Source organism: Gilliamella sp. wkB18, assembly GCF_001690875.1.
Taxonomy (GTDB): Bacteria; Pseudomonadota; Gammaproteobacteria; order Enterobacterales; family Orbaceae; genus Gilliamella; species Gilliamella apicola_A.
Genome location: NZ_LZHM01000040.1, coordinates 1 through 57,671, shown reverse-complemented (window position 1 = coordinate 57,671; position 57,671 = coordinate 1). Strand labels below are relative to the sequence as shown.

The following is a 57,671-nucleotide window of genomic DNA, read 5'->3' as shown; positions in this document are numbered from 1 at the left end:
TGAACTCAACAACCCTTTTTTTAATCGCTTTTTTAATTCATTGAAAAATATAGATTAATTTAAGAGCTAGAAAAAAGGGTTATTTTGTGGAAATTGGTTAAATTTTAGTTAAAACAAAAGGCTATGTTTGATATAATCTAGTTCACCGCCGAGTAGGCGGCTTAGAAAAGTCATCAGCTGTATTCACAATACTAGTAAATGTTCACCGCCGAGTAGGCGGTTTTTTATTGCTCTTAACATAATGATCAAATAATATTAACGTAAAATTTAATATAAAATAGGATTATTATATGTCTAGCATTGAAGAAGATTTGCTTGAAGAGTGTTATTTTCCTAGTTCAATAGAAATAACGGAAGAAATTCCTAAGGGGATAAAGCTTGAAATAAAAAAAATTCAAGACAGGCAAAAATTAATGATTCGCCAAAAGTCTGCTTGTGATGTAAATCTGAGTGAACCTTATGAAATTTTTAACAATGTAGAAGATAATTATATTGATAGATTGTGCATTCTGTTAATAAGAGCATTTAATTGTGATTGTCACATTATTATGTCCAAAATAAAGCAGATCAATATACATGTCTTGGGTGAAATGATAGAAAAATCGTTTTATGAATTAAATGGATTGGGAGAGTTTAAACGAAACCTTTTTAGTGTATCTATTTCGTTTGAGTATTTTAATTTGAAATTAGATGAATTGGTTTTGTACTACAACTATTTAAACCCAGACCATAAAATAGACAATTTGATCGATCTTTAAATTATATTGAAAATGAGTATCGTATGAAAAAAATTTTATGTTATTTAACATTGATGTTAAGTTTTATTTCGTTTGTTTCGTCTGCATCAATTAAAAAAGAAAAGTATAATCCAGAAGGTAAAGAGTTGTTCACCTTCAATGAATATTCTTCTGCTGCTATTGAGTTAAATCATTATGATTTTTTGTATTCCTCTCCGAATGAGTATTCGGGCTTTTACCCATCCTATAAAAAATATAAAGGAATGGAAGCTTATTGGGATAAAGATGTTAAAGTTGGGCGTGATGTTTATAAGAAATTAATTTTAAAAAATAGCGAGGTTCTTTATATCTCTGACTTCAAAACTTATAACCAACTAGAAACCAAAAAAAACTATGAAAAACGGTTAAGTGAAATAGAAAAGTTGAAACAATTTACATTTCCTAACATTGATGAATTATCAGTTACAAAAGTAGTAACAGAACCAAAAGATGTATATATAATTACTTTTTCAAATGGTTTAAAGCTATATAATGAGCAGTTAGACGGACTTTCACTGTTGTCTAAAAAAATAACGGATGCAAATGATTTTCGTCAGTTGATTGATATTATTAATACAAAAAATATATATTTTACATATGACCCAATTGATAATTTAGCTAAAATTAAGCTAGATAGTGGTTCATTGAAAATGTATCTATCTGTTTATCAAGAAAAAGTATATTTAACAATAGTTAGAGCTATTTTTTATAGCTATGACGGAATTATGGCCCAAAATTTTAAAATATATCAAAACGGCAATAAGTACAATTCTCATAATGATCTTACCTTTGACAGGGAAAGCGGTAGTGATATTTATGAATGGTATGACTTTATATTAAATAATGAATTTATTTCATACATTAACTCACTTGATGATTCGCAAGATGCCATTATTAGATTTTATGGTATAAAAAGGAATAATGATGAAAATATAGATTCAAAATCTATTGCTAAAATGAAAAAAATAATCACTTTAAATGAAATGTTATCTAAATATTTAGTACTTGCTATCGATAATAAGGATATTAAGTAAATTATGATTATGTCATGTAATAAAAATCAAAAAATTATTAATTGATATTGACTACCAAAGAATTTAATCAAACCCTCTAAGAGGGTTTTTTATTATTTAAAATAAGGTAAATACATGAAAGTTTTTTCCATAGTTTTTCATGATAAAAATGGCGTAATATTTGCTACAGATCGGCATGAAGATTGTTGGATAAGGTTATTTGGGAAGAATTATGGTCGTTTAACAAAAGTTAGAGACCATAATGAGTTTATTAAGACGGGAAGCATGATGAAATTAGTTGAATTACGTCAGGAGTCCGAGATAGACCCAAGTCTAATAGTTTCAATACCAAGTGTTTTGTGGCGTCTACAGGAAGCTCTTTCAACTTACCAAGATATGTCTTCTTCTCAGTCTCAGTTAATGAAGATTGCTTGATAATATCTTCCAGTTTTTCTAATGTTTCATTGTGAATTTTAATAGTTGTAACATTAAGTATTGAAGATAGACCGCCGTCATCACGGATAAAATCTATGCCTTTTGTTGTTATTATTAAAGCCGAATCGTTAACATGATATCCATCAGATGTTTGATAAATAGAGTTTTCAGATATTAATCTATGATCAATTAGATATTTAAGATTGGCAATAATATTATTATCATCCCCAAATTTATTTAAAATGAACATGCACTTTTCTTCTTCTAAAGAGTAGGGAAATACATCATATAATGATGTTAGCAATTCATTTTGTATTTCTCTTGGAAATTTGTCCATCATGATTCCTATATAGGTTAGGGGTTATTTTTTAGTTTGATTTTTTTGTAATTCTTCTTGGGCAAGATGGTTGGGTATAACCACTCTAAATATATAAGTTTGAATATCCATATTAAGCTTATTAGCTTGCTCCATCATTAAATCGTATTTTTCTTTTGGTAAATTTAAGTAGACACCAATTTCTTCTTTTCCTTTATCTACATCAGATAAATCTGTTTCTTCTCCGTATGCCAACCAAGAAAAAGGTACGCCTAAATGATTCGCTAGTTTTGAAATTATATTTGCTCTTGGTTTATTTTTACCTGCTTCATACCTAGATATTTGGGCAGCAGCAATACCAGTTCGTTTGGATAAGTCTTCTTGAGAATATTCAAGTTGAGCTCTTCTTTGTATTAATCGTTTTGCAAAAGTGTCATTATTTATCATAAATAGTATTGAAATGTATTGACATGGTTAATTATTAGAATTAGTATACTATACATTCCATGACACTTTAAGACATTTAATTATTAATTATGAAAACAAGAAAAAGTATATCTTTAATTAGAGATCATGTTGGACTAGATAAAAAATTAAAATCTAAATTATCTATATTTAAAAATGGCTGTCATGAGTGGAATGGAGCTAAAAATTATGATGGCTATGGAATGATTTGGTTTGAAGGATATTCTTGGGCTACTCATAGAGTTGCTTATGAATTAGCTTATGGTGCTATACCTCAAAATAGCAAAAATTTTTGGGTATTGCACACGTGTGATAATCCGTCGTGCTGTAATCCTGAACATTTATATGTTGGTTCTCCGTCTGACAACGCAAAAGATTGTGCCGAAAGATGTAGAAAAAGTGTAGGTTGGCGTTTGTGGGCTAGTCAAGATCCTAATTTTGACCCAAAGAGAAAAGTAGGGACTGTTTATTATGAATACAGAAACGAAATAAAAACTTTACATGAATGGGCTGAACTTTTTGGTATCAATGCGAGAACTTTAGATCAGCGATTTGCAGCAGGATGGAGAGAGGAAGACATTCCTACACCTGCTAATAAATATAAAAGACATTTATCAACAGACTGTACTACTCACTATAGAAGGTTTTCAGGTATAGCAGAAGTAAATCAATATTTAGCAAATAAGGAGAAAAAATTGAAAGAAAATAAAGTACCAGTATCAGCTAGAATTCCAGATTGGATGAAATCTATTCTTGAGAATTCAGCTATTAAAAATGATAGAAATTTTAGTTTAGAACTAATTAACAGAGTAAAGCAGTCATTAACAGAGGAGGAAAAGAAAATTGCAAACATCTAGAAAAGCAAAAACCCCAACATCGGCAAATGTTGAGGTTCAATCATTAATCCCAAACCAAATAGGAATCAAATCTATGAAAAATGATATAACTTTAGTTAATAAAAGTCAATTGACAATGTCTAGTCGTGAGATAGCCTCTTTAACAAATAAGAGACATGATCATATATGTCGAGATATTCGGGCTATTTTAGTGGCGTTACTTGGTGGTAAAGATGGTGATTATATCCGTAACCCAAATTTGGGTTACCTTACAAATCAACATGTTAGCTGTGATCAGTATGATTTTAAAAATCCTAATGCGTGGGAATATCATATATCGAGACGGTACACGGAAATATTAATTACGGGTTATGATATTAAACGTCGAACAGCAGTTATTGATCGCCTTTATCAACTAGAAGAAGCTAACAAGCAATCTCAACTAAAACTTCCAACAACAAAAGAGCTTGCACTAATGGTTATTCAAGCCGAAGAAGAAAATGAAAGGCTGATGATAGAAAATAAGACGCTAGGATCTCAACTTGAAGAAATGAAGCCAACCGTTGCTGCCTTTGATCGCATTGCGACTAAAGCAGAAGGTAGCATGTGTATTACTGATACTGCCAAGCATTTACAAGTTCAACCAAGAAAATTCTTTCAAGAATTAAACTCAATGGGTTGGATTTACAAAAGAACAGGCAGTCATCATTGGCTTGGATATCAAGATAAGGTTAAGCAAGGGCTGTTAGAGCATAAGATTACAACAGTCTCAAGAAGTGACGGCAGTGAAAAGATAGTAGAGCAGGTGCTAGTTACTCCAAAAGGGTTAGCGAAACTATCACAAATTTTATCACAAGAAATCGCAGCTTAACCAATTAACAACAAATTATAAGCCCCCAAAGAGGGGCAATTACGAGGATATAGCATGTCAAATCAATTAATGTTTAATGATTCACCAGTACAATTAGTCAATCATAATAATCAAATTTGGATTACATCAGCAGAACTGGCTAAGGCTTTACAATATTCAAATAGTAAAGCTGTAACAATGATTTATAATAAGTATTCTGATGAATTTACATCTTGTATGTCTCAGGTACTCGAAATAAGTACCTCAGGAAATTACATGAAAAAGGTACGAATTTTCTCACTTAGAGGTTGTCACTTAGTAGCAATGTTTTCTAGAACGCCAATCGCAAAAGAATTCAGAAAATGGGTTCTTGATATTTTGGATAAAGAAACACATCAGCAAACTTTCTCCCCAACCATAGCCCATATACCACATCAAGGGCGTTGGGTAGTCCGATATATTGAAGACAAAGTAGAAGTTAAAAATATTGATGGTAAAGTTTGCATTGATAATACGTTGTTTCTTCAACTTCAAAAAGATTCAGTTTATTATCGAAATAAATTGATTGAGTTGAATGATAAATTAAAACAATTTACTACACTAACAAATAATTTCATGGAAAGAACAAAAATCACAAGTGGTGAGTGTAGCGCATCACTTTTTTCAGTGCCGCTTAAATTGATTATCTAAATTAAAACTCAAATTCAAATCAATGCTTATAATTGTAGCTGGGTCCCGCCTTTTATGGCGGGGAATATGTCTAGTTTTTAATAATACACAGATTGCCGTTTAAATATATTAAGGTTATCATGAATATAAACTTAAACAATGAAGATATTGATATAATGAAAACCAACTTTGCTAGAATTGCATCGTATTTTTATAAAGGGGTTACCGTTAATGATGCTTTAAGAGAAGCAATTATGAACTCCATACAAGCTAACGCCACCAATATTTGTATTGATTTTCAATTTGCTTACGAAAAAACACTAGATGGAGAAGAATCAAATCTTGGTAATTTAAATAAATTAATTATAGAAGATAATGGCGATGGATTAACTAGACAAAATATTGATGCTTTCCTTGAGGTGGCAACTGAACACAAAAAAAATATTGGCGGAAAAGGGCTTGGGCGCATTTCTTTTTTAAACTTAGCGTCAACAGTTAAAGTTGAAAGCGTTTCAAATGAAAAGAAAAGTGTAGAATTTGATTTTACATTTAAAACAGATGAGAATGATATCAAAATATCTAATTGTAATGATGAACAGCATTCTTACACAAAAATATATTTAAGTGATTTAAATTTAAAGCATCCGAAAACGCAAGTTGTTTCTTGTGTTAATTTTGTAAAAGAAAAATTTAATTTGATGCTTTTTCTAAAACAACAAGAAACCCAAAAAAAGATTTCTATTAAGTTTTTAGTCAATGGAAGATTGTTTGATGAGGTAAGAAGCAATGATATTTGTTGTTTCAAAACAATCAATCATATAAATAATAACTGTGAGTTTTTAATATATGCTTTTAAGAACAAAGAAAAGCAGGGGGTACGTATATATTATTGTGCTAATAATATTCAAGTAAAACCAGTAGTGATATCTGAAACTTTTCATACAGAATATGTATTTGCTATTACATCAAATTTTTTTGATGAAAAGGCTAATGCAGAAAGAACGCAAATTGATTTTCAATCTAATGATAAGTTAGCTCAAGTAGATATGTTATTAGCTACCCCTAATAACAATTTTGAAAAAGAGTTGAAAGATATATGCCTTGACGTTATTCATAATTGCGAGCCTAACATCAAAGAAGATAATCAAAAAAGGCTTGGCAAACTAGAAGAAAAATATGGCTATATAAATTTTAATGATATTGATGTTAATAGTTTGGAGTTTAATGAAAAAAACATCATTGATTCCTATAGAAATAGAATAAATCAAAAAGAAGATAGACTAGCTATGTTACTCGATAAACCTGATATTTCCGCTGATGAATTGGTTTGTGAAGTGATTGAGCAAAATAAACATGAACTTGCAAAATATATCTTTCATAGGGATTTAGTTGCGAAAAAAGGGTTATCTTTAACTAATTCAAACGAAAATGAAGATGTTTTACATAACTTATTTTTTCCACAAAAAACTAGTGTTGTGGTTGATGATAAAACCGAAAATAATAAAAATCACTTATATCAAAGTTGTGTATGGCTTTTGGACGATAAATTTATGTCTTATACATACACAGCATCAGATATAACAATAAAAAAAATCAATACAGAAATAGGTAGTAATGATTTTGATTGTACATCAGAAAAAAGACCTGATTTATTTATTTTGTATAATAGCCCTGAAGAAAGCGAGTTGCTTAAAGACGTTGTCTTGATTGAGTTTAAGAAAGGTAATATTGATTATAAAGAAAAAACTTCTGCAATCGATCAAGTTGATGAATATAAAGAAAAACTCAAAAAAATTGTAAGTAATATAAATAACTTTTATTGTTATATTATCTGTGATTTTAAGGCTGATGACGTAGATATTGAAAGAGTTATGACTAATAGAGCATTTACGAAAGTTTTTAGTAATAACGGATGTATGTATTATGGTTATTTACCAGGTTCAAAGACACATGTAACTTTTGTTTCATCAAACAGTATTTTTGCGGATGCTGTTGCGAGAAATAAAACATTTTTAAATATCTTAAAAGGTAAAAATAATAACTGAAACTAAATTAGTTTTGACACTAAAACAAAGATTACGGACAAATATACGAACAAACCACCTTCGGGTGGTTTTTATTATCAGTTATCTTCATAATGAAGACGACTTAAAGCTAACATGTTGATTTGTAAGGTAACCCAAATTTGGGTTACGAGCGGCGTGTAACAGTCAAATATATAGCACCTATTAATTTTTTGTAATTAGTATAAATTTTCTTTACTCTTTACCTTATGGTATTTATAATCAACTTAAGGTTGAGCTCTCATTTGTTATCAGTTTTTTATGTGAAACTTTTAATGAATGTTAGTGTTCTTCGGTGTAGTTGCTCTGTGCAAATAAACAGGTGATTGTAAATGTGTGGTCAAGAAGGAAAACAACGATTCCTCTGGTGTGATAAAATAACAATTAAGGGCATCGCTGTTTTTATGTCATTATTAGTTGCTTTAATTATTAGTCTTACTGTTTCTTATCTTGTAATTTTTAATATTAATGAAAATGTACATAAGTCGTTATATGAATTATATATGGTGTATATTGTGGCGGGTTTTCTATCAACATGGTTAATTATATTGGCTGTATTGAGATATACTTTATCTAAAAGACATTGTTCATAGGGAGGGTGTATGGCTTATTCTACAATTGCTGTAGCAAATACAATATTAGAGCTTGCAGAAAAAAAGAACATTAAAATTTCTCCAATGAAAATGCAGAAATTAATTTATTATGCTCAGGCTTGGTATTATTATTTAAATAATGAACCTCTTATTGATGAACATTTTTCTCGCTGGCAATACGGACCAGTTATTCCTTCTTTATATCATGAATTAAAGTACTATGGGGCAAATGATATTACTTCTAAAATAGTTAACTTCGAGTTTGGATATGATGATGGGGTTGTTGTTGAGCCTATAATTAAAGATAAATTGATCGGTAGGCATTTAGATAAAATTCTAGAAGTATATGGTTCATATTCAGCACAGGAATTATCAAATATGACTCATCAAGAAGGAACTGCATGGGCACTTAAGGGTGCAGATGGTTCAGTTATTACTTTAGATGAAATGAAACGAGAAACTGTGTGACTTATGAGTAAAGCTTCTCTTGAAAAGATAAAAGTTAAATTTCCTCCAGAAACTGAGCAGAATATTAGTGGTAGTGTAGATAAACCACCTAAATCAAATGACTCAGATTTAGACGCTGAAGAGAAAAGAGTAAGAGTATCTATAAAGCAAGAACAATTTGAAAGAGAAAAGGCTGATCGTCAACTTAGAGACAAATATTCATTCAAGGCATTTAAGGTAGTAAAAAAATCACTGTGGGGATGGGCTATATTACTTTTTGTTTATGGGGTTGTTAAATTCTTAACTAGGCATGAAAACGGAGGGTTTGAGATTTTTTCAGATCAGGTTTTAATTGCAATTACAAGTGCGACAACATTAAATATATTTGCAGCGTTCTTGAGTTTAATTAGAGGTTTGTTTCCCTCCATAAAAAAAGAGAAAGAGAAAGAGAAAAAGAAAAAGAAAGAGAAAGAGAAATAATTTATATTGAAGATTTAACAAAATAATACTAATTCATTTATTGAAAACCTAAAGCTCGCAGTTGCGGGCTTTTTTTATATCTGGAGGAAATATGACGATAACCCAAGATTTGCAATCTCTTGAGGGGAATCAGCTTATACAGCTAATAGAGGTGGATGGAACTAAGTTTGGGCTTGACGAAGTACTGAGATTTCATGCCCATAACATTTCACCTGATGGGTGGGCGTCATTTGCCGCTGAGAATTTACCATCAATAAAATGGCAAGGTAAAGAATATTTACCGTATCCATATGAACTAAAAGATATTGAATTGAGCAGCACTGGCTCACAACCAACACCAAGACTATCCGTCGGCAATATAGACGGCCGAGTAACTCGGCTTTGTCTTGATTATGATGATTTGGTTCAGGCAAAAGTTAAGATCCATACAACAATGGCTAAGTATCTTGATGCGGATAATTGGCTTAATGGAAATCCTACCGCTGACCCAACCCAAGAACGAGTTCAATTATTTTTTATCAATAACAAGCGAGAAGAAACAAAAGCGACCGTTGAGTTTGAGCTGTGTTCGCCTTTTGACATACAAAATCTTAAATTACCCACACGGCAAATAACAACGGTTTGCACTTGGTGTATGCGTGGGTGGTATAGAACGGGTACAGGGTGTGATTATGCCGGGAATAAATATTTCACTAAGGACGGTATAGCAACGGATGATCCTGCTAAAGATCAATGCGGCGGATTATTAAAGGATTGTAAAGCTCGCCATGGCAACAATCCCCTCCCTTTTGGTGGTTTCCCTGCGGCGAATTTACAAGGTAAATGATATGAGACAAAAATTATTAGATGCTATAAAAAAACATGTTGAAAGTGAATATCCTAACGAGGCGTGCGGTCTGATTGTTGATACGGGTAAAACTCAAAAATATATATCTTGTAAAAACATATCAGACAATCCCAAAGAGCATTTTTTAATCTCACCTGATGAGCAACTGGAAGCCGAGAAATTGGGTGAAATTATTATGATTATTCACTCTCATCCTGATGTGGTATCACTTGTCCCGTCGGAATTTGACCGTATTCAATGCGACTATTCAGGCGTGGAATGGGGAATTATGTCGGTTCCGGATGGTGATTTTTGCACAATATCACCGCGTGTAAATCGGGATTATACAGGGCGTCAATGGTTGTTGGGGTATGCTGATTGTTGGGCATTAATCATGGACTACTATAAACGTGAGCACAACATCTATCTAAAAAATTATTCTGTCGCTCACGAATGGTGGGAGAGTGGAACGGAAAATATTTACGATGACAACTGGCAGGAAGAAGGTTTTGTAGAAGTTGAGCTGAAGGACATGAAAATTGGTGACATCATTATGATGCGAATTGGCTCACAAGTTACAAACCATGCCGCTATTTATTTTGGTGACAATCTTATTCTACATCATCTGTACGGGCAATTATCATCAAGAACGCCATACGGTAAATATTTTAGAGATAGAACCGTTCGAATAGTACGACACAAGGAGTTATTTAATGCTGAGTAATGTAACGTTTAAAGGCGCAATGGCGAAACAATTTGGCAAAAATCATCAATACGATGTGCAAAATATTAAAGAATTATTGCGAGCATTATGTGCAACGATAAAAGGCTTTGAAAAATACATGAGTTCAGCGCATTTAAATGGCGTTAAATTTGCCTTTTTTGTTGATGGTAAAAATATTGGTATAGATGAATTTGATATTAATGCTTGCGGTAAACATTACATGATTATGCCTGTATCGCAAGGGGCAAAAAGTGGCGGAATGTTACAAATTATTATTGGTGCCATTGCGCTGGTGGCAGCATTTTTTACGGCAGGATCTTCACTTGGCGCGTGGGCGACAGCAATGACTGCAACAACAGTTACCGCAACTTCAATTTTAACAGGAATAGGTATTAGTATGATGCTTGGCGGGGCTGTTCAATTGCTTACACCTCAGCCGAAATTTAACGCTGGTGGTTCATCAAGTACTGAAAATAAACCAAATTATGGGTTTGGCGCACCAGTTAACACCAATGCTGTAGGATACCCAGCCCCTGTTTTACTCGGTGAGCGAGAAATTGGCGGCGCGGTAATTAACGCTGGTATTTATTCAGAAGATCAACAATAGGTGGATTATGCATTTAATAGAAGGTCAAAAAGGTGGTAGTAAAAAACAGCACAATCCGTATGAACAACCAGATAATTTGCTTTCAACTGCTAAGCTTAAAGCATTGATTGCATTGAGTGAGGGTGAAATTCAAGGAGATCTGAACGAGCAAAATATTTATATTGACAATACTCCGTTAGCTAACGCTGATGGTTCACGTAATTTTAATGGTGTTACTTGGGAGTTTCGTAATGGATCACAAACTCAAGAATATATTAAAGGTATCCCTGAGATAAGTAATGAGTTGCGAGCAAATTACATAGTAAAGGCGAATAAACCATGGGTGCGTTCATTTTCTAATTTGGATTTAGATGCCATTAGAATTAAATTGAGCGTACCAACGTTAGTTGAATATAAAGATAACGGCGATGCTGTGGGTACGGTGGTGAACTATACAATTGATTTATCAACAGACGGCAGTGCTTTTCAAACTGTTGTTAATGCTACATTTAATGGGAAAACGACATCTGAGTATCAAAGAGATCACCGCATTAACCTTCCTAGTGCCATAGACGGGTGGGCGATTCGTGTTAGGCGGTTAACGCCTGATTCTAAAAGCGGTAAATTAATGAATACTTTTGGCGTTTCTTCATATGCAGAAGTGATTGATAGTAAATTGCGATATCCAAATACTGCTTTGCTTTACATTGAGCTTGATGCTAGTCAGTTTAACGGGTCGGTACCTAAAATCAGTTGTAAACCCAAAGGGAAGCTCGTTCAGGTTCCAGACAATTACGATCCTGTTAGTCGAACATATTCGGGAGTTTGGCGGGGTGGCTTTAAAATGGCTTATACGAATAATCCTGCTTGGCTTGCTTATTATCTAATGCGTGATGAGATAGCGGGCATGGGATTACGGATTGATTCTACTATGATAGATAAATGGTCTATTTATCAACTAGGGCAATACTGCGATCAGATGGTATCTGATGGGAAGGGTGGCAAAGAACCACGTTTTGCTTGTAATGAATATATACAAAGCCAAGAGGATGCTTACACAGTACTTAAAGACTTGGTGGCGTCATTTCGCGGGATAATTTTTTGGGGTAATGATCAGATTTGTTTAACGGCTGACATGCCGCAAGACGAGCCTGATTTTATCTATCATCCATCAAATGTTATTGGGGATTTTGCTTATTCAGGTGGTTCATATAAAAATCGATATACTTCGTGCTTAGTTGCTTATTCTGACCCTAATAATCATTATTGTGATGATGTCGAGGCGGTGTGGGATCATAATTTAATGCGTCGATACGATGTTAATGTAATGAAATTGACTGCTATAGGTTGCACATCACAATCAGAAGCCCAAAGAAGGGGACGTTGGGCATTACTTTCAAATGCGAAAGATGAGGTAATAACTTTTACTGTTGGATTAGATGGGTATATTCCTATGCCAGCTAGAATTATTGGCGTTGCCGACCCGTCCCGTTCTGGTAAAGAAAACGGTGGACGAATCCATGCTGTTTCTGGTCGAAAAATAACGTTAGATAGAGTCGTTGACTATGAACCGGGAGACAGATTAGTAATTAATTTGCCAGATGGGACAGCGCAAAGTAGGACAATCAAAACTATTGGAGCAGATAAAAAAACGATTACCGTTTCTGCAAATTATAAAATGACACCTGTTGCTGGTAACGTTTGGTGTATAGATAGCGATAATGTTGCGATTCAATATTTTAGAGTAACATCAATATCAGCGACTGAAAAAGGCCAGTTTTCAATAACGGCCATTCAGCATGATCCTAATAAGTTCAAATATATTGATGAGGGTGTTAGGCTTGAATCAAAACCAATTACAGTTACTCCACCAAGTTCAATTTCTACTCCAAAAAATATTGTTGTTTCAGAAAGTAGCTATATCTCACAAGGATTGTCAGTTGCTTCTTTAAATGCAGCATGGGATTCAGTAGATGGCGCTACGAACTACGTTGCGCAATGGCGAAAAGACAATTCAGCGTGGATTAATGTTGGACGTACAAACGGCACAAATTTTACTGTCGAGGGAATTTATTCAGGTGTTTATGAAGTTCGTGTAAGAGCAGTTAATGCAATTGATGTCTCATCTCCTTGGGCATACTCACAAGCGACCTCAATTAAAGGTAAAGTTGGCAAGCCAGATAAACCAATTGGATTTACGGCTAGTGAAGATGTTGTTTTTGGTATTGATTTAAAGTGGTCGTTTCCTGACGGTAGCGGTGACACAAGTCATACTGAAATCCAATACTCTACTAATGAGAGTGAAGAAAAGGCGCTACTGTTAAGTAATGTTACGTATCCAAGTTGTAGTTATTCACAAACAGGATTATCAATTGGTCAAGTGTTTTTCTACCGTGCTCGATTGATTGATCAGATCGGAAACGTTAGCGACTGGACAGAATGGGTGAGGGGGATTTCTAGTACAAATACTAACGATTTAACCGATCATATTTTTGATGAAATCAAAGAAACCGATGCTTGGAACTCTCTTATTGATTCAGTTGATAATGCGGCGATTAGTTCAATAGAAAACGCAAAGGCGATCATTGAAAATGCGTTAGCTAATGATACCGAAACACGCCGTCGTAGAATTGAAAATGGTAACTTGTCAGCTGAAATCAGCGAAACTAATTCTGTTTTATTAACTGAAAAAGAGGCGACAGCAATCGCTTTGAAGGAGCTCCGCTCTAACTATGGAGATGTTAGTAGTAATTTATCAGAACTAAAACAAACGACCGCAGAACAAAATGCTGCCACAGCTAAATCAATTGAAGCTATTAATACTAAAGTTGGAGATGTTACAACATCTATTTCAGATGTTAGTGAAACCGTAAATAATCTCAATGGCAAAATTTCAGCTCACAGAACCATGAAAGTTCAGGTTGATAATAAAGGTCAACAGTATGTTGCAGGTATGACGATGGGAGTGGAAAACACTGATAAGGGAATGCAAAGTAACGTCATCTTTCTTGCTGATAAATTTATGGTTATGAACCAAGCGAATGGCGATCCAGTGCCGGCGTTTATCATAAAAGATGGTAATGTGATCATGAATGGCGCAATCATCGGTAGGGCGTCATTAAATTTTGCTACAATTTCAGACACGATTCAATCTGAAAATTATGTTCCAGGGAAAGCCGGATGGAAGTTGTTTAAGAATGGTAATTTTGAAATAAATAGCTCTTTTCTTGGTGGCGGGCGAATTGAGTTAAATGGCAATGGTTTAGCTGTTTTTGATGAAAAAAATATACTGAGGGTATTGCTTGGTAACCTGAGGAGGTAATATGCCAAATTTTGGTTTAAAAATTTTTTATCAAGACGGTCCTGACGTTTTACTGGATTCGTCTTGCACTATGTGCTGTATTCTAGGAATATGCTGGGTTGGACAACGTCAAACCGGTATTTTTGTGCCCGATGGTTATCAGTATTACATGCATTTAACAAATGGTTCTGGGTATAATATTGATTTTGAGGTAGATGAAGATGGCACCAATATTTGGGTGTGCGGCGCTTTTGATTCAAGAAGTTATTTGGATCACAATCGGCAGGTTATTTTGGAAAATGGAGCTAACGCGTGGGGATATGGAGGTGACAGCGGTAGTGGGTATAATCAACTGTGTATAATAATTGGTTATCCGATACACAATCCTGCATCAGGATTCGGTATTTCATTCACGGGTCAAAATAATTTTTTCTCCATTAATCAGACGTCATTGTGCGCACCTGTAGTATTTAAGGGGGATATTACAATATCAGCTAAAGACGGATGGCGACCAAGCAATATTAATCCGTACCTGAACTTCAACAATTGCGCAGTCTTTGTTTATAGTGAAAAACAGGATTTATCAATTGGAATTGGATATAATCGAAATATTGATGAGCACGTATTATTTGCGCACAACACTGACGGTGTCAAGCTGGGCCATGATATTTCTATAAAAGTGGTTGTTTTTGCAAAACAAAAAATTGTAAATACTCAATCAAAATATGGAATGAGAATTTACAATGCCTCTGGTGAAATAGTCTATGATTCAACATCTGGAATTTTAATTAACCCACAATTATTCAGCTTTGGATCGATTAACCTTAGAGAGTTCGTTAATATACCAAACATTAGACGCCCCATGTTTATTCCAACATCCATCGGCGGTTATGCGAGTTTTGATAAATACAGCGGCGTTACTAAACAGATTGGATTTGCTTCAAATGGATTTAGTCTAGCGCCATCTTATATAAATCATGAAAATTATAAATGGACCCATCCATTTAACGGAAAATTTACTTCAAATTTTCCGTTAATGATTTTAGATGCTGAAAATTATTTTAAATTTTAAAAAGGGAGCAATGATGAAAAAAATAATATTACTATCCATATTGTTATTTTCTAGCAATTCGTATTCTGAAAATTTAAATTGCAATGCAATTTATAAAGAAAAAACGTTAAGGGGAGCAGTAAAAAGTTTTGAAATTAGTAAGGTTAGAAAAATCAATGACAATCACTATGATTTAAAGCTCAAGTTAACTGGATCGATACGACAAAAATTGGATAATTTTCCGACTGAGAAAACTCACAATTTAATTGACGTCAAATGTGCAAATGTCGAAAAAGAGAGGCAGTTAAAATCATTATTTAAATTATTCAATACAACCGCTCATGTAGCGGTTTTTTCATGTCTAAAATTTGAGGAAAATTATGTCTTGGTATAAAACAGGCACAATAAATGTAACTAATGGTAGCAATACTGTGATCGGTTATAACACAAAATGGACAAATCCATTAATAGGAGTTTGCTCGGGACAAATGCTGATATTACAAACACAAAATACAATAGAAATATATGAAATTGCATCTATTCAGTCCGACACTCAGCTAACACTAGCAAAAGCGTATTCTGGAACGAGTAAAACAGGCATTACGTACGAAATACCAACATCACCGAAAGTTTCCATCGAATCATTGGCATTGCGAGTATCTGAAATGTTGAATTATTATCAAATTCAACTTGATGCATGGCAGTCGATATTAACAGGTGATGGAGAGGTGACGCTAACCGCCCCAGACGGGAGAGTTGTTACTATACGATCCCAGCTATCAATATCAAATGAATTAGTAAAACTTGTTGAGCAAAGTCAGGGTTTTGCACAATCAGCACGCGAATCCGCAACAACAGCAACTAATGCTAGTGTATTAGCTCAGACATGTTCAGATTCAGCTAAATCATATTCAGATAGTGCTAGCTCATCAGCTACAGCGTCACGTAACTCAGCTCAGCAATCTAGTAATATTGCAAATGCTGCTAAAGTGTCTGAAAACAACGCTAAAACATCTGAACAAAATGCCGCCAAATCGGCAGATGAGGCAAAAAAATCGGCATTGTCACTCGACACGTCAAATTTTGTTAAAAAATCGGCTGAAAAATCTCAGCACATCGATGGTTTGTTAGATGTAAAATTTTTAACAGAGCAGGATCAGCGTGTTTACTCACCGAATAATAAACCGACGGCTGATGATATAGGCGCTGTTCCCGCTATTAGAGAGGTTTTGGCTGAATCACCTATTTACCGAGTAGCTGCTCATGTTGTCATTAGAGACATGATTGGTGACCAGCGTTTAATGCCATTTCGTCGTAATGAATTACCGTTTGGTTGGTATTTTCGAAATGGTGATAATTTTTTGCTGTCGTCACCGCAAGGGCAGGCATTAAACAAACTATCAGTTAACTATAAAAATGACCACAAAATCACTATTAAAACAATTAACGGTCAACAATACATAAACCTCCCGACGGCATTCTCAGGAGGGCGAGGATGTTTTGAGCGGGCAGTTGATGGTGAAAAACGGCAGGTTGGTAGTATAGAGACGGATGCTATCAGAAATATAACGGGGTACACGTCAATGTATAGCTACAACACCAGAGATAGCGGTGATAGCGGAGCATTTCGTCGGGTTGCGGTTGCGAGAAATGCAGTAGGGGGAGCTAATCCAGTTCAAAATACTGTGCTAGATAATTTTTGGTTTGATGCATCGCTGCAGGTGCCAACAGCAAACGAAAATAGACCAATTAATATTGGTATGACACCTGTAATTTATTTAGGAGTTTAATATGATTAATTATTATTTTGATAACACAAATGAACTAAGACCGTTTACACATAAATTAGAAGCTAATGATGATACATTACCGCCAGACAATGCGTTACGGATTGCCCCTTCATTTAAAGAAGGTTATTGGCCGTGTGAACAGAACAGCAAATGGATTTTAATTGAAGATAACAGAAACAAAACGGTATATAACATTGAAACACAGGAACCGCTAAAAATCGAATACATTGGTAAAATTCGTGATGGGTTTACCGAGTTAGAGCCGTTTGAGTTTTGTCAATGGAATGGCAAAAAATGGGTATTAGATGAGGATGCAAAAAATGAGAATATCATTAAAAACAATCAATTATTGAAAAACTCATTACTCAATGATGCACACGAAAAAATAGCTATTTTGCAAGATATTATTGATTTAGATATGCAAGAAACGGATGAAGAGGCGCAGTTGAAACAATGGAAAAAATACCGCATTGTATTAACTCGTGTTGATGCGTCAGATATTAATGCTAAATTTCCAGATAAACCCAAATAACTACCACACTCTACCACTATCAATTTTCAATTTCACATACTCAACAGCGTCATCTAGCATCACAAAATCAGCAATATCATATAGTGTTTTCTGCGTTTGATAGAATACATAATTGTGATCGTAGTCGCTGTTGATAATGTAGCATTCGCCCGTAATTTCATTTTCGAAATCCTCTGGCGACATGCGTATGTAAATTGGTAGTTTATTGTTATCATGATAAGTGAAGTGTGAACTTTTTAGAGGGTATTTTATATTGATTGTATTTTGATGTGAAATTTTGGAAGGAGGGTTGTAAGATGGTGTGACCATTTTGTGACACAAATATTTATTAATATATACTAAAATCTATTAAAATCTACTAATTGAAATCATGGCTAGCCCTTGTTGTTTCTAGTGTTGTTAAGGTTTTTCAATTAATATATTTTAGTATATTAAGGCACTTCTAAGCCGTAGGTCACAGGTTCGAATCCTGTAGGGGACGCCATTAAAACCCAAGGTAATCAATTAGTTACAGTTGTAGATTCAATGCTTGATATTATTTTTATATTCTTCAGTTAATTCTTTGTTATACATTTTTAATCCCCAATTTGTTTTATCTATTTCAATGACGACAATATAACTCTCATCAAAAAAGTTAGTTTTTTTACTGGCTACTTTATTAAATTTTCACAATAAAAACGCATAATGATGCAAAATCTCAAATTCTAGATTTATCAGCTGAATTACGAGGTTAACCAATTAAATTAATTGAAAAACTGGAGCAGTTTGGGAAAATGCAAATGCTACATAGTAAATCATTAGGTGGTGGGTTATTTGAATTACGAGCGTTAGAGAGCAATAATATAGCTAGAACTATTTATATATATCAAAAAAAGTAATTTTTATTTTACATGCTTTTGTTAAAAAAACACTAGCTGGCGCATTACAAATAGCACGTAAACGACTATAGGAGATGATTAACGATAAGTAAAAAAAGTACAACATTTAGTTAAATCAAACAGCATGCGCTCGCAGATCCAGTTGCACAGGCTGCGTATGATGAAGCAGAGAATGAGTGGAAATTAAGTGAATTATTGCTGGCAGCGAGAGAATATGCATAACTACCTCAAACTGAGCTAGCACCACTAAATACAAATATAAAAACGATTTTAAAATATTTAAGCGGGTGTAATGTAAAAATGAATATGAATTTATCTACACTATAAACTATATAAAAAATAATCACACAGCAGTAAAAAAACAAAAAATATAAATGTGGATATTTTATATGCTGACTCTGGAGAGACAGTTACTAGATTACAGGTGAATAGTTGTTACCCAGTAAATAGTTTTTGATTAACACTTTATGATTATCATATAGTTTGTTTTAACTATTGAGCAATATAAAAGAGCTCAATATTGAAATCGAATAAATAAATCCAAAGTCTTTCCTAGGGAAGCTTTACAAAATAACAACATTAAACAGCTATGGAGATAAAATGGCGTTAACTGAGTCACAAAAACGAATAAGGCAACCAAAGTTACCCCAGTGTATGTATTTCGGATAATGAAAATGTGCTATTAACTGAAATAAGCGAACTGTACGGTTAATTTGGGCAGGATTATCACAATTAAAAAAATTTTAAAAAAGCTTTATATTATAGTGCGATCTATATAATAATATATATTATCAAATAACAAACAGAAGAAATAAAAATTTTTCATCATCCCGCTAATTCTGTAAAAAAACTTAAAATATAGCAACATAGATATAGATACTTGTCTTTCCGAGCTGTCAAAATTCGTTAGCTTAATTAAACGATTGTTTATTTTTTCATTAAAACGAGATTCATCTTTTTCATAACATATAGACATTAAAGTTTTTTGAACTGAATCAGTGTTAATGTCGTTCCAGCCAATCGCTTTCATTATTTTTCCTCAATTTTTAGATAATTATTATCGCTAAGCTTGTCATAAAGCTCGTTTGGCTGAGATTTAATTTCTGCTTCTTTAGCGTCTTGCATTTCGGTATCGTTTATTATTTTACAATATGCTCTTTCGTAACCGTTCTCTATAGTTTTATGTAACATCATCTTTTTATCTCCTTTCTTTTATTTCAAACTCAAGCACACTTGTTTAAATGCGCTTTGATTTGAATGCTGGTACATACCCCAGCAGGTGATGCGCTCCCTTACTCTGCGTTATTCTTTCATCAGCTTAGGGGGGAGCTAGGCATTTTGTTCTAAAATGAGCTTTGCTTTCACACTGTCTACTTGAATAACTCTTTATAAAGTTGTTCCGACTTTTCTAATTTTTAAAGAGCTTCAACTTTTTTGTTAGACTGTTTTGATGTGATTACTACAAAATAAGTTGTTATTAATATTAACACCTAAAATTGTTATTATTTTTAATTAAATTGTTGTTTTTATGTGATTGATTGTTACTCGATTGCTTGTTTTTTTAATCAGTGAAGTGTTTTAAAGTTTGGGGGGAATTTTAGGCGTGAAAAAAGCCCGTATTGGGCTTTGTTATTTTGGGGATATATTAAGCGACTCTAGCTACGCTTAATGCAAATTTATACCCGTCATTGTATGCAGTAAAAGCATCTTTGTGTCTGACGCTACCTGCTTGACTGTACGGGATACTATCTAAAACTGAATCATCAATCGCTTTAGGTATTCCATTTACAGCATGAAAATATCCTAACTCAAATGCACAGCCAGCGCATTTATGTCGGCTAAATGTACCTTGATATTCAGGTAATGATTCGAAGTGAGCATCGTAACGGTGTGCCTTATGGCATATAGGTGAATAACCCATTTTTAATACCTCTCTGAGTGATGAGCATTAAATAGGGCTTTACTTAAAAAGAAAACGAATATAGAATAATTATCGAGATCTCGCAATAAAGCCCATAATGCTTTATTTTTTTGTATTAGCCCGATACGCCAATATCGGGCTTTCCCATATCTAGTAGTTTATGTTGCCGCTAACCACTAAATATAGATCAAATTATACCCAATAAAATAGAAATCTTCAATAAAAAGATCTGCTTAAAGAGGTCTATTACCAATGATAAGGCTATTTTTTTATTTTTTGCTGAATAGATGTGGAAAATAAGAGACATCCTTAGAATGCGATTAATGAACGATTAGAGGCATGTAAAAAAGTACAGTTAATTTATAGATAAGTATGAAAAAAACCGCACAGGACTGGCTGAAATAGAGGCTTATTATTGTAGGTTGTTTTCATTCCGTTTTTTCTGTAACGCTGATTCAAGTTTTAATTTCTGGTATTGAACTAACATTAAAGGTAAACCAAATGACCAAATCAACGCCAAACTTGCAAAAAATATGTAGGCATATTCAAATAAAAGTTTAAAAATAAAGGCTCCATCATCTGGCAAAATCATACTTATGAATAGCAAAATCAAAGTTATAAAATAACAATAAAATAAACAACAAGCTTTAATTAGCTGAGTAGATGGTTTTTTTATCATATAAAAAGCTTCACGCCAATTTTTTGCGCTCAAAATTTCGGATGGATCACCAATAATTGTAATAATAGTTATTAGAAAACCACTTAGTATTGAATACAAACTTACCATCAAATTAATAGCGTCTGAATTATTAGTTATATAATCCTTACCTAAATAAGACATGAAAGTACTCAATGAAATGGTTAGTATAAATTTCATTATGTTCACTGTAACCTCCTAACTGATGGTTACTGTTTATTTGTACAGCATTATTTATCTATAATACCACTTTTTTCAAGTTCTACATAATAATTTTTAAGGCAATTCCACGCATTTCTCGTATTCATAGTTTTACCATTTCTATCAACTTTTATAGTTTTTTTTATCTTTAAATCATCGAAAGTAATTGTATTACCGGACTGTGTTTTTATGGAATAGCCTTCTTTTTCATCATTTATAAAAGCGGTACCTAGCTCACATAACTGTTTAGATGATATTTGTTTATTTTCATTGTTTAAATTAAAGGTCAAACCGACTTTCATGTTTGCTAATTCTCTAATGTCAGTATCGTCATTTCGATTAAAAAGACTTTTTAATGCATCTATTATACCTAACGCAATTTGATCTTTAGTTTTACGATCTTTTAATTTGGCATATTCCAGTGATGCTTTATATAAATTTAGATTTAAATCGATGTAAGACACTCCCTCTTTATTTATTAATTTAATTTTATCTTCATTTGCAGTTGGCATAAATCTCATGCATGAAGCGTTTAAGTTGAAATTATCTGCTATTAATAATTTTAAATGTTTGAATGCAGCTGAATTACCCATCGTACATGGGCAGCTAATTATATCATTTTCATAAACTAAAATACATGCACCTCCATCCATCCAATTTTGGTTTTTAGGTGGTTCAATTGAGTCGATTTCTACAGTTATTTCTTCGGAAGGAGATGGCACTGTGTTGGCTGTTGATGTTGGTTCGTAAAACGCTATATGTAAAAGTAATATATCTTTCTCTTCACGTTTGTCATTGACTAGTTTACTAAACTCGGATTTTGTAATGTAACTTTCTTTATCATCCATATTGATTTTTCGTAAAAGTGTATTTGTTTTTGACTCAAGAATTTTTTTTAATGTTTCCTGAAGATTTAAATCAGGTTTTTTCTCGTCACCAATATCAATCCATGAAAATCGATGATAATACATTGTTCTATTTATTGTTTTACCTTTTGTCATTTTTCTCTATCATACCCAATTAAAGTTATCTATTTAATATTAAAAACCGCCGAAGCGGTTGTTACGGATAATCTTTACCACCATTTGGTGGTTTACATCTCATTAATCTACCTAACGTCATTTCCCACCCTTTGAATACACCATATTTTTCAATTGCTAATAAGGCATATTCTGAGCAAGACGGCTCAAATCTACATGCAGAGCGAATGCGATTGGAGGCTATCGCTCTATATAGATATATTAATTTAAAACTAAGCCACTTCACGTCTAAAGATAATCACATAATAAATAGAATATTCTTCTTTTTTTCCTAAAAGAGAAGCAAGACACCCTGGGGATGTTCTTACTCCAACGCTTTCAACGCTTACAAATTCCCAATTATCGTTGGCTTTGTTATTTATTATTTCACGCAAATAAGCTCCTGCTTCATTGCCTTTATCCTTTTTTCCGACATTAATATTTGGTGGAATTTGAACTGTTTCATAAATATAACGCACTGTTTTCTCCTTGATTATTATGTAATATATATCTAATTATGATTATAGTTTTGTTAAACGAAAACAACTGAAGCGGTTAGCCGTGTTTTATTTGGAACTATTATCTTTTACGTCTGAATATTCTGTGTTCAACCATTGTGCCAACTATTCTTATTTGCTGGGTTAATGTGCTCATTGTTGTATAGTCAGTATTTAACGGAATTAGCTCAAATTGCATTCTTTCATGTTCATCATATCCTAACTCTCGATATTTCTTGAACATAGCTTCTGATTCGCCATTCATTGCAACAACAAATTCACCTGGAATAGGTTTAATGGCTGGCTCTATGATGACAACATCACCTTCTTTGAATTCGGGCTCCATTGAGTCGCCTTTTATTTGTAATGCAAATGCTTTATCTGATAATTCCAAAGATGTCATAATATATTCAAATCCCGTTGAATCTCTTAATTCGCATGATTCAGTCCAAACTCCCGCTTGTACATAACTAATTAAAGGTACTTGGCGAGCCTTTAGCGCTATAGGTTCTACATTTTTTACTTCTTTCTCTTTTCCGCTTAATAGCCATGCCATATCACATTTAAGAGCAACAGATATTTCATATAAATAGCGAGTTTTTTTCACTTCTCCACTTTCAATCGCTTGATAAGATTGTTGTTTTATTCCAACTTGTGAAGCTACTTGTTCCTGCGTTAAGTTCAATTCTTCTCGTCTGGCTCTGATTCGTTGACCAAGATTATTCATTTTAAAAATCTCCATTGTTATAAAAAAATAATAGATAAATCTGTAATTTACAAACAGAATAAACTGTTATTTAATACAGTTATAACTGTTAATATTTAGTAAGGGCAAATATGACAATTGGAGAGCGAGTTAAACAAAAAAGGATAGAACAAAATATAAGTCAATCTCTTTTAGCTAATTTGGTTGGTATGAAACAGCAGTCAATTAGTGATTTGGAGTCTGGAAACATTGAAAAGCAAGAAATATTGTAGAAATTGCAAAAGTCTTAAACTGTTCTGGTGAGTGGTTGTATTACGGAAATAAAACTGATTACTGAGGCGCAAATGAGAATAACGTCTTTTATTAATAACTCCAAATGTATTGAGTGGGATTTAACAATGCAACAAAGGGCGTTGTTTGATCTGCTGAATCAGCTTCATACTTGGGCTGAACCTGTTGCTATTGATGGTGAAATTTATTATTGGGCTTCAAAGCAGATGATCTGCAATGAAATACCGCTCGCTTATAACAAGATTGATACTGTTTATCGTGCATTAAAAACATTACGAGAGAAAGGGCTGATTAATTATAGAAAACATGGCGAAAAAGATTGTATTTCATTAACAGCAAAAGGTAAGGGTTGGAACTCGGAAATAAATCCGACATATAAGAATACTAATATAAATAATACTAAGATCAGTAATATTAAAAAAATAAATAAAAATGGTTTGGATTTATCCTGTTTTGAACAACAACCAAGCGAATAAGTTTGGAATGATTTTGTTGAACATCGAAAAAACAAAAAAGCGAAATTCACGTAAACCGCGTTGAATTTGTTAATTAAACAGGCTAACGCATATCTAGTGCTTGTACACACAACTGACGAGGTGTTAGTTGAATGTATGGTGATAGGGGGAGATTGACTTTAAAGCTGATTTGCTACAAAACTACAATAATTTTCGACTCACCAAAACCAATCAATCACTGTTTAGCTCAATGTATGACGATGTGAGTTGGATACATGAGATGGGTAATGAGATATAAAAAATATCTCCGAATTAGTCAAAATTGGAATTGATGACGTTGCCAAAGCTTTTAATTTATTTTGTGAGCAATTGATTATTATTTTTCCTGCATCATCCGCAGTTTTGAAAGATGAAAACTCAAGGAAAGCCTTCAAGCAGCAATGGTTATAAGCATTCAAGGAAAACGGAATAACTAAACTGGAATATTTGCGAGCGGGGCTAAAAGTGGCTAGAGCGCAAAATAACGACTTTTTACCGTCTACAGGTAAATTTATTGGGTGGTGTAAGCAAGGAATATCTGAACAGATAAGACCACACCAGCGGAACTAATTAGGATGTTAATGGGTTTTAGCGCTCAAAGGGGAATTATAGAGGCTGAGAATTACCCGTTTTCAAATAACGCTTGTTATTGGCTAGTTACAGATTTGATGAGTGAATCGAGAGAGTATTTTATCTAAAAAGATTTATTGGAACAAACTCGTATAGCGTTATCAGAAATGACAAAAAATTATTAATGGGGGAGAAATATCGAAACAAGTTAAACGAATTAGTAGTGAGCCAATTTCTATAACGCTAACGCGAAAAGAATCATTTAATTGAATACAAGAAATTAAGCGCAAGTGTTGATTTGCATATAATCATTAGTAGCTAGATACAAACAGCGGTAAGTTTATCTAGACGTTATCTGATAACTATATCAAAATTAAAATTAAAATGATTTTACCTTATAACAAGATTTTATTGCGAAACATCATAGCGATGAATATGTGATTATTAGCTAATATGGGACAATTAGTAAAAAAATTACTATTGTTAAAGAAAATCATTAATCATTTGATATGACCAGAATTTTAATGTTAATCTAACAATTAGTAAGCTTATGGTATTGGTTTTATCCATTAATATAGGTGAGATAAGTCTATACTTGAGTTTTAATTTTACTGTATATTTGCTATATATGTTGAGTTATTTCATCTATTAGGAATCAGGTCATATGATTTTAGGTAATATCAATCATTTAGCTTTAATCCCTTATTTGCCAGCTAAAATAAAACAATCTATTGAATATATAAAAGATAATGTAAACCATAACACGCCTGTTGGACGATATGATATTGATGGTGATAATATCTTTTTTATACTGTCTGATAGTACATCACGTGATATTGATGAAGCCAATCCTGAATATCATAAAAAATATATTGATGTACAAATTGTTTTAGAAGGGCAAGAGGGGATGGCCGTTAATACATTACCGCCTTATACCAAAGTAATTGATGATCAAATCGAAACAAATGACATTGCTTTTGTTGAAACGCCTGAAGAAGAAAAATTAATAATTATGCAACAAAATGATTTTATTGTTTTTTTTCCTTATGAGGTACATAAGCCTTTATGTTCAATAAAAAAAAATGTTGCAATTGTTCGTAAAGTTGTGGTAAAAATAGCAACTGAAAATTTTGTTTGATGTTTGTTGTCAGCATAACAAAAGTTATATTGTACTACTGTGACTGAATGTTATGCTGAGTCTTTTTTACTTTCCTTTTCCACTTATTGTTTAATAATAATTTAGTTAATTATTATTAAACTTATTATAACCAATCTAGTCTATTCTAATATCGCCAAAGTTATTCGTTAACTTTTATCGAACTTTATTAATTTTTATCTTTTTCATGACTTGTATTTACCTATTTTTATGACCATATTAGCTTAATCAGGACTAATAGTTAGACTAAAGGCTTTCTGATAATATATTCTTATTGAAGAGTACTTTTGTACTATATTTCATCAGCTATCACTGGTATAATGTACAGTTGGTTTTCACTTTAATTGTTTAAAAAACAAACTTAAGAAGAGATCTATGTCAATTAAAGATATCGATATTCGCGGCGCAAGAACGCACAATTTAAAAAATATTAATGTGATTATTCCTCGAAATAAGCTAGTTGTAATTACTGGACTTTCTGGATCAGGTAAATCTTCATTAGCATTTGATACCCTTTATGCTGAAGGGCAACGGCGCTATGTTGAATCACTGTCGGCTTATGCACGCCAGTTTTTATCCTTAATGGAAAAACCTGATGTTGATCATATTGAAGGGCTATCACCGGCAATTTCAATTGAACAAAAGTCTACCTCACATAATCCTCGCTCTACTGTCGGAACCATTACTGAAATTTACGATTATCTTCGCTTGCTGTTTGCTCGAATTGGAGAGCCACGTTGTCCGAACCATAATTTACCATTAGCTGCACAAACTGTATCGCAAATGGTTGACAGTATTATGGTTTTACCACCTGAAAACCGTTATATGCTACTTGCTCCCGTCGTTACCGAGCGTAAAGGTGAATTTGTTAAACTTTTTGAACAACTTGCTGCCAGTGGTTATATTCGGGTAAGAGTAGATGGCGATGTATATGATTTATCTGATCCGCCTCAACTTGAATTGCAAAAGAAACATAGTATAGAGGTTGTTGTTGACCGTTTTCGAATTCGTGATGATCTAAAATTACGTCTTGCTGAGTCTATAGAAACAGCATTAGCTATTACTAATGGCATCATTAAAGTAGCAAATTTGGATGATCCTAAAGCCAAAGAGCAGTTATTTTCTGCTAATTTTGCTTGCCCAATTTGTGGCTATAGTATTTCGGAATTAGAGCCTCGGTTATTTTCATTTAATAATCCTGTAGGCGCTTGTCCTGGGTGTGATGGCTTAGGTGTTCAACAATATTTTGATCCTAAACGAATTGTTTTAATGCCAGAAGTATCCTTGGCTGCAGGGGCGATTAAAGGTTGGGATCGTCGAAATTTTTATTATTTTCAAATGCTAAAATCATTAGCAGATCACTATAAATTTGATATTGATAAACCTTTTGAACAATTGCCTGAAAAAATTAAAGATATTTTATTAAATGGCTCAGGAAGTACCGAAATACAATTCGTTTATACTAATGATCGCGGTGATGTGGTTAAGCGTAAGCATGTTTTTGAAGGTATTGTTAATAATTTAACACGCCGTTACAAAGAAACGGAATCACAAACTATTCGTGAAGAACTTGCGAAATTTATCAGTAACCGATCTTGCCCAAGTTGTAAAGGCTCAAGATTATGTGCCACAGCTAGACATGTTTTTATTAATGATACTAATTTACCAACAATTAGTGATTTAAGTACTCAGCAGGCAAAAGAGTTTTTCGATAAATTATCTTTAAAAGGGCAAAGAGCACAAATAGCAGAAAAGATCTTAAAAGAGATTAATGATCGTTTGCAGTTTTTGATTAATGTCGGGCTTAATTATTTAACTCTTTCTCGTTCTGCTGAGACATTATCGGGCGGTGAAGCTCAACGTATTCGTTTGGCTAGTCAAATTGGTGCAGGGCTTGTTGGTGTGATGTATGTGTTGGATGAGCCCTCTATCGGATTGCACCAGCGTGATAATACCCGTTTAATTAGTACGTTGACACATTTGCGTGATTTAGGTAATACCGTTATTGTGGTTGAACATGATGAAGAAGCTATTTTGGCTGCTGATTATGTGATTGATATTGGTCCTGGTGCTGGTGTCCATGGTGGTGAGGTGGTGGCACAAGGCACGCCAAAACAAATTATGGCATCGAAAACATCACTAACAGGAAAATATTTATCTGGTAAAGAAAAGATTGAGATTCCTGCCGAGCGCACTAAAGTGGATAAAAAAAGGGTGTTGTCGCTTATTGGTGCCACTGGTAATAATCTTAAAAATGTTACATTAAATATTCCTGTTGGATTATTTACTTGTATTACTGGTGTGTCAGGTTCGGGAAAATCAACTTTAATTAATGATACTTTATATCCGTTAGCCCAAAATGAGTTAAATGGCGCTGAAAAAAGTGATATTGCTCCTTATAAGTCAATTAAAGGACTTAACTTTTTTGATAAAGTGATCGCAATTGATCAGAGTCCGATAGGACGTACACCTCGTTCAAACCCTGCAACTTATACTGGATTTTTTACCTCTATTCGTGAGCTTTATGCAGGTGTGCCAGAATCACGTGCAAGGGGGTATAACCCTGGTCGCTTTAGCTTTAATGTTAAGGGTGGTCGTTGTGAGGCATGCCAAGGCGATGGTTTAATTAAGGTTGAAATGCACTTTCTACCGGATATTTATGTACCTTGTGATCAGTGCCATGGCGCACGTTATAACCGCGAAACGCTTGAGATCAAATATAAAGGTAAGTCTATCAACGAGATCTTAAATATGACAGTAGAAGAAGGAAGAGAGTTTTTCGATGCAGTACCAATGATCTCCCGTAAGTTACAAACATTAATTGATGTTGGGCTTGCTTATATTACTATTGGACAATCAGCCACAACTTTATCAGGCGGCGAGGCACAAAGGGTAAAACTTGCAAAAGAGTTATCTAAACGTGATACAGGCAGTACTTTATACATATTAGATGAGCCAACAACTGGATTACATTTTGCTGATGTTAAACAATTGCTTGCGCAATTACATACATTACGTGATAAAGGTAATACTATTGTTGTTATCGAACATAATTTAGATGTGGTAAAAACAGCTGATTGGATTGTAGATTTAGGGCCAGAAGGTGGTAATGGTGGTGGCGAAATTATTGCTGAAGGTACGCCAGAAGAAGTAGCTAAATCGAAATTATCTTACACTGGTCAATATTTAAAACCATTATTAGATAAACAAAAAAGAAAGTAAAATATATTTAATTTTTTATTAAAGAGTTAAGCAAGAAAGGGAGGCAACTCCCCAACTTTTATTTATTCTTTAATGAATATCGATAATAAGTTTGTAAATAAAGCTATTTTGGTTATTTAAGTTTTTAATCGATATTTTAATCAGAAAATGGGTATAACTAAGGAGGGTATTTTGACATTACAAGTTGTATTGATGATCATCATCGCCTATCTTTGTGGCTCATTGTCTGGCGCAATGATTATCAGTCAAGTTATGAAATTGCCTAATCCTTTAACTCATGGATCGCACAATCCAGGTACAACAAATATTCTTCGAATCAACGGTAAATTACCAGCAATTATTGTATTATTTTTTGATATGTTTAAGGGGACAATACCTGTATATATTGCTTATCGATTTGGTATTTCGCCTTTCTTTTTAGGCATTATTGGTATTGCCGCTTGTCTTGGTCATATTTTTCCTTGTTTTTTTCATTTTAAAGGTGGAAAAGGTGTTGCCACAGCTTTGGGAATAATGGCGCCTATTGGGCTTGATTTTACTGGGTGTTTTATTTTAACTTGGCTGGTTGCGTTATTGATAACTCAATATTCTTCTGTTGCTGCAATTATAGGTTTTTTGTTAGCGCCACTTTATGTTTGGTTGTTTAAACCTGAATTGACTTTACCAGTAACAATGCTTTCTTGCCTTATTATTATTCGCCATAGTAGTAATATTATGCGTTTATTGAAAGGAGAAGAACCTAAAAGCTTAAGGCGATGAAATGGTAATTTAGTTATATAAGTTAGATTCCAATCTGGCTATAAATTGTTTTGTGAAAATTTTCTAATTGCTGTGAATTTGTCATCGTCTAGATTTCAGTTTTATTTGCTAATAACGTTGGTAACTTCATCTTTTGCTGTGGTAGGAAAGAACGGTGTCGAGCATGATAAATTGAAGATCAGTGATATTCTGTTTTGTTTAAATTCTTTATTTTAGTATGCCAAAAGAATAGGCTTTCATAAAATAAAACGAACAAAGTCAGAGCCATTCTGAAAATTTATTGTTCTTTGCCATAAATTCTTATTAATTTATCGAGTTATCTAAAAATTTTATTTTTAACTTGATGATCCTGAATATCTTGTTTATAAGATTCTTCATTCACTAAAAATAGAGTTGTATCGCTTGCTAAAACAGCCTTTTGTAAGCGTAATTTATCTTGCTCATTAAGATGCTTAATGCAAGCAACAATATAACTACAATTTTTACTTTGTAATGCCTTTTCAATTGTTGAAACTAAATTTTCATTTTTCAAGTTGGCTATATGGATTACTTTTTGTTTATCGAGTCCAGCAGTGTTAATCCATGAACGTTTTAACATTGGTTTTTCAGAAAGCCATAATTGCCATTTTTTTTCTTTATTGAATGTCCTTAATAATATGCGTTGTTGTTGTAATACTTGTTGAAAAGGCGATTCAAAATGGATAGCCAAAAGTTGTTGTGTGGAATGTTCAATAAGCATAATAAATCCAATACTGTGTTTGCATACAGTGTATATTAGTACAGTATTTTAGGGTTGTAAACTCTATTTATGATTATTTTTTATGTAATTTATTAATTGAATTATTTTAAGATCTCAAATATTGATACGATAAAATACCTAAATATGTCATTAAAACTGAACCAATCACATGAATCAATATTGTTGCTAACCCCCAAAATATTCGATCTTCTAGTAAAAAGTTAACGACCTCGGCAGAAAAGGTTGAAAAAGTTGATAAGCCACCACAAAAACCTGTTATTACCAATAACCGCCATTCAGGAGAAAGGTTAGAGTGATTAAAAAAGGCAATTGCAAAGCCGATAATATAGCCAGCAACTAAATTAGATAGCAATGTACCTAGTGGAATAGTAAAAGCAATAATATTGAGTTTAAGAGATAAGAACCAACGCATTAATCCCCCAGCTACTGAACCGACTGAAATGGCTAAAATCAGTTTTAACATAATGATATATCCTTGACTATACTCTGAAATATGAATTTGTTATCGCTATAGATAATAAGTGATTGGAAAATATGTAAAAGATCATACCAGTAGAAAATAGAAATAGGAAATCTTAATCAAATTGAGGTAGAATATTCAATATTAAGAAAAATTGAGGTATCTCTATGTTTACAGGTATTGTTCAGGGCGTTGCTCAAATTATTGATATTTTAGATCAAGATAAATTGCGAACTTACAAAATAAAATTACCTTGTCATTTAACCCAAGATTTACAAATTGGTGCTTCTATAGCTAATGACGGCTGTTGTTTGACGGTAACTGGATTTGATCAGGATTGGGTTTCCTTTGATATTATGCAAGAAACGCTTGCTTTAACAACTTTAGGCAATAAAAAGCTTAATGATTTTGTCAATATTGAACGTAGTGCAAAATATGGCGATGAAGTGGGTGGACATATTATGTCTGGTCATATTTCATGTATGGCAACAATTGCCAATATTAAAAAAACAGCAACTAACTGTCAAATAACTTTAGAACTTCCTAGGCAATTTATGAAATATGTTTTATATAAAGGATTTATTGGTGTTGATGGTGCAAGTTTGACTGTTGGCGAAGTTAATAACAACGGCTTTAATATTCATTTAATTCCTGAAACATTAGCAATTACAACCTTGGGTACCAAAAAAGTAGGGGATAGAGTTAATATCGAAATTGATTCGCAAACTCAAGCTATCGTTGATACAGTTGAACGTATTCTTGCAGCAAAAGGTAATAAAATTCAGTAAACTTTATTTAAATAAAGTGTGCTGATTGTTTTTAATTTGATTTAGTATAATAGGTTTAATGAAAATCAATCAGTACAGTTTAACTATTTTATTCTAAAAATAATAACGCTAGTTTAGCTTTTTTGAATGCATGAGAATAATCTTTATTATTTCCTTTTAGGAAAGGAGGGGGATCCTAGTCATTTTCAATAACTTTCATTTCTTTGAGCGTTTTAGGTTTTCATTAAAATTTTTATAAATTAAAATAGTATATTACATTACTTTGTTATTAGAGTGTATTGTTTGCCCGATAAAGGCTCAATGATGATTTTAATATCATTTTAATTTTTTAAATGTTTATAGATTAATGATAGTAAAAAGCCTATACCATTTAGGCTGTAATGATATAGGCGATGATTAATTTCATTTGAATAAATTAATAATAACCAAAGAAATTTTTGAAGAATTCTTTTTTAGTCATTGTGTTACCATTAATGTAGGTTTCTTCACGATCTCTTGAGTAGTCAATGTCAGTAAAAATTCCTTTAACATTATCTTTTTTTAACGTAATAAATGGTATATTGTTATTTGCGTATAAAGATGCCATCAATTCAAGGTGTTTACTTGTTTTGTTAACTTCCTCTGATGTTACTGTAGTATCAGACGGTTTTTCAATTTGTGCAAGAAAATGAGCAATGATTCTGAATGGAGCATCAATTTTTAATTTTATTGATTTAACTTGATCGATGTCCTCTAACAACAGTGAACCAGTGCTACCAAGTATATCGATATCACCACTAACGTTGATATCGCCTTCTTCATTGTGCCAGTTTAAGCTTTTAATTGAAAATTTCATATTTGTTTGTGTATTTTCATCTAATTCAGGCATATCTTGATTAGAATATAAAGGATAGTTAATGAATTTCGGAACAATGCCTTCATAATTAAAATCAAATACACCTGAACCTAAATTTTGCTTACCAAATATAATAGAATTAATATTTGTACTCAATGATCCATTTGCCATTTTTATATTGTTTAATTGACCATTTTGTTTTATTGATAATTGATTTATTTGAATTAATGGTAATTCTTGTTTTAGTGTGTTTTCTTTTCTTATTTTTATTTTTTGAAAGCTGGTGTCATTTTTATAACTTGAAATAGTAAAATTTCCATTTCTGTTGATATTAAATGTATAGTTTCCTTGATTTTCAATATTATCAGAATCCAAGTTTATCAATTCATTTGTATTTTCAGTATTAATATGAAGATTGCCGATATTTATTTTATAATCAACATTAGAGCTATTATTAGAGGTTGCTGATATGTTTAATTTTTCCATGGAAAAAAAATTATTTTTATCTAATGCGTAATTCAATTTAGCAAATTGCGCGGTTGATGATATGCAACTTAGGCTTTCATCTCCTTCAAAAGATAATTGACCTTTAGAGATATCTAATTGACCATCTAATGAATCTATTTCATTATTGGTTAAAGTGATAGCTTTATTAATAAGTTTGAATGTTAAATATTTACCATAACTTATTCCTAGATGTGCATTGATTAAAGAACTATTACCAGCAATTTTCCAAAGTTTTGGCGATGTTTCTTCATTCATTTCATATTCAATCCAAGCCATTTGTGGTTTTAAAATACCATTTTTAATTGCAGAAAGGGGGAATGGACCATGATGAATGGTAATATCATCATCAAACACTTTTAAAGGCTTTTCGTTTGGTTCTGTTTTATCTTTCGGTAAGAGGGTAATAATAAGATGTAATTTTGTAGAAAAGATATTTCTTTCATAGTTGCTTTTGGTAATATTAAGGTTATAAAGATCCTGATTTTTATTCGCTATATCAGTAATTTTCGAAAGATTATTATCGATATCACTTTCAATAGCTTTACCTGTGTGCCATGAGGTAAAAATAGTTCCAACTCCTAATACTGCAATAATGCCAACAGCTAAGATACTTTTTTTCATTGTGATTCTCTACTAGTTCATAATATTTTAAAGGTTATTTCATATTGAGGAATATCAGTAGTCAACAAATTATATATACTTTATAAGCGAAATAGATGATTTGTATTTATTCTGATTTCATTAATTTTAATCGATCTTCGTCTGTTTATCGACTATTTTGTCCTTTTAGCATATATTTTTATGGTTGTCTTTCTATTATTTGATTAATGATATTATTTTAGTATTCATTTTTAAGTAGAATAGGGTAATAAAAACTTGCGGTTGTAATGGCTCTATTAAAAAATTTCGTAGAGAAATATTTGTTATCACAGGTCTTTGTATTACTTTTTATAAATTATGGGATATACGCAAGCCTCCAAAGTTTGAATTATGTTTTTTGCAATTTGACATTCAAATCATGCTATTTGTGCACAAAATATCCTTTTGTTAGTCCAACAATGAGAATTGTTCATGGTGAATAGTCATTATCATCAAATACAAAGGTTAGCTTAGTAGTTTATTATAAAGTGACAATGTAACTTTTGATGTTGATATTCATTTAACCACAATTAATTTGCTTAACCACTTAATTTAGTTTACTATCGATATCATTTTTGTAGTATTTTATTTATGTCACGTTGTTCCAATATATCTAATCTCTCATATAGCAATGGTGCCAAAAGCTAATGTATCCTTTTTACTCATCACATTTTATATTTTTTAAACTTCATAAGTTATACTTGATGCTGAGAAAAATCAGTCAACAATTGTTTAATATATTCAATACGATCAGTTCTTTGTAGTTCAGATTTTTGCAATTTCAATCGATTTGAACTCTCTAAACGATAATATTTTGGTTGTTTTTGAATAATTTCAATCAAGTAATCAACTGACACTTTATTATCACTGCCGAATTCAATATAACCGCCTTTTTCGCCAAATTCGATTTTAGTAATGCCTAATTGGGTTGCGTGATAACGGATTTTGGTGGTTTCTAGTAAAAAAAGCACTGCATCGGGCAATTTACCAAAACGATCTCGCATTTCAACTTGAATATCGGTGAGTTCGGTAAGATCGGTGATACTCGCAATACGTTTATACAGTGATAAACGCGTATTAACATCGGGAATAAAATCATCAGGAATAAGTGTTGGTAAGCGTAACTCAATTTCTGTTTGTTGATTATTGAGTAATGATTCAAGTGTTGGCTCTTTACCTTCTTTTAGTGATTTAACGGCCTCATCAAGTAGCTCAATATAAAGGTTAAAGCCAATTGTCTCAATTTGACCGCTTTGATCGCTGCCTAATAACTCACCAGCACCTCGAATTTCAAGATCGTGTGTGGCTAGAGCAAAACCTGCACCTAAATCTTCAAGTGAGGCAATTGCTTCTAGGCGTTTTTTGGCATCTTTAGTGAGTAATTTAGGATGTGGGGTTAATAGATAAGCATAAGCCTGATGATAAGAACGTCCAACTCGTCCTCTGAGCTGATGTAATTGGGCTAAACCAAATTTATCGGCACGATCAATGATAATGGTATTGGCATTAGGAATGTCGATACCAGTTTCAACAATGGTTGTACAAACAAGTATGTTAAAACGTTGATGATGAAAGTCATTCATTACGCGCTCTAAGTCGCGTTCATGCATTTGTCCATGACCAATGGTAATTCGTGCTTCGGGCACCAGTTCTGCCAGTTTTTCGCTTACTTTTTCGATATCAGAAATATCATTGTGTAAATAATAAATCTGACCACCACGTAAAATTTCACGTAAAATGGCTTCTCTAATCACGAGATCATCATATTCTCGAACAAAGGTTTTCACTGCTAATCGGCGAGCTGGAGGGGTCGCAATAATAGAGAGATCCCGCATACCACTCATTGCCATGTTGAGGGTTCTTGGAATTGGAGTTGCGGTTAGTGTTAGAATATCAATGTTTGCTCGCATTGCTTTAATTCGTTCTTTTTGGCGGACGCCAAAACGATGTTCTTCATCAACAATCAACAAGCCTAAATCTTTCCATTTGATATCTTCTTGTAACAATTTATGTGTGCCAATTACAATATCAATTTTGCCTTCACCAAGAGCTTCTATAATATTTTTTTGTTGTTTGGCGGTTTTGAATCGAGACAGGCTTTCTATGCGAACTGGCCAGTTTGCAAAGCGATTACAAAAGCTTTCGTAATGTTGTTCTGCAAGTAAAGTTGTAGGAACTAAAACTGCTGTTTGTTTATGATTAATAACGGCTAAAAAAGCAGCGCGGATCGCTACTTCTGTTTTACCAAATCCAACATCACCACAGACTAATCTATCCATGGCATAAGGAGAGCACATATCGCCAATTACTGCCCCAATAGCATTTTGTTGATCATCAGTTTCTTGATAAGGAAACCCTTGGCAAAATAGTTCATACTGCTCTCGGTCTTGTTTAAATTCAAACCCGGGTTTACTTTCACGTTCAGCGTAAATATCGAGTAATTCAGCAGCAACATCTCGTACTTTTTCGGCCGCTTTTTGCCGTGCTTTACTCCAAGCATCAGTACCTAATTTATTCAATGGTGCGTTTTCTTCATCGCCACCAGAATAACGGCTAATTAGATTTAATGATGAAACAGGAACATAAAGCTTGGTGTCATTGGCATATAATAGAATAAGATATTCAGCCGTAATCCCGCCTGTTTCTAATGTGGTAAGTCCTGCATATCGACCAACGCCATGTTCTAAATGGACAACGGGTTTGCCGGGTGTTAGCTCAGCTAAACTACGAATAAGTGAATCAGTATTGATAGCTTGTTTATTTTCTTTTTTGCGACGAACTACTCGCCGTCCTAATAGCTCATTTTCAGTAATAAAGGCAAAATTATCTTGCTGATTGATAAAGCCTTGTTCACTAGCTCCAACAATTAAATAAAATCGGCTATCACTGTTTTTTCGTTCATCAAGTAAATCGATAGTAGTGGGATGAATACGAATTCGTCCAAGAATTTCTTGTAAAGCCTCTTTGCGTCCTTCTGATTCAACCGAAAAGATGATTGTTCCTGCAAAATTTTCAACAAATTTTTGAAATTGCAAATAAGGATCTTTTTGTTGGATCTCAATAGCAATATTAGGTAATGCTACATAAGGCAAATTAACGTTTTTATTTGATTCTGTCGTTATTGCATGCGATAAAACCATTCTTGGGTAGTTTTTGAAATTGGCAAAAATCTCGTCAGTTTTAGACCAAATAACATTTGGTGCAAGTAATGGTCGCATAGGATCGACTTTGCGGCTTTCATAACGTTGGGTAATATCTTGCCAATATTTATTAGCATATTGTTCAATATTAACTGTATTGATAATTAAGCTATTTGCTAAAAAATAAGAGAATAGAGATGTCAATGGTTCGTTAAAAAATAGCGCTTGCCAATATTCAATACCGGTTGGCAAAATATTTTTACTAACTTGTTGATAGATGCTTTCTGAGTCTAATCTAACCTCAAATTGTTCTCGCCATTGACTACGAAACAACTCAATAGCTGTTTTATCAAAAGGAAACTCATGGGCTGGTAGCAATTGTATTTCAGCAATTTCATCAAAGGTACGTTGAGTTTCGACATCAAAAGTACGGATACTGTCGATTTCATCATCAAAAAAATCAATGCGATAAGGCTTATCACTGCCCATGGGGTAGATATCAAAAAGCGCTCCACGAGTAGCATATTCACCATGCTCCATAACTTGGCTGACTGAACGATAGCCAGCATTTTCAAGTTGAAGACGTAAATGTTCTCGGCTAATTTGTAAGCCTTTTTTCATCATAAAAACATGTCCACCCAAATAACTTTGTGGGCAGACTTTTTGCATTAAGGTATTAATGGGTAAAATTAACGCCCCTTTGGTTAAATGTCCAAGATGATAAAGGCAAGATAAGCGTTCTGATACGATATCTTGATGAGGAGAAAAACTGTCATAAGGCAATGTTTCCCAATCTGGAAAGATAATAGAAGGAAAGGATGTAAACTGCTTTACTTCTTCATGAATGCGCGAGGTTTGTTGCATATCATCAGTGACAATCACAACGATACCCTCATGTGCATTTATAGCTTGAGCGCAAAATTGTGATAAGGAAGAGCCAACTAGCTGCCCAATTTGCTTTACTTCACCTGATTTTTGAGGAATTAAGTTTGAAATATTAACTTTTTTAGACATGATGAGTTCGTTGATGTCGCTGAAAATTTATCATCAGATTATAACGTAAATATATGGTTGTTTTCTAGAACAGATTAATCCTGTATGATAAACATCTTGCGTTTAACAGACAGACTTTGTAAAAAAGTTTTAGGTACTAATATTACGTTTATGTCAAAAATATTTCGCCCCTTAGTTTTTTATATTGGTTTGCGCTATGTCTATGGGCAAAAAATGGATGGTTTTGGTCGTTTTGTTTCATGGCTATCAATGATCGGAATTATGCTTGGTTCACTAGGGTTGATCTTGGTTTTGTCGGTTATGAATGGTCTTGAAGATCAAATGCAAGGTAGCATTTTAAAATTTTTACCACAGGCACAAATAACATCCTCTTATGGCAGAATTGATTCAACTATGATTGTTAATCAGCAATTCAAAACGCTTAAAGGTGTTAATCGTATTACGCCTTTAGTTACCAGTGATGTGATATTGCAAAGCGAACAAAGTATTACGGTAAGTACGTTAATGGGGATTACCGCAGAAGATAACGATCCTATTAATAGCTATATTTACAGTGGTTCGGTGTTTGATCTTCAAGCTGGTAAATATAATGTGATTCTTGGGCAAAGTTTAGCCAATCAACTTGGTGTGACGATTGGAGATAAAATTCGCTTAATGGTCACCGATGCAAGTCAAATTACCCCAGTTGGACGCATACCTTCACAACGTTTGTTTAATATTTCAGGTTTATTTTCGGTGAATCATGATATTAATCAATCTTTAATTTATGTTAATCAAAACGATGCTAAAAATTTATTACGTTATCCGGCTAACAATATTACTAGTTGGCGGCTTTTTTTAGATCAACCATTAAATATTACATCGGTTGTTAACGAGCCATTACCAGAAGGGTTAATATTTAAAGATTGGCGTACGAAACGAGGCGAATTGTTTCAAGCCATAAAAATGGAAAAAACTGTTATGAGCTTGCTAATTAGCCTGATTGTGATTGTGGCTGCTTTTAATATTATAACGTCATTAAGTTTATTGGTTATGGAGAAACAAGGCGAAGTTGCAATTTTGAAAACGCAAGGCTTATCGCGTTTTAAAATTATGTTAATTTTTATTATTCAAGGCGCAAGCTCAGGTGTGATTGGTACGCTATTAGGTAGTACTATTGGGCTTTTATTGGCGTTTAATTTAAATGAATTTATGCAAGCATTTGGGCTATCCTTTGCTGGTATTTTATTACCTTCATTGGTTGAACCTATACAAATTGTTTTTATTATTGTTGGACTACTTACGTTATCGTTAGTTTCTACCGTTTACCCTGCCTATCGCGCAGCTAATATTCAACCTGCTGAGGCATTACGTTATGAATAATCTTGAAATACTTCTTTCTGCCAGAAATCTTTGTAAAACATATAAAGAAGGCAAAATGATAACTGAAGTTTTGAAAAATGTGTCATTTGATATTTACTCAAAATCATTGTTAGCAATTATTGGCAGTTCTGGATCAGGTAAGAGTACATTATTGCATCTTCTTGGAGGGTTGGATAAACCTACATCAGGTGAGATTGTATTTAAAACACAATATTTAAATCGATTGTCTGAACAAGAAAAAGCTCAACTACGCAATCAAGAAATTGGTTTTGTTTATCAATTTCACCACCTATTGCCTGACTTTACCGCACTTGAAAATGTAGCGATGCCACTATTAATTGGCGGTATTTTACCTAACGAAGCTAAAAAACGGGCTATGGCAATGCTAGAGTCGGTTAATTTAGTCAAACGAGCAAATCATCGCCCTTCCGAGCTGTCTGGCGGAGAACGCCAACGAGTGGCAATAGGGCGTGCATTAATTAATAACCCCGCTTTAGTAATGGCTGATGAGCCAACAGGTAACCTTGATAAATCAACAGCGGATTCTATTTTTGAGCTACTGATTAAATTAAATCGTGAACATGGCACTGCGTTTTTGGTTGTTACACATGATCTTGAATTAGCTAATAAACTTGATAAGCAATGGGTGATGAGAGATGGTCAACTTACTGATGATAGCGCATCATCAAATAACAATTAATGGATAATTAATATGAATTTATCTTTAATTACCGCCATAAAATTTCGAAAAGGGCGTCGCAAAAGTGGTATGGTGTCGTTAATTTCGATTATCTCAACACTCAGCATTGCTATTGGTATTGCGGCATTAATTATTGGTTTAAGTGCTATGAATGGTTTTGAACGTGAATTACACAATCGAGTGTTATCGGTAGTGCCACATGGACAATTCTATCCAGAGTACGGCAATTTAGATAATTGGCAACATGTTCAACAAGAACTTAAAAACAATAGTAATATTGTATCAGCCTTGCCATTTGTTAATTTTACTGGATTAATTGAAAACGGTAGCAAACTTGGTGCAGTGCAAGTACAAGGCCTTGACCCTGAACAAGAAATGCAAGTAAGTTCACTACCGAATTATGTGCTGAATAATAAATGGCAAAATTTTAAGGCAGAAAATCAACAAGTGATTATTGGTGCTGGCTTGGCTAAATCATTGTCTGTTCAAGAAGGGGGATGGGTTTCATTATTAATTCCTGTGTCAAGTAATCAAAATCAGCTCAAACCTCCTAAAAGAGTGCGTTTGCAAGTTGTTGGTATTTTGGAATTGAGTGGTAGTTTAAGTAATAATCTTGTTTTAATTCCATTAACTGATGCACAAAAACTTCTTGACATTGGTGACAGTGTCACTGGAATAATGGTTAATGTTGATCAGGTTTATAATGCTAATCAAATTTTAAACCACGTAGCTTTAAATCTTGATGAAAATTTGATAGTTAATAGTTGGGAAAAATCCTATGGTTTTATGTACCATGATATCCAAATGATAAGGAAAATTATGTATTTAGCGATGATTGTTGTTATTGGTGTAGCTTGTTTTAATATTGTGTCTACCTTAGTTATTGCAGTAAAAGATAAACAACGGGATATCGCAATATTAAAAACATTAGGTGCCACAAATCAATTAATTAAACATATCTTTATTTGGTACGGCGTGATCTCTGGTGTAATTGGTAGTCTAATCGGCGTGATTTTAGGCGTGGTAATTGCGTGGCAACTTTCAAATATTATTGAGATCTTTGAGTCATTAATTGGACACAAATTTTTAAATAGTAATATTTATTTTGTCGATTTCTTGCCTTCTGAGATCCATATGATGGATATTGTAATTGTTTTTATAACAGCGTTGTTGTTAAGTTTAATTGCCAGCTATTACCCGGCAAGAAGAGCATGTAAAATCGATCCTGCACGAATTTTAAATAGTTTTTAGTTTTTCTATACTAAAAACTATTTAAACATAATGTATTGTGTACGTTTAATTGTTAATGTGATTATGCTTTTAATAGTATAATTGGAAATTGTCAGGAAGTTTAAAATGCATGTAACCCATATATAACCCCAATGCCGTAATAAAGTATAAAATGCTAATTAATACAAAGGTGAGTCTATTTGGATAGTGAAACACTTTAATACAAAAAGATATTAATAAACCTAAAATAAATCCTGAAATTGCCCCTCCTAAATGAGCCATATTATTTATGGATGGCAGCATACCTAACCCAGCAGTAAGGATTAAAGAGGCGATTATTGCTTTAATAGGCATATTTTCTAAATTCGTCCGATTAACCAAGCTGTAACCGAGTAAAGCAGTAATTAAACCTAAAATTGATCCTGATGCGCCACAACTAATGACAGCATTTTGTATAGTTGCTATGTCGCTTGTTAAGCTACTAATTAAACCAGTAAGGAAATAAATACCAATAAAGACAAATTTTGGTATATGTTTTTCTAACACTGTACCAACACTTAGCAATGCCAGCATATTCATTACTAAATGCGAGATATTGGTATGCATGAATATGCTAGTTAACATCCGCCAATATTGGCCAGAAAAGGTTAATAGTGATACATCGGCCCCCCAATCAATAAGAAATATGCCTTCTAAAGTATCGTTAAAACTACGACTATCGAACAATCTTGATATAGTAAACCATATAATGTTGATAATTATTAATGTGCTAGTTACTTTTGCTTGGCGTCCTAAATAAAATAAATTTTGTAGAATGTTCATCTAGGTAAGGATCCTTATCAATGAATCAAAATGCGGTTAATATATTTGGCCGTTAGTCAAATTGTTTTCCTAGGATATACATAATTTGAAACAGCTTCGTTTCCAACATTTCTTGCAAATTGTTCAATCTCGTTAATAGTAAATTTTCCAATTTTTTACCACGAAAATCTTTAGGAATGTACAAGCTGATTTCAGTCGTTTTATTATAAGAATGATTGAATTATATATCTCAACAATAAACGGTAAATTTTCTAATGTGGCATTACTGTATTTAATCATGGAGTTAGAAATTAAAGGTTGATAAAGTTAATTGTAATTAGATTATCGATATGAAGCAACAAATGAATTATGGCTAAACTTTGGCACTTAAGATTGTAGCTAATATATTAATTTTTAGTTTAGCAAAACGATTCAAATCGTTAGTAATTTTAGAACTAAATAAACGATTTTTATGGAAAAATTAATTGTTTTAACTATATGATAAAAATAATCTTATTTTATAAATTGGATTGTTTCTTTTATAATCATTTTTTCTTATAAAAATAAAATTATGTGTAGGAAAATATGATGAAAGGATATATGAAAGAACTTTATTATGCTTTTAAGCCAGAACAGGTATCATTTTTATTTGATCATCATTTAAAATTAGTATCAAAAGAGCCCGAGTTGTCTTAGAAGCCTAAAGAAGAATAATGACATTGGTTAACCTGTTAATTGTTTTACCATTATTAATCTATTTATATGGTTTTATTTTTGGAATAAATAAACTGTTAGAGCAAAATATTATTATATTAATGTTTGTCAATATCGCACTGATATATTTGATTATAAGTCATTACATAACAATCTTTATTGAGATAAGGAGATTGAAAAAATTTTATAGTAAATTCAAATGACCAGTTGAAAACTACTATGCATTTTTTAGGAAAGTATCTTGTTTAAGTATGCTAAAATGGAAGGAATATTCTGCTTAGATGGTTTTATGTGCATTAGGGCAAACTCAAATATTCTTTCTTTTAATTTTTGTCTAGCAGGAACACCAAAAGGTAACATGTTAAAATAATATTATCCGTGTTTAGGTACTTTTTATGTTTTGATTAATGGCGATGAGCAAATACAAGTATTGATAAAGGCTGTAAGTAAGAAGATTGGGGATCCAATTAAACTTAGATGATTCTTGTATCTTGGTATCTGTATTGATATGTTATTTTTAATAGGAAGTTTTCTACAGTAGTCAATTTTTGATGTTTGCATCTCGTCAATGTAATATAATATGTCCAAAGCTCATATAGAAATCTTTATTTTAAGACTTTCAACCTAAATTTATTAGTTTATAGATAAGATGACAGCACTGTTATAACGCTTAACTTATTATGTAAATATCATTTATTTTATATATCTATTTTCAAGCTTGCTGCATAACTGACTATTTTATAAAATGAATTAGCAGTAGATTAATCATTTAACTCTTTGTTTAAATGACTAATCGAAAATAGGTGTTAGCTTAGTGACAAGTTACAATTCAATAACCACTCGTCCACGCGTAATATCACAGATGTTTTTCTTTAAAATTAGTGAGTTATCTGGGGTAATTGCAATGCTTACTTTTACTCCTTCAACATCAAAATCCTGATTTTCAATAATGGCATTGAGTTCTTTAAGTCGATTTTCGATAATAGACCACTCATTGTAATAGCAATGAAATTGCAATGGAATGCGGGTGATTAGCTTTATTAGTTCTGCTTGTTGCAGACAGTGGCTAGCTGAACCACCATAAGCTCGAATCAAACCGCCAGTACCCAGTTTTATGCCTCCAAAATAGCGTGTTATCACCACTACAATTTGATCACAGTCTTGCCCTTCAATGGCGGATAAAATAGGTCTCCCTGCAGTACTGGTTGGCTCGCCATCGTCATTAAAACGATATTGTTGACCAATTTTCCATGCCCAGCAGTTGTGAGTGGCGTTAGGGTCGCTTATTTGATTAATAAAGTCGGTGGCTTGTTCAGCTGATGTGACTGGCGCTGCATTGACAATAAAACGACTTTTTTTGATTTCTTCTGTTAACTCGGTAGGATTTGCTAATGTATATGGCATGCTAATTCTGATAAAATCAATCTATTGGAATAATGATACTGAACAGAATAAAAATGTCTATCAATTTAGAACAATTAATGCAAACACAGCAGGCGTTAGCCAAGCAGGTTAAATGCGATGATGATTTTAATTCGTCAATAAATTACGTTGGTGGTACTGATGTCGGTTTTGAAGATAATGGCAATATTACTCGAGCGGCAATCGTTATTTTGCGTTATCCAACTTTCGAGGTTGTTGAGTATCATATTGCTCGAATCGAGACAGGGTTTCCTTATATTCCTGGTTATTTGTCTTTTCGAGAATACCCTGCGCTACTTGCCGCTTGGCAACAGGTAACACAGAAGCCAGATTTGTTGTTCGTTGATGGGCAAGGTGTTGCTCATCCTCGGCGTTTAGGTATTGCAAGCCATTTAGGTTTGTTGTTAGATATGCCAACAATTGGTGTTGCTAAAAAAAGGCTTTGCGGTCAATATAAAATATTACCTAAGCAAGCAGGTAATGTAACACCTTTACAAGATAAGCAAGAACAGATTGGTTGGGTTTTATGTAGTAAAAATAATTGCAATCCTTTATTTATTTCAACAGGTCACCGAGTAAGTCATGATAGTGCTTTAAAATGGGTTAATTTATGCTTGCGGGGCTATCGTTTACCTGAACCAACACGTTGGGCTGATGCGATTGCGTCGAATAAACCATTATTTAAGAAATTTTTATATGACAAATAATCATCAAAAGCCTTTAAAAAAAGGAGGTTTTACTTTTAAACGTTTTTTTGTTGCACACGACAAAAGCCCTATGCAAGTAACTACTGATAGTTGTTTACTCGGCGCTTGGGCGCCAATTCCCTCTGAATTGCACCGTGTGCTCGATATTGGTAGTGGTTGTGGTGTAATCGCTTTGATGCTAGCACAGCGTTTAGAAAACCAGATTTGCCAAATCGATGCAATTGATATTGATAAAGCCGCTGTAAAACAATGTCAGAAAAATATAAAGCGAGCAGGATTTCAATCGATCATTGTACAACAAGCAGATATCAATCAATTTCAAGTCGGTATTACCTCTTTTTATGATTTGATTGTGACCAATCCACCTTATTTTGCATCAGCAGTTGAATGTAGGAATGCTTCAAGGCAGTTAGCCCGCTATACAGAAAGTTTGAATTTTCATCAACTCATTGATACAGTTAAAAGATTATTGAAACCTCAAGGGGTATTTTGTTTGGTTTTGCCATTTAATTTATCTAATCAGTTCAGGTTGCAGAGTGAATCAAACCAACTATATTTACAACAAGTAATGAATGTAAAGTACAATGCTAACAAGGATTTTTCATTGTCATTAATGGCATTTTCATTAAGTAAAAAGGATAATATTTTAATACAGCAACTTTGTATGCGTGATGATAATGGATGTTATTCCCAAGAATTTAGAAAATTATTAGCCGAATTTTATTTGTTTCGAAAATAACAGCTATTTAGAAGTTTAACTAGATATAACATAAAAATAGAATATTGCTATAATGCCTAATAGGATTATTACGGTGGCATAGATTTTATCGTATATAAAGCTAAAAGCAGGGAGCGATCGTTGTTTTCTGGCATATAAATAAAATATTAAACCAACACTATATAAAATCATCGATAATAATAGGTAAGAGACTCCACCTGCATAAATAAGCCATGTGCTATAAATTGAACCGGCCGTTCCTAAGAAAATTAGGAAAGTATTACCACGATTAATTGCTAATTTTAATACAAAAAATGCAGAAAGTAGATAGGGAATAAGTACCATGGAAGTTGATAGTTGAATTAAAATGTTATAACCAGATTGATAAAAATGTGCAAGAATCATCAATATACTGATTAATACTGAGGTTAAGCATAAAGCATTGGCTGGTGTTCCTGTTTTATTAAGTTTTCCAAAGCAGCTTGGTACAGTATGATTGTTGCCTTTACCGGTTAAAAATAGCATTTCAGTAGCTAGCATCAACCATGATAATAAGCCGCCACTAACAGATACAATTAGTCCGATGTTAATAAAGGTAGCTCCCCAATTGCCTACGACGTGTTCAATCACCAATGCCATGGAGGGGTTCTTCATTTGTGCCAGTTCATGCTGTGGCACTATGCCTAAAGAGAGTACCGATACGCAAATCAATAATAAACTGGTGATTGCAAAGCCGAAAAAAGTGGCTCTGCTAATGCTTAAAATACTTTTGGCGCGTGATGCATAAACTGTGGCACTTTCGATTCCCAAATAAACCCAAACGGTATAAAGCATGGTGTGTTTTATTTGATCGGCAACCGATCCTAATTGCGGGGTCCCCCAAAAATTGGTTTTAAAAGTATCCACTTTAAAAGCTAAAATGATGCAGATAATAAATAAACAAATAGGCACAATTTTAGCTAATGTTACCACGCAATTTAATAAAAATGCTTGGTTAATACCTTTTAAAATAGATAAATTAACTATCCATAAAAAGATGATTGCACTGATAACTGAAGGTAGAGTGGTACCGTTACCAAAATAACTAAAATAATCAAATGATCCTAATGCACTAAATAAAATGACTAAATAGCTGGTGCATGACATCCAAGCAGAGATCCAATACCCCCAAGCAGCATTAAAACCAATATAATCACCGAAACCTTTACGTACGTATCCATATAATCCATCATTGATTTTATAAAATCGTATGGATAAATATTGAAATATTCTGGTTAGCATTAGCATGCCAAATAGGGTAATGACCCAAGCAATTAATATAGCTCCAGGACCTGATGCTTCAGCCATGTTTTGTGGTAAGCTAAAAATACCACTGCCAACAATACTGCCTACAACTAATAAAGTCAGTGGTAATATGCCTAGTTTGATTTGGGTTTTTATATTCATAATATAATCTTGTTATTGGTTTTTATTAATCAAGCACAATTTGGATTGATTCAAAATCGTAATGACATGCAGCTAACACCGCCGTCAACTTTGCGATATTCAGACGTATCTACTTCAATCACATGATAACCCAATGCGATAATTTTGTTTTTGGTTGTTGGGTAACCTGCAGGCATAATTACCTTACCATTAACCCAAATGCAGTTGGCTGCATAACTTTCTTGCTCAGGAATTTCAATGATATTAAGATGTTGAATTTCAGGTTTCTTAATAAATTCCCCTGCTGCTAATAAATTGTTGTTTTCTAAATAAGCAAGACCTGTTTTTAGATGTAAGACTTTTTCGAGCTTAATTACTGAGCCACATAATCCATATTTTTCTAATATTTCAATGGTTTGATCAGCGCCAGCTTGATTAGTTCGTGCTGATAAACCAATATAATAATGATCACCAACCATCATTATATCGCCTGCTTCAACTGTGCCAGGTGCTGTAATACGTTCAATTTTATTAGGGTAAAATCTTTCAATGGTGTCAGTAATGATTTTGGTTTCATCGCGTCGACTTTTTACACCTGGTCTGGTAATGATGGCACAATGTGGAGTGCAAAGCACTGGATCCTCAACAAATACTGAATCAGGAAAACGTTCATCTGGTGGTAAAATGGTAATATCAACATCACATTGCTGTAATGCCTGAATATATTTATTGTGCTGCTCTAAGGCTCTTTGATAATCAGGCTTTCCTAAGTTAACCGATGTTAGTCCATTTATAAGCGATTTGGCAGGTGTTCTGGTGATAATGTGGCTAATTTTTTTCATTTCAATTTACCTATTTTAATAATTATGCTTTATTTATGAATAATAATTCATATTAAAGTGAGTTTCAATATTAAAATTGATTTTTTATGCATCTTGTGATTTGGTTAATAGGAAATCTAAACAGAGAAATTTATTTTTTGCTTGTCATAATTGAGGTAGTAAGAAGAGGGGGATTTAAGAGTTAATTAGATAAATTAATGAAGGCATATTTAAAAATAGGGCGATATTTCGCCCTAAATAATGTTTTTATTCGCCTGAAAAATCAACTAATGTAAAACAATTAATTCCCATATTGATTAATTTAGTTTTACCTTGTAGATGAGGTAAGTTAATAACAAAAGCAGCATCTTGAGCGATGCCACCTGCTTTTTGAATTAATTTTGCTGTTGCTGCAACAGTCCCCCCAGTTGCAAGTAAATCGTCGATAATTAAAACTCTTTCACCTTTTTTAATCGCATCTGTATGTATTTCTAGTGTATCGGTACCATATTCAAGTTGATACTCTTCTTTAAATACGTTACGCGGTAACTTATTTGGTTTGCGTACAGGGACAAATCCAACCCCTAAGGCGAGAGCGATTGGTGCAGCAAAGATAAATCCTCGTGCTTCAGTGCCAACGACTTTATCAATGTTTTTATCTTTATAATGTTCGATAAAAAGTTCAACCGATGTTTTAAATGCGATAGGGTTTTCAAGTAGGCTTGTTATGTCACGGAATAAAATCCCTTCTTTAGGGTAATTTGGAATAGTGATGATACTATTTTTTATAAGTGCAAGTTTTTCTTGTAATTGAGTCATATTCAATGCTCTCTAAATATTCTCTATAAGAATGGCTAATTTTTTATTATATACCTTTGCTCTTTATGCTTGCAATAAACAAGGATCACATCGTTGTAAAAAATAAAATTAATTTTTTATCAGGATTTTGTCTTTTGAAAATTTTTAATATTGTTATTAATTTTCATTTAATATTTAGGAAATAGCTGCATCTAACATTATGCATAAATAATAAGAAATAAATTAATACAATTAAATAAGCATTATTTTGCCATAGTAAGCAAATATTTTTATTCATATAAGTATTATTCATTACATTTTTCCAGATTGTAGCTATTGGAATGTATTATTAATTCGATATATTACTTTGCTAAGTATGAATGGTTATTCCATGATGTTGTTTGAATTATATGTGTAATATGTCAGATTTAATGTGGTTATTTTTGAATAAATTATAGAATATTTTTATTTGAGTATTTTACTTATTAAACTTATAGTGTTGATAATTTATTGTGATGAAGAATTTATTTTTTTCAGTAGATTAGGGTAATAACCTAATTTAAATCCAACATATTGTAAAAATTAAATATTTCCAAGTGATAAGGTTATTTCATTAATATAAAAATGTTTATGTAATGCGAATCTTTTTTCCAATAGGATTTGTCAATGTTTTGGTATTTTACAATTTTTTACAATTAGATACATCAATTAGACAATTTAATTGATAAAAATACGATAATTGGATAAATTATTCTATGAATGAGGAGTCAACAATGAAATTTATAAAAACATTAGCTGCTATCTGGCTTTCAATATTTACTCTTGGTTGCTATGCAAAATCAGTTGATGATATTCAAATCCGTTCTGAATTAGCATCACCAATTATTTTAGAAAATAATCAAGAAAAAAATTATTTAAAAATATCCCTAACAGGTAAAAAAGTAGATGCATCCGTTCGAGTGCCGATTAATTTGGCGATTGTTATCGATCGTTCAGGTTCTATGTCGGGGCAACGCATTGCAAAAGCGCGAGAAGCTGCAATTTTCGCTGTTAACATGCTTAATGAAGATGATACTTTATCAATTGTTGCTTATGATTATGATGCTAAGGTGATTGTGCCTTCAACTAAAGTTAAAAATAAGCAGAAACTGATTAATCTTATTAATGAAAATATTGTTGCTGGTGGTGGTACAGCTTTATTTGCTGGCTTAAGTAAAGGTATTAATCAAGTCGAAAAACAACTTTCTAAGGACAAAGTGAATCGTATTATTTTACTATCTGATGGACAGGCAAATATTGGACCAACTTCAGTCAGTGAGCTTTCAGAACTGGCAATTATTGCTGCTAAAAAGCATATAGCTATTAGTACGTTTGGTATTGGCGCAGACTATAATGAGTTGTTGATGTCGTCGATTGCTAGTTATAGTGACGGTAATCACGTATTTGTTAATAATTCTTTAGATCTTGAGAATGTGTTTGTACGTGAATTTAATGATGTAATGTCAGCTATTGCGCAAGATGTTATTATTACTATTCAACTAAAAGATGGTGTTAAACCTGTTCGTTTACTCGGTCGTGATGGGGTTATTAAAGATAACCAAGTTACTGTCAGAATGAATCAAATTTATTCAAATCAAGAAAAATATCTTTTATTGGAGGTTATTCCACCTAAAGGTAAAGTTGGTGAAAATAAAACATTAGCTGAAGTTTCTTTTGAATATGATAACTTGCGAACTAAGAAGACCGAAAAAAAGACAGATACCATTAAAATTGCTTATACTGACAGACAAGAGGTTGTTGATGATGCAATTCTTCAAGATGTGGTGGCTGAATCAGAAATACAAAAAGTTACACTTGAAAATGAAAAAGCATTAGAACTTTACAATCAAGGAAATTTAGATGCAGCCAAAAAAATATTGGATGATAATAGCAAAATGCTCGAATCACATGCTTTAAAGTTAAGCAATAGTGCGCCAGAAGCCAGTATAAGATTAAAAGAGCAAATGGAAAAAAATAAGATCATGGCAGATGCTGTTTATAAAGAAGATGAAAAAATTTACCGTAAACAAATGGCGGAAAAACAATACGAATCTAAGCAAAGTGTTATTAAAAAATAAAACGATGAAGAAATTAGCAGCGATTCTATCTATTTTTATATTAATTGCAGCTTTTATTTATTTAGGTTGGCGTAGCATTGAACATGAAGTCTTTATGCGTGAAAATCATGAAAAAATGTTAGCACAAAGCCGAGTCGATAATATAAAATCATCAATTGAATCGTTGTTTAATCAACGTTTGGTTTATCTTACTAGCTTGTTTCAACTTTTGGAAAAAAATGCCGATAGTTTTGATAATTTATTGGCATCACAACCAGATATCAAAAATGCATTCGAAATTCATCGTAATAAAATTATTTATTTAAGTAATAATACAGACTTGCAATGGATTAAAATTGTTGAGTCGATACAGTATGATAATTCTATTTTATTTAGTCCTAATACCTCAAGTGAACTATTTCAGCCAACTTCTGGTTGGTATCAATCTTATGGCTATCTTATTTTTTGGTCAAAGCAAAGGGATACTATTAGAGGTTTTGAGCTTTCACTAATTAACTTTTCATTAGATGTTATTTGTTTATTCGAAAATCAGCCAATTATAGATAATTTCAAATTGTTTGATGGGGATAAACAAATTTATGTTAATGGTGAGTTGCCTTCTGCTAACAATATCAATGTGATGCTTGATTATCCATTACAAAATTGGCAATTGACTTATTATTACTCATCACCAAAGATTGTTAATCTATATTGGTTAGGTGGTTGGGCTCTGGTTATATTTGTTACTTTCATTGTAGGAATTGTTTGGTATGCCTATCGAGATTATACTCGAACTGTTCGTTTAGCCAGACAACAAGTCAGCTTTGTTGGGCAGGTGTCTCATGAGTTTAAAACACCTTTAACCAATATCACGCTTTACTCTGAAATGTTAAAAGAACAGTTGGTTGATGAACCCGAGCCAATTCCAACTTATCTAGATGTCATTTTTAGTGAAAGTAAAAGGCTTACAAGGCTTGTACAAAATGTGCTTAACTTTAATAAGCAGACTAAACTTAATGTCAAACTAGTTAACTTAGCTGGGTTAGTAGAGCGAATTTATCACACATTTAAGCCGATTTTAGATACAAAATCATTACAACTTAATTTGATTATTAATTGTGATAAGGATTATGTTATTAATACTGATGAAGACAAGGTGATGCAAATTGTCAGTAATTTTTTAAGCAATGCTGAAAAATATGCAGCGGACGGTAAAAAAGTAGACTTGTTACTTAATAAGGAAGAAAAACAGACAGTTATTACAGTACGAGATTATGGAGATGGTATTCCAAATCATCTTTTAAAACAGATCTTTAAACCTTTTTATCGTATCGATTCTTCAATAACTGAAGGAGTTTCTGGAACCGGAATTGGGTTAACCATCGCGAACCAATTAGCATTGCAATTGCGTGGCACAATTGAGGTAACTAATGAGGAGCCTGGCATTGCCTTTTCATTAATTTTATCGGAGTAAAAATGAAAATTTTAATTGCCGAAGATGATCAAAATATCCGTAGGGGTATGTCTGATCTTTTAGAACAAGAAGGATACACTATTATTGAAGCTGAAAATGGTAAATTTGCGTTAGAATTATTTGAGCAGCATCAACCTGATTTTATTATTTTAGATATTATGATGCCTGAACTTGATGGTTACAGTGTTTGTCGTGAAATTCGTAAACAAAATGATGATGTGCCAATTCTGTTTTTATCAGCAAAAGATGAAGAAATTGATCGTGTCGTTGCGCTCGAGCTTGGTGCTGATGATTATATGAATAAACCATTTGGTATTCATGAACTTCGTGCCAGAATTAAAGCGATTGCAAAGCGTTATTTAAAGTCGCAATATCCACAACAAACAATAAATGAATTCTTTATTTTTGGGGATTTAATGATTGAACCTATGGAGTTATGTGCTAAACGTGGTGAACAAATTATAGAACTTTCTCTACGCCAAATTAAAATACTGGAGTGTTTTTATAAAAATAAAAATCAAGTTGTTACTCGTGATATGTTATTTGATTATGTCTGGGGATATGATTATTCACCAAATAGCCGAACTCTTGATCAGCATATTTCAAAGTTACGCAAACAAATTGAGGTAGATCCTTTAAATCCTATATTAATCAAAACAATTCATGGATTAGGTTATCGTTATTAAAATATTTAAATGTGTTTAAGAATTTTATATACATATAAGTTAAGAAGTTGTGTAATTCTTGTTTTATAGAAGCTTGAAAAAAGGTATTATTAGTGCTAACTCTATTTATTATGATAAATAAACAAATTTATGCAAATTAGTCCTTTATTAGAATCTCTCATGGAAGCTTTACGTTGTTTACCGGGCGTTGGTCCCAAATCTGCACAGCGAATGGCTTTTCACTTATTACAACGTAATAGACAAGGTGGCATCAAATTAGCGCATGTGCTTCATGAAGCAATGATTAATATCGGTCATTGTCAGCAGTGTAGAACTTTTACAGAAAAAGATATTTGTACTATTTGTGCCAATGTTCGTCGCCAAAGTAGTGGACAACTTTGTGTGGTTGAAACACCTGCTGATATTGTTGCTATTGAACAAACAGGGCAATATAGTGGCCGTTATTTTGTGTTATTGGGACACTTATCGCCATTAGATGGTATTGGACCAAGCGATATTGGTTTGGATTTGCTTAAAAATAAATTGGCTTCTGAATCAATTAATGAAATCATATTGGCTACCAATCCGACCATAGAAGGTGATGCAACAGCAAATTATATTGCGCAAATGTGTTTCGAGTTTAATGTTATTGCAACCCGTATCGCTCATGGTGTGCCGGTCGGTGGTGAATTAGAAATGGTGGATGGAACAACGTTATCGCACTCGTTTGTAGGTCGCCAAAAAATTGAATTCTAATTTGAATTTTATTACTTTTGTTTGTTATAAATTTATCATTCAATGATTGAAGATATTAAATGTTTTATTGGTATATTGAGTTAGGAAACGAGGTCTGATATGAAGTATAAAGCTGTTGCCTTTGATATGGATGGTACGCTATTAGCCAGTAACCGTCTAGTTTTGCCTGAAACGATTGATATGATCGAAAAAATCAGTGCTAAAGGTGTTAAAGTTATTTTGGTATCAGGGCGTCATCATTCAGTGATTTATCCTTATTACTATCAACTTAAATTAGCAACGCCTGCGATATGTTGTAATGGCTCATATTTATATGATTTTGAAAGGCAGAAAACTTTCTCTGCAAAACCAATGACTAAAGAACAAGCTAAAATATTGTTAAATTTAGTCAATAAGTTTGGCATTCATACTTTAATTTATACCGATAAAATGATGGTTTATGAAGTGCTTGATGATCACCTTGAAGGGTTTTTCAAGTGGGTAAAATCCTTACCTTTATTTTTACAACCAGAGATCAAAAAAATTGACAACTTTGAGAAATTGATTGATGAAGCTGGTGCTATATTTAAATTTGCTACTAGTAGCCATGATATACCTGCTTTACAACAATTTTCAAATGCAGTTGATTCCTTAGGAGTGTTTTCGTGTGAATGGTCTTGGTCAAATCGAGCAGATGTAGCAGTTAAAGGAAATACCAAAGGAAATGGGTTAACTCACTGGGCAGAGCACGAAAATATTGATTTAAGCGAAATAGTCGCTTTTGGTGACAGTTATAATGACATAAGTATGTTATCTATTGCTGGATTAGGGATTGCGATGGGTAATGCTGATGATGAAGTGAAAGCCAAAGCAAATTATGCCATTGGCGATAATAATGGCCCTAGTATAGCTAAAGAGCTTGAAGAGCTCTTTTTATAATTGATATTTTAATAAATATTCTATGTTTGAAATTCTTTATCAAGATGATGACTTAATTGCCATTAACAAACCATCTGGTTGGCTTGTGCATCGCAGTTGGTTAGATAAAAATGAAACAGTTGTTGTGATGCAAACATTGCGTGATCAAATCGGTCAACATGTATTCCCTATACATAGGCTAGATAGACCAACCTCTGGTGTTTTGTTGTTTGCTCTTTCTAGTGATGTAGCAAGAATTATGTCAGAAGAATTTGCAAAAAAACAAATTGAAAAAACGTATCATGCGATTGTGCGCGGTTATGTTGAGGGGGAAGCGGTGATTGATTACCCTTTAGTTGAAGAATTAGATAAAATTGCAGATAAATTTTCTAATAAGAATAAATCAGCACAAGATGCAGTCACATTTTACAAATCTATCAGCAAAATTGAAGTTCCGATTAAGGTTAGCAAATTTGAAACAGCAAGGTATAGTTTTGTTGAATTAAAACCACAAACAGGCCGTAAACATCAACTACGTCGCCATATGAAACATATTTTCCATCCGATATTGGGGGATAGCAAACATGGTGATTTACATCAGAATCGTGCATTTGCAACTTATTTTAATATCAAACGATTGATGTTACACGCAAGCAAACTTGAAATCACACATCCAACCCAACATAAACCAATAGTTATTGAAGCTAAATTAGATCAAAGTTGGCAAGATATCCTTTTAAATTTTAAATAGTAGTCATTATTCCATATTACTTTGTAATTATTTGATTACCTAGTATTATTTAACTTATTTCCTTTGATGTTGTTTATTTTACCAAAGGGAGTTTATGTAATATATTAATTATAATTTAAATTGATAATGAAATTTTTAAGTGTATTTTATTAGGGTTTATGGTAACTGCATGTTCCAATAATGATTCTCCTGAACAAGTAGCAAAAAAATTTACTACAGCAATCTACAAAGGTGATTCAGATACTTATGAATCTTATAAATTTTCCTAAAGATAATGATAATAAAGGTATGGATATGCGAATGTTCGTTAAAAGAAAAATACAAGAAGTACTACAGCGAGGTAAACAATTTGCTGATGAACATGGTGGACTTGATAAAGTCAAATCTGAACCCGTAAAATATACTAATGATGAAAAAAACATATCAGTGATTAAGGCTGATGGTAACTGGCTAATTAATCTTAAATAAAATAACTATGTTATAGCAAATATAGATTACTCTTTCAAAGAATCTAAAAAAGCTAATATTGTATCAACTTTAGCTGAGTTTATAACGCCTGGATTAGCCGAAACATATGCTATAGCGAAACCTAATTTTATATCTAATAAGCAACAGTAACAAATTGTTAGTGATCTTTTAACAAAACAAGGGGAAGCTTTCATATTAACCCCCTCGTGAAGAGCTGCATCTTTATTGTACAACGTTACTTTTTGATTCCATTATCAAATTTCAACCCGATTTTAATGTTAATTGGCAATCAATCAATTTTCCATTTCTAAGTGGTGTTTATTTATTTCCTAGTGATTTTGCGAATAACAATGATATTACATAGATTTATAGACATCCTTCAACACAATAAAATGTCGTTATTTTGTGTAAATTGAGGTGGCATATCATATTAACTGCAGTTAAAATTTTTTATCAATACTAAAATTAGTATGATTAATTACCATATAACCTTGGAATGATTAAATAAATTTCAATTTCAAATATGACTGATGTAATTATAATCTATTTTACCTTGACCTCTTAATAAGCCAATGCTAATATTTGCAACCTATTCATATAGAACGATCTATACGGCGCGTTGGCAGAGTGGTCATGCTGCGGATTGCAAATCCGTCTACCTCGGTTCGATTCCGGGACGCGCCTCCATTAAAATCAACGACTTACCCAACAATTTCTTAAGTAGATAACAACCGGTGGCGGTAAAATGGCGGTTGAAATTTTTCAAGAATTTTTATTGATAGAGTTTTATCGATTTAACTTACTAAAGTTAATACACGTTATAAATTTCAGTTTAATTATTTAATAATTAATTGATTATTAAATAATTATGGTTTATTTCAAATTTTGATACACCTGTTTATTGTTCACCTAAAATAAAAATGTTATTATTACTCATAACGTTAATTATTTACTCCGATCTTTTTTATAAGTTAAAAACTGAAAAATATTGAAAAGTATTTCATTTATTTCAGTTTTATACGATCCTTTAAGATCCTTTTTTCAATAAGCCTTTGAGCTTTGTTTTGTAATAAAATCCAACTGAAAAAAAATTCACGTACAAACCTCGTAGGCGGGTGCGGTGTAGCGCCGATTTGGTCACATGATCGATTTTGTCCCCCGATTATTTATTTTTAAAAATTTAGATATAAAAACGCCAATAGTTCAGATGGGTTATTGATTTATTTTAGTTTTGTTTGAAATATATTTTAAAAGTGTTGACTTTATAGGTAGGTGCATCTATAATTATAAACATCAGCAGGGCTGATAAAGCAAACCCCCAGCTTTCGATGGGGGCTTAAGGGAGAAAGAAGATGATTCGGATCTTAATTCTCTTGGTTCTATTAACGGTATATCTACCGGTTTACTAGTTCCAATCAAAGGCGGGGGTGCGACCCCGCCGATGACCTTAATATATCACCGATTAACAAAAAATCAAGAGGCAAACCATGGCATTATCAAAAGCCGAGATCCAAAAAAGAAGCGACGAAAAAAGAGGCTTTAAATCAAAAGGTTATAAA

General features: G+C 32.8%; 56 protein-coding genes, 1 tRNA gene and 1 pseudogene. 38 read left to right on the top strand and 20 right to left on the bottom strand.

Annotated elements, in window-relative coordinates:
- The first annotated feature begins 290 nt into the window (after nucleotides 1-290).
- A complete protein-coding gene (locus A9G48_RS03620; protein WP_065575796.1) occupies nucleotides 291-758 on the top strand; it encodes a DUF4041 domain-containing protein in 468 nt (155 codons plus the stop codon).
- A 23-nt stretch (nucleotides 759-781) separates the two neighbouring features.
- Complete coding sequence (locus A9G48_RS03615; RefSeq protein ID WP_065575795.1) at nucleotides 782-1,810, top strand: hypothetical protein; 1,029 nt, start codon at nucleotides 782-784, stop codon at nucleotides 1,808-1,810.
- Nucleotides 1,811-2,060: 250 nt separating this feature from the next.
- Here A9G48_RS03615 and A9G48_RS03610 read toward each other — a convergent pair whose 3' ends face one another.
- Nucleotides 2,061-2,561 (bottom strand): hypothetical protein, encoded by a 501-nt coding sequence (locus A9G48_RS03610; RefSeq protein WP_081299233.1) that lies wholly within the window; start codon nucleotides 2,559-2,561, stop codon nucleotides 2,061-2,063.
- A 24-nt stretch (nucleotides 2,562-2,585) separates the two neighbouring features.
- A complete protein-coding gene (locus A9G48_RS03605; protein ID WP_065575793.1) occupies nucleotides 2,586-2,987 on the bottom strand; it encodes a helix-turn-helix domain-containing protein in 402 nt (133 codons plus the stop codon).
- A gap of 89 nt (nucleotides 2,988-3,076) precedes the next feature.
- On the opposite strand from A9G48_RS03605, the gene A9G48_RS03600 reads away from it, so the two are divergent.
- The 14 genes from A9G48_RS03600 (at nucleotide 3,077) to A9G48_RS03530 (ending at nucleotide 17,753) form a co-directional block, all read left to right on the top strand.
- Entirely contained in the window at nucleotides 3,077-3,862 is a 786-nt protein-coding gene (locus A9G48_RS03600) for an HNH endonuclease signature motif containing protein (protein ID WP_065575792.1), read from the top strand.
- Nucleotides 3,849-4,712, top strand: coding sequence for a phage antirepressor KilAC domain-containing protein (locus A9G48_RS03595; RefSeq protein ID WP_081299232.1), 864 nt, complete (start codon nucleotides 3,849-3,851; stop codon nucleotides 4,710-4,712). The genes A9G48_RS03600 and A9G48_RS03595 overlap by 14 nt, the downstream gene beginning before the upstream one ends.
- Nucleotides 4,713-4,766: 54 nt before the next feature.
- Nucleotides 4,767-5,381 (top strand): BRO-N domain-containing protein, encoded by a 615-nt coding sequence (locus A9G48_RS03590; RefSeq protein ID WP_051825170.1) that lies wholly within the window; start codon nucleotides 4,767-4,769, stop codon nucleotides 5,379-5,381.
- Nucleotides 5,382-5,500: 119 nt separating this feature from the next.
- Nucleotides 5,501-7,405 carry an ATP-binding protein gene (locus tag A9G48_RS03585; protein ID WP_034945307.1) on the top strand — a complete coding sequence of 635 codons (1,905 nt, stop codon included), beginning with the start codon at nucleotides 5,501-5,503 and terminating at the stop codon, nucleotides 7,403-7,405.
- A gap of 620 nt (nucleotides 7,406-8,025) precedes the next feature.
- Nucleotides 8,026-8,484: a Panacea domain-containing protein gene (locus A9G48_RS03575; RefSeq protein WP_034945313.1), complete on the top strand. Its 459-nt coding sequence runs from the start codon at nucleotides 8,026-8,028 to the stop codon at nucleotides 8,482-8,484.
- Nucleotides 8,485-8,487: 3 nt separating this feature from the next.
- Nucleotides 8,488-8,943 (top strand): hypothetical protein, encoded by a 456-nt coding sequence (locus A9G48_RS03570; RefSeq protein ID WP_065575791.1) that lies wholly within the window; start codon nucleotides 8,488-8,490, stop codon nucleotides 8,941-8,943.
- 91 nt (nucleotides 8,944-9,034) lie between these two features.
- Nucleotides 9,035-9,769 (top strand): phage minor tail protein L, encoded by a 735-nt coding sequence (locus tag A9G48_RS03565; protein WP_034945316.1) that lies wholly within the window; start codon nucleotides 9,035-9,037, stop codon nucleotides 9,767-9,769.
- Between the two features lies 1 nt (nucleotide 9,770).
- Complete coding sequence (locus tag A9G48_RS03560) at nucleotides 9,771-10,493, top strand: C40 family peptidase (RefSeq protein ID WP_034945319.1); 723 nt, start codon at nucleotides 9,771-9,773, stop codon at nucleotides 10,491-10,493.
- Complete coding sequence (locus tag A9G48_RS03555) at nucleotides 10,483-11,100, top strand: tail assembly protein (RefSeq protein WP_065575790.1); 618 nt, start codon at nucleotides 10,483-10,485, stop codon at nucleotides 11,098-11,100. Before A9G48_RS03560 ends, A9G48_RS03555 begins: the two co-directional genes overlap by 11 nt.
- Before the next feature lie 7 nt (nucleotides 11,101-11,107).
- Entirely contained in the window at nucleotides 11,108-14,401 is a 3,294-nt protein-coding gene (locus tag A9G48_RS03550; protein WP_034945326.1) for a host specificity protein J, read from the top strand.
- A gap of 1 nt (nucleotide 14,402) precedes the next feature.
- A complete protein-coding gene (locus A9G48_RS03545; RefSeq protein ID WP_065575789.1) occupies nucleotides 14,403-15,452 on the top strand; it encodes a hypothetical protein in 1,050 nt (349 codons plus the stop codon).
- The gene (locus tag A9G48_RS03540; RefSeq protein ID WP_034945332.1) at nucleotides 15,427-15,825 is read left to right on the top strand and encodes a hypothetical protein; all 399 of its coding nucleotides are present in this window, start codon (nucleotides 15,427-15,429) and stop codon (nucleotides 15,823-15,825) included. The genes A9G48_RS03545 and A9G48_RS03540 overlap by 26 nt, the downstream gene beginning before the upstream one ends.
- A complete protein-coding gene (locus A9G48_RS11800; RefSeq protein WP_081299231.1) occupies nucleotides 15,812-17,221 on the top strand; it encodes a hypothetical protein in 1,410 nt (469 codons plus the stop codon). Before A9G48_RS03540 ends, A9G48_RS11800 begins: the two co-directional genes overlap by 14 nt.
- Nucleotide 17,222: 1 nt before the next feature.
- A complete protein-coding gene (locus tag A9G48_RS03530) occupies nucleotides 17,223-17,753 on the top strand; it encodes a tail fiber assembly protein (protein WP_065575788.1) in 531 nt (176 codons plus the stop codon).
- Here the strand turns inward: A9G48_RS03530 and A9G48_RS03525 are convergent, their stop codons facing one another.
- A complete protein-coding gene (locus tag A9G48_RS03525) occupies nucleotides 17,754-18,062 on the bottom strand; it encodes a hypothetical protein (protein WP_065575787.1) in 309 nt (102 codons plus the stop codon).
- 464 nt (nucleotides 18,063-18,526) lie between these two features.
- On the opposite strand from A9G48_RS03525, the gene A9G48_RS11935 reads away from it, so the two are divergent.
- A complete protein-coding gene (locus A9G48_RS11935) occupies nucleotides 18,527-18,631 on the top strand; it encodes a hypothetical protein (RefSeq protein ID WP_335340530.1) in 105 nt (34 codons plus the stop codon).
- A gap of 754 nt (nucleotides 18,632-19,385) precedes the next feature.
- Here A9G48_RS11935 and A9G48_RS03520 read toward each other — a convergent pair.
- The 8 genes from A9G48_RS03520 to A9G48_RS03495 form a co-directional block, all read right to left on the bottom strand.
- Nucleotides 19,386-19,661, bottom strand: coding sequence for a hypothetical protein (locus tag A9G48_RS03520; RefSeq protein WP_034945341.1), 276 nt, complete (start codon nucleotides 19,659-19,661; stop codon nucleotides 19,386-19,388).
- Nucleotides 19,661-19,825, bottom strand: a complete 165-nt coding sequence (locus A9G48_RS11535) for a hypothetical protein (protein ID WP_155268317.1) — start codon at nucleotides 19,823-19,825, stop codon at nucleotides 19,661-19,663. The genes A9G48_RS03520 and A9G48_RS11535 overlap by 1 nt, the downstream gene beginning before the upstream one ends.
- Before the next feature lie 451 nt (nucleotides 19,826-20,276).
- Nucleotides 20,277-20,552 (bottom strand): hypothetical protein, encoded by a 276-nt coding sequence (locus A9G48_RS03515; protein ID WP_034945345.1) that lies wholly within the window; start codon nucleotides 20,550-20,552, stop codon nucleotides 20,277-20,279.
- Between the two features lie 412 nt (nucleotides 20,553-20,964).
- Nucleotides 20,965-21,393, bottom strand: coding sequence for a hypothetical protein (locus tag A9G48_RS03510; protein WP_141672951.1), 429 nt, complete (start codon nucleotides 21,391-21,393; stop codon nucleotides 20,965-20,967).
- Nucleotides 21,394-21,479: 86 nt separating this feature from the next.
- Nucleotides 21,480-22,451, bottom strand: coding sequence for a hypothetical protein (locus tag A9G48_RS03505; protein ID WP_034945351.1), 972 nt, complete (start codon nucleotides 22,449-22,451; stop codon nucleotides 21,480-21,482).
- A gap of 61 nt (nucleotides 22,452-22,512) precedes the next feature.
- On the bottom strand, nucleotides 22,513-22,716 hold the full coding sequence (gene yidD / locus A9G48_RS12010; RefSeq protein WP_080715874.1) for a membrane protein insertion efficiency factor YidD: 204 nt from the start codon (nucleotides 22,714-22,716) through the stop codon (nucleotides 22,513-22,515).
- On the bottom strand, nucleotides 22,703-22,948 hold the full coding sequence (locus A9G48_RS03500) for a hypothetical protein (RefSeq protein ID WP_034910092.1): 246 nt from the start codon (nucleotides 22,946-22,948) through the stop codon (nucleotides 22,703-22,705). Before A9G48_RS03500 ends, yidD begins: the two co-directional genes overlap by 14 nt.
- 100 nt (nucleotides 22,949-23,048) lie before the next feature.
- Nucleotides 23,049-23,693: a LexA family protein gene (locus A9G48_RS03495; RefSeq protein ID WP_065575786.1), complete on the bottom strand. Its 645-nt coding sequence runs from the start codon at nucleotides 23,691-23,693 to the stop codon at nucleotides 23,049-23,051.
- 110 nt (nucleotides 23,694-23,803) lie between these two features.
- Here A9G48_RS03495 and A9G48_RS03490 point away from each other — a divergent pair, with 110 nt between their 5' ends.
- From A9G48_RS03490 to plsY, 7 genes and pseudogenes are all read left to right on the top strand, one after another.
- Nucleotides 23,804-23,944, top strand: coding sequence for a helix-turn-helix domain-containing protein (locus tag A9G48_RS03490; RefSeq protein ID WP_141672950.1), 141 nt, complete (start codon nucleotides 23,804-23,806; stop codon nucleotides 23,942-23,944).
- 72 nt (nucleotides 23,945-24,016) lie between these two features.
- A complete protein-coding gene (locus A9G48_RS03485; protein WP_034946132.1) occupies nucleotides 24,017-24,439 on the top strand; it encodes a hypothetical protein in 423 nt (140 codons plus the stop codon).
- A gap of 441 nt (nucleotides 24,440-24,880) precedes the next feature.
- A pseudogene (locus A9G48_RS12120) lies at nucleotides 24,881-25,027 on the top strand (replication protein P); the annotation flags it as partial.
- Entirely contained in the window at nucleotides 25,027-25,155 is a 129-nt protein-coding gene (locus A9G48_RS12115; protein ID WP_442902648.1) for a hypothetical protein, read from the top strand. The pseudogene A9G48_RS12120 and the gene A9G48_RS12115, both read left to right, overlap by 1 nt.
- Before the next feature lie 536 nt (nucleotides 25,156-25,691).
- Nucleotides 25,692-26,165, top strand: coding sequence for a YhcH/YjgK/YiaL family protein (locus A9G48_RS03480; protein WP_065569074.1), 474 nt, complete (start codon nucleotides 25,692-25,694; stop codon nucleotides 26,163-26,165).
- 399 nt (nucleotides 26,166-26,564) lie between these two features.
- Nucleotides 26,565-29,405, top strand: a complete 2,841-nt coding sequence (gene uvrA, locus A9G48_RS03475) for an excinuclease ABC subunit UvrA (protein WP_141672953.1) — start codon at nucleotides 26,565-26,567, stop codon at nucleotides 29,403-29,405.
- A gap of 171 nt (nucleotides 29,406-29,576) precedes the next feature.
- Entirely contained in the window at nucleotides 29,577-30,164 is a 588-nt protein-coding gene (gene plsY, locus A9G48_RS03470; protein WP_065575784.1) for a glycerol-3-phosphate 1-O-acyltransferase PlsY, read from the top strand.
- Nucleotides 30,165-30,480: 316 nt separating this feature from the next.
- Here the strand turns inward: plsY and A9G48_RS03465 are convergent, their stop codons facing one another.
- Both A9G48_RS03465 and crcB read right to left on the bottom strand, forming a co-directional pair.
- Nucleotides 30,481-30,903, bottom strand: coding sequence for a SulA-like leucine-rich domain-containing protein (locus A9G48_RS03465; RefSeq protein WP_034945363.1), 423 nt, complete (start codon nucleotides 30,901-30,903; stop codon nucleotides 30,481-30,483).
- A 106-nt stretch (nucleotides 30,904-31,009) separates the two neighbouring features.
- A complete protein-coding gene (gene crcB, locus A9G48_RS03460) occupies nucleotides 31,010-31,387 on the bottom strand; it encodes a fluoride efflux transporter CrcB (protein WP_034945366.1) in 378 nt (125 codons plus the stop codon).
- Nucleotides 31,388-31,551: 164 nt separating this feature from the next.
- Between crcB and A9G48_RS03455 the strand changes: the two genes are divergently transcribed.
- Nucleotides 31,552-32,172 carry a riboflavin synthase gene (locus A9G48_RS03455; protein WP_034945369.1) on the top strand — a complete coding sequence of 207 codons (621 nt, stop codon included), beginning with the start codon at nucleotides 31,552-31,554 and terminating at the stop codon, nucleotides 32,170-32,172.
- Between the two features lie 415 nt (nucleotides 32,173-32,587).
- Here A9G48_RS03455 and A9G48_RS03450 read toward each other — a convergent pair whose 3' ends face one another.
- Entirely contained in the window at nucleotides 32,588-34,135 is a 1,548-nt protein-coding gene (locus A9G48_RS03450; RefSeq protein WP_065575783.1) for a DUF945 family protein, read from the bottom strand.
- Between the two features lie 713 nt (nucleotides 34,136-34,848).
- Nucleotides 34,849-38,307, bottom strand: a complete 3,459-nt coding sequence (gene mfd / locus A9G48_RS03445; RefSeq protein WP_065575782.1) for a transcription-repair coupling factor — start codon at nucleotides 38,305-38,307, stop codon at nucleotides 34,849-34,851.
- Nucleotides 38,308-38,466: 159 nt separating this feature from the next.
- Between mfd and lolC the strand changes: the two genes are divergently transcribed.
- From lolC to lolE, 3 genes are read left to right on the top strand one after another with little or no spacing between them, the layout of a single operon-like run.
- Nucleotides 38,467-39,669: a lipoprotein-releasing ABC transporter permease subunit LolC gene (lolC, locus tag A9G48_RS03440; protein WP_065573952.1), complete on the top strand. Its 1,203-nt coding sequence runs from the start codon at nucleotides 38,467-38,469 to the stop codon at nucleotides 39,667-39,669.
- A complete protein-coding gene (lolD, locus tag A9G48_RS03435) occupies nucleotides 39,662-40,369 on the top strand; it encodes a lipoprotein-releasing ABC transporter ATP-binding protein LolD (protein WP_065573943.1) in 708 nt (235 codons plus the stop codon). The genes lolC and lolD overlap by 8 nt, the downstream gene beginning before the upstream one ends.
- A gap of 12 nt (nucleotides 40,370-40,381) precedes the next feature.
- Nucleotides 40,382-41,620: a lipoprotein-releasing ABC transporter permease subunit LolE gene (lolE, locus tag A9G48_RS03430; RefSeq protein WP_034945380.1), complete on the top strand. Its 1,239-nt coding sequence runs from the start codon at nucleotides 40,382-40,384 to the stop codon at nucleotides 41,618-41,620.
- A 69-nt stretch (nucleotides 41,621-41,689) separates the two neighbouring features.
- Here lolE and A9G48_RS03425 read toward each other — a convergent pair whose 3' ends face one another.
- Together A9G48_RS03425 and A9G48_RS03420 are read right to left on the bottom strand one after the other, a co-directional pair.
- Complete coding sequence (locus A9G48_RS03425) at nucleotides 41,690-42,421, bottom strand: rhomboid family intramembrane serine protease (RefSeq protein WP_034945383.1); 732 nt, start codon at nucleotides 42,419-42,421, stop codon at nucleotides 41,690-41,692.
- Nucleotides 42,422-43,936: 1,515 nt separating this feature from the next.
- Complete coding sequence (locus A9G48_RS03420) at nucleotides 43,937-44,518, bottom strand: IMPACT family protein (protein ID WP_034945386.1); 582 nt, start codon at nucleotides 44,516-44,518, stop codon at nucleotides 43,937-43,939.
- 59 nt (nucleotides 44,519-44,577) lie between these two features.
- Between A9G48_RS03420 and nfi the strand changes: the two genes are divergently transcribed.
- Nucleotides 44,578-45,243 carry a deoxyribonuclease V gene (gene nfi / locus A9G48_RS03415; RefSeq protein ID WP_442903333.1) on the top strand — a complete coding sequence of 222 codons (666 nt, stop codon included), beginning with the start codon at nucleotides 44,578-44,580 and terminating at the stop codon, nucleotides 45,241-45,243.
- Nucleotides 45,233-45,982 (top strand): tRNA1(Val) (adenine(37)-N6)-methyltransferase, encoded by a 750-nt coding sequence (locus tag A9G48_RS03410; protein ID WP_034945392.1) that lies wholly within the window; start codon nucleotides 45,233-45,235, stop codon nucleotides 45,980-45,982. Before nfi ends, A9G48_RS03410 begins: the two co-directional genes overlap by 11 nt.
- A gap of 15 nt (nucleotides 45,983-45,997) precedes the next feature.
- Here the strand turns inward: A9G48_RS03410 and A9G48_RS03405 are convergent, their stop codons facing one another.
- The 3 genes from A9G48_RS03405 to apt all read right to left on the bottom strand — a co-directional run bounded on the left by A9G48_RS03405 (nucleotide 45,998) and on the right by apt (nucleotide 49,026).
- On the bottom strand, nucleotides 45,998-47,407 hold the full coding sequence (locus tag A9G48_RS03405; protein ID WP_065575781.1) for a basic amino acid/polyamine antiporter: 1,410 nt from the start codon (nucleotides 47,405-47,407) through the stop codon (nucleotides 45,998-46,000).
- Nucleotides 47,408-47,457: 50 nt separating this feature from the next.
- On the bottom strand, nucleotides 47,458-48,228 hold the full coding sequence (gene ddaH, locus A9G48_RS03400; protein WP_034945399.1) for a dimethylargininase: 771 nt from the start codon (nucleotides 48,226-48,228) through the stop codon (nucleotides 47,458-47,460).
- A 246-nt stretch (nucleotides 48,229-48,474) separates the two neighbouring features.
- Nucleotides 48,475-49,026 (bottom strand): adenine phosphoribosyltransferase, encoded by a 552-nt coding sequence (apt, locus tag A9G48_RS03395; protein ID WP_034945403.1) that lies wholly within the window; start codon nucleotides 49,024-49,026, stop codon nucleotides 48,475-48,477.
- A gap of 752 nt (nucleotides 49,027-49,778) precedes the next feature.
- Here apt and A9G48_RS03390 point away from each other — a divergent pair.
- The 8 genes from A9G48_RS03390 (at nucleotide 49,779) to A9G48_RS03355 (ending at nucleotide 56,799) form a co-directional block, all read left to right on the top strand.
- Nucleotides 49,779-51,122 (top strand): vWA domain-containing protein, encoded by a 1,344-nt coding sequence (locus A9G48_RS03390; protein WP_034945406.1) that lies wholly within the window; start codon nucleotides 49,779-49,781, stop codon nucleotides 51,120-51,122.
- Between the two features lie 4 nt (nucleotides 51,123-51,126).
- Nucleotides 51,127-52,575, top strand: a complete 1,449-nt coding sequence (locus A9G48_RS11345; protein ID WP_065569147.1) for a sensor histidine kinase — start codon at nucleotides 51,127-51,129, stop codon at nucleotides 52,573-52,575.
- A 2-nt stretch (nucleotides 52,576-52,577) separates the two neighbouring features.
- Nucleotides 52,578-53,261 carry a response regulator transcription factor gene (locus A9G48_RS03380; RefSeq protein WP_034945419.1) on the top strand — a complete coding sequence of 228 codons (684 nt, stop codon included), beginning with the start codon at nucleotides 52,578-52,580 and terminating at the stop codon, nucleotides 53,259-53,261.
- 129 nt (nucleotides 53,262-53,390) lie between these two features.
- Complete coding sequence (gene recR, locus A9G48_RS03375; RefSeq protein WP_034945422.1) at nucleotides 53,391-53,996, top strand: recombination mediator RecR; 606 nt, start codon at nucleotides 53,391-53,393, stop codon at nucleotides 53,994-53,996.
- A 99-nt stretch (nucleotides 53,997-54,095) separates the two neighbouring features.
- Nucleotides 54,096-54,914: a pyridoxal phosphatase gene (locus tag A9G48_RS03370; protein WP_034945425.1), complete on the top strand. Its 819-nt coding sequence runs from the start codon at nucleotides 54,096-54,098 to the stop codon at nucleotides 54,912-54,914.
- A 22-nt stretch (nucleotides 54,915-54,936) separates the two neighbouring features.
- A complete protein-coding gene (gene truC / locus A9G48_RS03365; protein ID WP_051825185.1) occupies nucleotides 54,937-55,644 on the top strand; it encodes a tRNA pseudouridine(65) synthase TruC in 708 nt (235 codons plus the stop codon).
- Nucleotides 55,645-55,890: 246 nt separating this feature from the next.
- Nucleotides 55,891-56,112, top strand: coding sequence for a hypothetical protein (locus A9G48_RS03360; protein ID WP_034945428.1), 222 nt, complete (start codon nucleotides 55,891-55,893; stop codon nucleotides 56,110-56,112).
- A gap of 613 nt (nucleotides 56,113-56,725) precedes the next feature.
- Nucleotides 56,726-56,799 (top strand) — tRNA-Cys (locus A9G48_RS03355).
- Nucleotides 56,800-57,671: the final 872 nt, after the last annotated feature.

What these genes read in the sequence shown, in the direction of transcription:
- A9G48_RS03510 (WP_141672951.1), bottom strand. Translation starts at nt 21,393, where the DNA reads ATGTCTTATTTAGGTAAGGATTATATAACTAATAATTCAGACGCTATT.
- A9G48_RS03520 (WP_034945341.1), bottom strand. Translation starts at nt 19,661, where the DNA reads ATGAAAGCGATTGGCTGGAACGACATTAACACTGATTCAGTTCAAAAA.
- crcB (WP_034945366.1), bottom strand. Translation starts at nt 31,387, where the DNA reads ATGTTAAAACTGATTTTAGCCATTTCAGTCGGTTCAGTAGCTGGGGGA.
- A9G48_RS03505 (WP_034945351.1), bottom strand. Translation starts at nt 22,451, where the DNA reads ATGACAAAAGGTAAAACAATAAATAGAACAATGTATTATCATCGATTT.
- A9G48_RS03550 (WP_034945326.1), top strand. Translation starts at nt 11,108, where the DNA reads ATGCATTTAATAGAAGGTCAAAAAGGTGGTAGTAAAAAACAGCACAAT.
- A9G48_RS03410 (WP_034945392.1), top strand. Translation starts at nt 45,233, where the DNA reads ATGACAAATAATCATCAAAAGCCTTTAAAAAAAGGAGGTTTTACTTTT.
- A9G48_RS03545 (WP_065575789.1), top strand. Translation starts at nt 14,403, where the DNA reads ATGCCAAATTTTGGTTTAAAAATTTTTTATCAAGACGGTCCTGACGTT.
- A9G48_RS03495 (WP_065575786.1), bottom strand. Translation starts at nt 23,693, where the DNA reads ATGAATAATCTTGGTCAACGAATCAGAGCCAGACGAGAAGAATTGAAC.
- A9G48_RS03525 (WP_065575787.1), bottom strand. Translation starts at nt 18,062, where the DNA reads ATGGTCACACCATCTTACAACCCTCCTTCCAAAATTTCACATCAAAAT.
- A9G48_RS03615 (WP_065575795.1), top strand. Translation starts at nt 782, where the DNA reads ATGAAAAAAATTTTATGTTATTTAACATTGATGTTAAGTTTTATTTCG.
- A9G48_RS03515 (WP_034945345.1), bottom strand. Translation starts at nt 20,552, where the DNA reads ATGGGTTATTCACCTATATGCCATAAGGCACACCGTTACGATGCTCAC.
- A9G48_RS03405 (WP_065575781.1), bottom strand. Translation starts at nt 47,407, where the DNA reads ATGAATATAAAAACCCAAATCAAACTAGGCATATTACCACTGACTTTA.
- A9G48_RS03480 (WP_065569074.1), top strand. Translation starts at nt 25,692, where the DNA reads ATGATTTTAGGTAATATCAATCATTTAGCTTTAATCCCTTATTTGCCA.
- A9G48_RS03600 (WP_065575792.1), top strand. Translation starts at nt 3,077, where the DNA reads ATGAAAACAAGAAAAAGTATATCTTTAATTAGAGATCATGTTGGACTA.
- A9G48_RS03450 (WP_065575783.1), bottom strand. Translation starts at nt 34,135, where the DNA reads ATGAAAAAAAGTATCTTAGCTGTTGGCATTATTGCAGTATTAGGAGTT.
- A9G48_RS03425 (WP_034945383.1), bottom strand. Translation starts at nt 42,421, where the DNA reads ATGAACATTCTACAAAATTTATTTTATTTAGGACGCCAAGCAAAAGTA.
- A9G48_RS03570 (WP_065575791.1), top strand. Translation starts at nt 8,488, where the DNA reads ATGAGTAAAGCTTCTCTTGAAAAGATAAAAGTTAAATTTCCTCCAGAA.
- A9G48_RS03585 (WP_034945307.1), top strand. Translation starts at nt 5,501, where the DNA reads ATGAATATAAACTTAAACAATGAAGATATTGATATAATGAAAACCAAC.
- A9G48_RS03555 (WP_065575790.1), top strand. Translation starts at nt 10,483, where the DNA reads ATGCTGAGTAATGTAACGTTTAAAGGCGCAATGGCGAAACAATTTGGC.
- A9G48_RS03370 (WP_034945425.1), top strand. Translation starts at nt 54,096, where the DNA reads ATGAAGTATAAAGCTGTTGCCTTTGATATGGATGGTACGCTATTAGCC.
- A9G48_RS03455 (WP_034945369.1), top strand. Translation starts at nt 31,552, where the DNA reads ATGTTTACAGGTATTGTTCAGGGCGTTGCTCAAATTATTGATATTTTA.
- A9G48_RS03390 (WP_034945406.1), top strand. Translation starts at nt 49,779, where the DNA reads ATGAAATTTATAAAAACATTAGCTGCTATCTGGCTTTCAATATTTACT.
- A9G48_RS03360 (WP_034945428.1), top strand. Translation starts at nt 55,891, where the DNA reads ATGAATCTTATAAATTTTCCTAAAGATAATGATAATAAAGGTATGGAT.
- lolD (WP_065573943.1), top strand. Translation starts at nt 39,662, where the DNA reads ATGAATAATCTTGAAATACTTCTTTCTGCCAGAAATCTTTGTAAAACA.
- lolE (WP_034945380.1), top strand. Translation starts at nt 40,382, where the DNA reads ATGAATTTATCTTTAATTACCGCCATAAAATTTCGAAAAGGGCGTCGC.
- A9G48_RS11935 (WP_335340530.1), top strand. Translation starts at nt 18,527, where the DNA reads ATGCAAATGCTACATAGTAAATCATTAGGTGGTGGGTTATTTGAATTA.
- A9G48_RS03485 (WP_034946132.1), top strand. Translation starts at nt 24,017, where the DNA reads ATGAGAATAACGTCTTTTATTAATAACTCCAAATGTATTGAGTGGGAT.
- A9G48_RS03530 (WP_065575788.1), top strand. Translation starts at nt 17,223, where the DNA reads ATGATTAATTATTATTTTGATAACACAAATGAACTAAGACCGTTTACA.
- A9G48_RS11535 (WP_155268317.1), bottom strand. Translation starts at nt 19,825, where the DNA reads ATGATGTTACATAAAACTATAGAGAACGGTTACGAAAGAGCATATTGT.
- A9G48_RS03560 (WP_034945319.1), top strand. Translation starts at nt 9,771, where the DNA reads ATGAGACAAAAATTATTAGATGCTATAAAAAAACATGTTGAAAGTGAA.
- mfd (WP_065575782.1), bottom strand. Translation starts at nt 38,307, where the DNA reads ATGTCTAAAAAAGTTAATATTTCAAACTTAATTCCTCAAAAATCAGGT.
- A9G48_RS03465 (WP_034945363.1), bottom strand. Translation starts at nt 30,903, where the DNA reads ATGCTTATTGAACATTCCACACAACAACTTTTGGCTATCCATTTTGAA.
- A9G48_RS03540 (WP_034945332.1), top strand. Translation starts at nt 15,427, where the DNA reads ATGCTGAAAATTATTTTAAATTTTAAAAAGGGAGCAATGATGAAAAAA.
- A9G48_RS03610 (WP_081299233.1), bottom strand. Translation starts at nt 2,561, where the DNA reads ATGGACAAATTTCCAAGAGAAATACAAAATGAATTGCTAACATCATTA.
- A9G48_RS03420 (WP_034945386.1), bottom strand. Translation starts at nt 44,518, where the DNA reads ATGCCATATACATTAGCAAATCCTACCGAGTTAACAGAAGAAATCAAA.
- A9G48_RS11800 (WP_081299231.1), top strand. Translation starts at nt 15,812, where the DNA reads ATGTCTTGGTATAAAACAGGCACAATAAATGTAACTAATGGTAGCAAT.
- ddaH (WP_034945399.1), bottom strand. Translation starts at nt 48,228, where the DNA reads ATGAAAAAAATTAGCCACATTATCACCAGAACACCTGCCAAATCGCTT.
- A9G48_RS03605 (WP_065575793.1), bottom strand. Translation starts at nt 2,987, where the DNA reads ATGATAAATAATGACACTTTTGCAAAACGATTAATACAAAGAAGAGCT.
- recR (WP_034945422.1), top strand. Translation starts at nt 53,391, where the DNA reads ATGCAAATTAGTCCTTTATTAGAATCTCTCATGGAAGCTTTACGTTGT.
- A9G48_RS03565 (WP_034945316.1), top strand. Translation starts at nt 9,035, where the DNA reads ATGACGATAACCCAAGATTTGCAATCTCTTGAGGGGAATCAGCTTATA.
- apt (WP_034945403.1), bottom strand. Translation starts at nt 49,026, where the DNA reads ATGACTCAATTACAAGAAAAACTTGCACTTATAAAAAATAGTATCATC.
- truC (WP_051825185.1), top strand. Translation starts at nt 54,937, where the DNA reads ATGTTTGAAATTCTTTATCAAGATGATGACTTAATTGCCATTAACAAA.
- A9G48_RS03575 (WP_034945313.1), top strand. Translation starts at nt 8,026, where the DNA reads ATGGCTTATTCTACAATTGCTGTAGCAAATACAATATTAGAGCTTGCA.
- A9G48_RS03620 (WP_065575796.1), top strand. Translation starts at nt 291, where the DNA reads ATGTCTAGCATTGAAGAAGATTTGCTTGAAGAGTGTTATTTTCCTAGT.
- A9G48_RS03380 (WP_034945419.1), top strand. Translation starts at nt 52,578, where the DNA reads ATGAAAATTTTAATTGCCGAAGATGATCAAAATATCCGTAGGGGTATG.
- A9G48_RS03590 (WP_051825170.1), top strand. Translation starts at nt 4,767, where the DNA reads ATGTCAAATCAATTAATGTTTAATGATTCACCAGTACAATTAGTCAAT.
- A9G48_RS11345 (WP_065569147.1), top strand. Translation starts at nt 51,127, where the DNA reads ATGAAGAAATTAGCAGCGATTCTATCTATTTTTATATTAATTGCAGCT.
- A9G48_RS03490 (WP_141672950.1), top strand. Translation starts at nt 23,804, where the DNA reads ATGACAATTGGAGAGCGAGTTAAACAAAAAAGGATAGAACAAAATATA.